The organism is Yoonia sp. I 8.24 (assembly GCF_022096995.1).
GTDB lineage: Bacteria > Pseudomonadota > Alphaproteobacteria > Rhodobacterales > Rhodobacteraceae > Yoonia.
Map to the genome: position 1 here is coordinate 112,591 of NZ_JACXGQ010000004.1, position 57,379 is coordinate 169,969.

Annotated in this window: 54 protein-coding genes, 1 pseudogene and 1 riboswitch (1 of these 56 cut by a window edge); of the genes and pseudogenes, 30 read left to right on the plus strand and 25 right to left on the minus strand. The window is 53.7% G+C overall.

What is annotated here, in order from left to right; translation table 11 throughout:
* Positions 1-48: 48 nt before the first annotated feature.
* From Yoon_RS09125 to Yoon_RS09130, 3 genes are all read right to left on the minus strand, one after another.
* A complete protein-coding gene (locus tag Yoon_RS09125) occupies positions 49-567 on the minus strand; it encodes an acyloxyacyl hydrolase (RefSeq protein WP_238111864.1) in 519 nt (172 codons plus the stop codon).
* Positions 568-1,283: 716 nt separating this feature from the next.
* On the minus strand, positions 1,284-1,547 hold the full coding sequence (locus Yoon_RS18015; RefSeq protein WP_370642151.1) for a WG repeat-containing protein: 264 nt from the start codon (positions 1,545-1,547) through the stop codon (positions 1,284-1,286).
* A 42-nt stretch (positions 1,548-1,589) separates the two neighbouring features.
* Positions 1,590-2,078, minus strand: a complete 489-nt coding sequence (locus tag Yoon_RS09130) for a CARDB domain-containing protein (RefSeq protein ID WP_238111866.1) — start codon at positions 2,076-2,078, stop codon at positions 1,590-1,592.
* A 289-nt stretch (positions 2,079-2,367) separates the two neighbouring features.
* Between Yoon_RS09130 and Yoon_RS09135 the strand changes: the two genes are divergently transcribed.
* The 3 genes and pseudogenes from Yoon_RS09135 to Yoon_RS18020 form a co-directional block, all read left to right on the plus strand.
* On the plus strand, positions 2,368-3,003 hold the full coding sequence (locus Yoon_RS09135) for an outer membrane protein (RefSeq protein WP_238111867.1): 636 nt from the start codon (positions 2,368-2,370) through the stop codon (positions 3,001-3,003).
* Positions 3,004-3,069: 66 nt separating this feature from the next.
* Positions 3,070-3,939 (plus strand): LysR family transcriptional regulator, encoded by an 870-nt coding sequence (locus Yoon_RS09140; RefSeq protein ID WP_238111868.1) that lies wholly within the window; start codon positions 3,070-3,072, stop codon positions 3,937-3,939.
* Between the two features lie 203 nt (positions 3,940-4,142).
* A pseudogene (locus Yoon_RS18020) lies at positions 4,143-4,274 on the plus strand (IS3 family transposase); the annotation flags it as partial.
* A gap of 251 nt (positions 4,275-4,525) precedes the next feature.
* Here the strand turns inward: Yoon_RS18020 and Yoon_RS09150 are convergent.
* Genes Yoon_RS09150 through Yoon_RS09160 form a run of 3 tightly spaced genes read right to left on the minus strand, consistent with a single transcriptional unit; the run spans position 4,526 to position 7,694 of the window.
* Positions 4,526-5,680 (minus strand): Gfo/Idh/MocA family protein, encoded by a 1,155-nt coding sequence (locus Yoon_RS09150; protein ID WP_238111869.1) that lies wholly within the window; start codon positions 5,678-5,680, stop codon positions 4,526-4,528.
* A 14-nt stretch (positions 5,681-5,694) separates the two neighbouring features.
* Positions 5,695-6,582, minus strand: coding sequence for a TIM barrel protein (locus tag Yoon_RS09155; RefSeq protein ID WP_238111870.1), 888 nt, complete (start codon positions 6,580-6,582; stop codon positions 5,695-5,697).
* Between the two features lie 11 nt (positions 6,583-6,593).
* Positions 6,594-7,694: a Gfo/Idh/MocA family protein gene (locus Yoon_RS09160; RefSeq protein WP_238111871.1), complete on the minus strand. Its 1,101-nt coding sequence runs from the start codon at positions 7,692-7,694 to the stop codon at positions 6,594-6,596.
* 120 nt (positions 7,695-7,814) lie between these two features.
* Here Yoon_RS09160 and iolD point away from each other — a divergent pair, with 120 nt between their 5' ends.
* The 10 genes from iolD (at position 7,815) to Yoon_RS09210 (ending at position 18,278) form a co-directional block, all read left to right on the plus strand.
* Positions 7,815-9,677, plus strand: a complete 1,863-nt coding sequence (gene iolD, locus Yoon_RS09165; protein WP_238111872.1) for a 3D-(3,5/4)-trihydroxycyclohexane-1,2-dione acylhydrolase (decyclizing) — start codon at positions 7,815-7,817, stop codon at positions 9,675-9,677.
* Positions 9,678-10,658, plus strand: a complete 981-nt coding sequence (gene iolC, locus Yoon_RS09170) for a 5-dehydro-2-deoxygluconokinase (protein ID WP_238111874.1) — start codon at positions 9,678-9,680, stop codon at positions 10,656-10,658.
* Between the two features lie 12 nt (positions 10,659-10,670).
* Positions 10,671-11,513, plus strand: coding sequence for a 5-deoxy-glucuronate isomerase (locus tag Yoon_RS09175; protein ID WP_238111875.1), 843 nt, complete (start codon positions 10,671-10,673; stop codon positions 11,511-11,513).
* Between the two features lie 65 nt (positions 11,514-11,578).
* Positions 11,579-12,406 carry a class II fructose-bisphosphate aldolase gene (locus Yoon_RS09180; RefSeq protein WP_238111876.1) on the plus strand — a complete coding sequence of 276 codons (828 nt, stop codon included), beginning with the start codon at positions 11,579-11,581 and terminating at the stop codon, positions 12,404-12,406.
* Positions 12,407-12,410: 4 nt separating this feature from the next.
* Positions 12,411-13,403 (plus strand): inositol 2-dehydrogenase, encoded by a 993-nt coding sequence (iolG, locus tag Yoon_RS09185; protein WP_238111877.1) that lies wholly within the window; start codon positions 12,411-12,413, stop codon positions 13,401-13,403.
* Positions 13,404-14,153: 750 nt separating this feature from the next.
* The gene (locus Yoon_RS09190; protein ID WP_238111878.1) at positions 14,154-15,095 is read left to right on the plus strand and encodes a substrate-binding domain-containing protein; all 942 of its coding nucleotides are present in this window, start codon (positions 14,154-14,156) and stop codon (positions 15,093-15,095) included.
* A 92-nt stretch (positions 15,096-15,187) separates the two neighbouring features.
* Positions 15,188-16,261: an ABC transporter permease gene (locus Yoon_RS09195; RefSeq protein ID WP_238111879.1), complete on the plus strand. Its 1,074-nt coding sequence runs from the start codon at positions 15,188-15,190 to the stop codon at positions 16,259-16,261.
* 14 nt (positions 16,262-16,275) lie between these two features.
* Positions 16,276-17,049, plus strand: coding sequence for an ATP-binding cassette domain-containing protein (locus tag Yoon_RS09200; protein WP_113777241.1), 774 nt, complete (start codon positions 16,276-16,278; stop codon positions 17,047-17,049).
* Positions 17,046-17,264 (plus strand): hypothetical protein, encoded by a 219-nt coding sequence (locus tag Yoon_RS09205; RefSeq protein WP_238111880.1) that lies wholly within the window; start codon positions 17,046-17,048, stop codon positions 17,262-17,264. Before Yoon_RS09200 ends, Yoon_RS09205 begins: the two co-directional genes overlap by 4 nt.
* Positions 17,265-17,276: 12 nt before the next feature.
* Positions 17,277-18,278: a LacI family DNA-binding transcriptional regulator gene (locus Yoon_RS09210; protein ID WP_238111881.1), complete on the plus strand. Its 1,002-nt coding sequence runs from the start codon at positions 17,277-17,279 to the stop codon at positions 18,276-18,278.
* A gap of 391 nt (positions 18,279-18,669) precedes the next feature.
* Here Yoon_RS09210 and Yoon_RS18025 read toward each other — a convergent pair whose 3' ends face one another.
* From Yoon_RS18025 to Yoon_RS09230, 5 genes are all read right to left on the minus strand, one after another.
* On the minus strand, positions 18,670-18,792 hold the full coding sequence (locus Yoon_RS18025; protein WP_370642152.1) for a helix-turn-helix transcriptional regulator: 123 nt from the start codon (positions 18,790-18,792) through the stop codon (positions 18,670-18,672).
* Positions 18,789-18,863 carry a helix-turn-helix transcriptional regulator gene (locus Yoon_RS18030; protein ID WP_370642157.1) on the minus strand — a complete coding sequence of 25 codons (75 nt, stop codon included), beginning with the start codon at positions 18,861-18,863 and terminating at the stop codon, positions 18,789-18,791. The genes Yoon_RS18025 and Yoon_RS18030 overlap by 4 nt, the downstream gene beginning before the upstream one ends.
* Positions 18,864-18,944: 81 nt before the next feature.
* Positions 18,945-19,400 carry a hypothetical protein gene (locus tag Yoon_RS09220; RefSeq protein WP_238111882.1) on the minus strand — a complete coding sequence of 152 codons (456 nt, stop codon included), beginning with the start codon at positions 19,398-19,400 and terminating at the stop codon, positions 18,945-18,947.
* Positions 19,393-20,646, minus strand: a complete 1,254-nt coding sequence (locus Yoon_RS09225) for an integrase arm-type DNA-binding domain-containing protein (protein WP_238111884.1) — start codon at positions 20,644-20,646, stop codon at positions 19,393-19,395. Before Yoon_RS09225 ends, Yoon_RS09220 begins: the two co-directional genes overlap by 8 nt.
* Positions 20,647-20,861: 215 nt before the next feature.
* Entirely contained in the window at positions 20,862-21,821 is a 960-nt protein-coding gene (locus Yoon_RS09230) for a GlxA family transcriptional regulator (RefSeq protein WP_238111885.1), read from the minus strand.
* A 73-nt stretch (positions 21,822-21,894) separates the two neighbouring features.
* Between Yoon_RS09230 and Yoon_RS09235 the strand changes: the two genes are divergently transcribed.
* From Yoon_RS09235 to Yoon_RS09255, 5 genes are read left to right on the plus strand one after another with little or no spacing between them, the layout of a single operon-like run.
* A complete protein-coding gene (locus Yoon_RS09235) occupies positions 21,895-22,803 on the plus strand; it encodes a 3-keto-5-aminohexanoate cleavage protein (protein WP_238111886.1) in 909 nt (302 codons plus the stop codon).
* Entirely contained in the window at positions 22,800-24,218 is a 1,419-nt protein-coding gene (locus Yoon_RS09240) for a carnitine 3-dehydrogenase (protein ID WP_238111887.1), read from the plus strand. The genes Yoon_RS09235 and Yoon_RS09240 overlap by 4 nt, the downstream gene beginning before the upstream one ends.
* Positions 24,218-25,378 (plus strand): acyl-CoA dehydrogenase family protein, encoded by a 1,161-nt coding sequence (locus Yoon_RS09245; RefSeq protein ID WP_238111888.1) that lies wholly within the window; start codon positions 24,218-24,220, stop codon positions 25,376-25,378. Before Yoon_RS09240 ends, Yoon_RS09245 begins: the two co-directional genes overlap by 1 nt.
* A 9-nt stretch (positions 25,379-25,387) precedes the next feature.
* Entirely contained in the window at positions 25,388-27,406 is a 2,019-nt protein-coding gene (locus Yoon_RS09250; RefSeq protein WP_238111889.1) for an acetate--CoA ligase family protein, read from the plus strand.
* Positions 27,403-28,185 (plus strand): carnitinyl-CoA dehydratase, encoded by a 783-nt coding sequence (locus tag Yoon_RS09255; protein ID WP_238111890.1) that lies wholly within the window; start codon positions 27,403-27,405, stop codon positions 28,183-28,185. The genes Yoon_RS09250 and Yoon_RS09255 overlap by 4 nt, the downstream gene beginning before the upstream one ends.
* Before the next feature lie 70 nt (positions 28,186-28,255).
* On the opposite strand, the gene Yoon_RS09260 is transcribed toward Yoon_RS09255, so the two are convergent.
* Positions 28,256-29,251 (minus strand): hypothetical protein, encoded by a 996-nt coding sequence (locus Yoon_RS09260; RefSeq protein ID WP_238111891.1) that lies wholly within the window; start codon positions 29,249-29,251, stop codon positions 28,256-28,258.
* Between the two features lie 232 nt (positions 29,252-29,483).
* On the opposite strand from Yoon_RS09260, the gene Yoon_RS09265 reads away from it, so the two are divergent.
* From Yoon_RS09265 to Yoon_RS09275, 3 genes are read left to right on the plus strand one after another with little or no spacing between them, the layout of a single operon-like run.
* Entirely contained in the window at positions 29,484-30,011 is a 528-nt protein-coding gene (locus Yoon_RS09265) for an RNA polymerase sigma factor (protein ID WP_238111892.1), read from the plus strand.
* Complete coding sequence (locus Yoon_RS09270; RefSeq protein ID WP_238111893.1) at positions 30,008-30,574, plus strand: hypothetical protein; 567 nt, start codon at positions 30,008-30,010, stop codon at positions 30,572-30,574. Before Yoon_RS09265 ends, Yoon_RS09270 begins: the two co-directional genes overlap by 4 nt.
* Before the next feature lie 24 nt (positions 30,575-30,598).
* On the plus strand, positions 30,599-31,816 hold the full coding sequence (locus tag Yoon_RS09275) for a S8 family serine peptidase (protein WP_238111894.1): 1,218 nt from the start codon (positions 30,599-30,601) through the stop codon (positions 31,814-31,816).
* A 4-nt stretch (positions 31,817-31,820) separates the two neighbouring features.
* Here the strand turns inward: Yoon_RS09275 and Yoon_RS09280 are convergent, their stop codons facing one another.
* Positions 31,821-32,771, minus strand: coding sequence for a 2-hydroxyacid dehydrogenase (locus Yoon_RS09280; protein ID WP_238111895.1), 951 nt, complete (start codon positions 32,769-32,771; stop codon positions 31,821-31,823).
* Between the two features lie 96 nt (positions 32,772-32,867).
* On the opposite strand from Yoon_RS09280, the gene Yoon_RS09285 reads away from it, so the two are divergent.
* A complete protein-coding gene (locus tag Yoon_RS09285) occupies positions 32,868-33,833 on the plus strand; it encodes an NAD(P)-dependent oxidoreductase (protein ID WP_255698757.1) in 966 nt (321 codons plus the stop codon).
* A gap of 34 nt (positions 33,834-33,867) precedes the next feature.
* Here Yoon_RS09285 and Yoon_RS09290 read toward each other — a convergent pair whose 3' ends face one another.
* The gene (locus Yoon_RS09290; RefSeq protein WP_238111898.1) at positions 33,868-34,605 is read right to left on the minus strand and encodes an SDR family oxidoreductase; all 738 of its coding nucleotides are present in this window, start codon (positions 34,603-34,605) and stop codon (positions 33,868-33,870) included.
* A 119-nt stretch (positions 34,606-34,724) separates the two neighbouring features.
* Positions 34,725-34,809, plus strand: a riboswitch (glycine riboswitch).
* 160 nt (positions 34,810-34,969) lie between these two features.
* On the opposite strand from Yoon_RS09290, the gene gcvT reads away from it, so the two are divergent.
* From gcvT to Yoon_RS09315, 5 genes are all read left to right on the plus strand, one after another.
* Complete coding sequence (gene gcvT, locus Yoon_RS09295; RefSeq protein ID WP_238111899.1) at positions 34,970-36,091, plus strand: glycine cleavage system aminomethyltransferase GcvT; 1,122 nt, start codon at positions 34,970-34,972, stop codon at positions 36,089-36,091.
* Between the two features lie 21 nt (positions 36,092-36,112).
* Positions 36,113-36,472 (plus strand): glycine cleavage system protein GcvH, encoded by a 360-nt coding sequence (gene gcvH / locus Yoon_RS09300; RefSeq protein WP_238111900.1) that lies wholly within the window; start codon positions 36,113-36,115, stop codon positions 36,470-36,472.
* 15 nt (positions 36,473-36,487) lie between these two features.
* Positions 36,488-39,331, plus strand: a complete 2,844-nt coding sequence (gcvP, locus tag Yoon_RS09305) for an aminomethyl-transferring glycine dehydrogenase (RefSeq protein ID WP_238111901.1) — start codon at positions 36,488-36,490, stop codon at positions 39,329-39,331.
* Between the two features lie 362 nt (positions 39,332-39,693).
* Positions 39,694-40,635, plus strand: coding sequence for a hypothetical protein (locus tag Yoon_RS09310; protein ID WP_238111902.1), 942 nt, complete (start codon positions 39,694-39,696; stop codon positions 40,633-40,635).
* A 2-nt stretch (positions 40,636-40,637) separates the two neighbouring features.
* Entirely contained in the window at positions 40,638-41,561 is a 924-nt protein-coding gene (locus tag Yoon_RS09315) for a capsular polysaccharide synthesis protein (RefSeq protein WP_238111903.1), read from the plus strand.
* Positions 41,562-42,515: 954 nt separating this feature from the next.
* Here the strand turns inward: Yoon_RS09315 and Yoon_RS09320 are convergent.
* From Yoon_RS09320 to Yoon_RS09335, 4 genes are read right to left on the minus strand one after another with little or no spacing between them, the layout of a single operon-like run.
* Positions 42,516-43,880 carry an amidase family protein gene (locus Yoon_RS09320; protein WP_238111904.1) on the minus strand — a complete coding sequence of 455 codons (1,365 nt, stop codon included), beginning with the start codon at positions 43,878-43,880 and terminating at the stop codon, positions 42,516-42,518.
* A 24-nt stretch (positions 43,881-43,904) separates the two neighbouring features.
* Complete coding sequence (locus tag Yoon_RS09325; protein ID WP_238111905.1) at positions 43,905-45,167, minus strand: TRAP transporter large permease; 1,263 nt, start codon at positions 45,165-45,167, stop codon at positions 43,905-43,907.
* Entirely contained in the window at positions 45,164-45,634 is a 471-nt protein-coding gene (locus Yoon_RS09330; protein ID WP_238111907.1) for a TRAP transporter small permease, read from the minus strand. The genes Yoon_RS09325 and Yoon_RS09330 overlap by 4 nt, the downstream gene beginning before the upstream one ends.
* A 49-nt stretch (positions 45,635-45,683) precedes the next feature.
* Positions 45,684-46,661: a TRAP transporter substrate-binding protein gene (locus Yoon_RS09335; protein ID WP_238111908.1), complete on the minus strand. Its 978-nt coding sequence runs from the start codon at positions 46,659-46,661 to the stop codon at positions 45,684-45,686.
* Between the two features lie 44 nt (positions 46,662-46,705).
* Between Yoon_RS09335 and Yoon_RS09340 the strand changes: the two genes are divergently transcribed.
* Positions 46,706-47,881: a LysR family transcriptional regulator gene (locus Yoon_RS09340; protein ID WP_238111910.1), complete on the plus strand. Its 1,176-nt coding sequence runs from the start codon at positions 46,706-46,708 to the stop codon at positions 47,879-47,881.
* Positions 47,882-47,883: 2 nt separating this feature from the next.
* Here Yoon_RS09340 and Yoon_RS09345 read toward each other — a convergent pair whose 3' ends face one another.
* The 7 genes from Yoon_RS09345 to Yoon_RS09375 all read right to left on the minus strand — a co-directional run bounded on the left by Yoon_RS09345 (position 47,884) and on the right by Yoon_RS09375 (position 55,936).
* Positions 47,884-48,381, minus strand: a complete 498-nt coding sequence (locus tag Yoon_RS09345) for a RidA family protein (RefSeq protein ID WP_238111912.1) — start codon at positions 48,379-48,381, stop codon at positions 47,884-47,886.
* Positions 48,382-48,628: 247 nt separating this feature from the next.
* The gene (locus Yoon_RS09350) at positions 48,629-48,988 is read right to left on the minus strand and encodes a hypothetical protein (RefSeq protein ID WP_238111914.1); all 360 of its coding nucleotides are present in this window, start codon (positions 48,986-48,988) and stop codon (positions 48,629-48,631) included.
* 91 nt (positions 48,989-49,079) lie between these two features.
* Positions 49,080-50,135 carry a hypothetical protein gene (locus tag Yoon_RS09355; protein ID WP_238111916.1) on the minus strand — a complete coding sequence of 352 codons (1,056 nt, stop codon included), beginning with the start codon at positions 50,133-50,135 and terminating at the stop codon, positions 49,080-49,082.
* 632 nt (positions 50,136-50,767) lie between these two features.
* Positions 50,768-52,108 (minus strand): ferric reductase-like transmembrane domain-containing protein, encoded by a 1,341-nt coding sequence (locus Yoon_RS09360; protein ID WP_238111918.1) that lies wholly within the window; start codon positions 52,106-52,108, stop codon positions 50,768-50,770.
* 328 nt (positions 52,109-52,436) lie between these two features.
* Entirely contained in the window at positions 52,437-53,447 is a 1,011-nt protein-coding gene (locus Yoon_RS09365; protein ID WP_238111919.1) for a hypothetical protein, read from the minus strand.
* A 190-nt stretch (positions 53,448-53,637) separates the two neighbouring features.
* Positions 53,638-54,807 carry a hypothetical protein gene (locus Yoon_RS09370; protein ID WP_238111920.1) on the minus strand — a complete coding sequence of 390 codons (1,170 nt, stop codon included), beginning with the start codon at positions 54,805-54,807 and terminating at the stop codon, positions 53,638-53,640.
* A gap of 40 nt (positions 54,808-54,847) precedes the next feature.
* Entirely contained in the window at positions 54,848-55,936 is a 1,089-nt protein-coding gene (locus Yoon_RS09375; protein WP_238111921.1) for an NAD(P)/FAD-dependent oxidoreductase, read from the minus strand.
* Positions 55,937-56,042: 106 nt separating this feature from the next.
* Between Yoon_RS09375 and Yoon_RS09380 the strand changes: the two genes are divergently transcribed.
* Together Yoon_RS09380 and Yoon_RS09385 are read left to right on the plus strand one after the other, a co-directional pair.
* Positions 56,043-56,405, plus strand: a complete 363-nt coding sequence (locus tag Yoon_RS09380) for a MerR family transcriptional regulator (protein ID WP_238111922.1) — start codon at positions 56,043-56,045, stop codon at positions 56,403-56,405.
* A gap of 67 nt (positions 56,406-56,472) precedes the next feature.
* Positions 56,473-57,379, plus strand: the 5' portion of a protein-coding gene (locus tag Yoon_RS09385) for a DUF1566 domain-containing protein (protein WP_238111923.1). The gene runs 341 nt beyond the window's last position; 907 of the gene's 1,248 nt are visible here — the first part of the coding sequence; its start codon is at positions 56,473-56,475; its stop codon lies off the right edge, out of view.

Here is a 57,379-nt window from a genome sequence, read left to right on the forward strand (position 1 = left end):
TGCCTTTCTTAGGTGTCGCTCTCATCAAGCCACTTTTGAAAGAAGGCTCTATCCCTCCCAGTTGGTCGTCCAACGGATGGCAAGCGTTTCGCGGCTCGAGCTGTCATCGAAAAAATCTGCATTGGACATACTGTCGTAGATGACAGTCAGGTTACTGCCGTTGTCAAACCTATAGCCAATACCAAATGCCGCTCGAAATTGTAGGGGCCCATCAAGATCAGCGCCGTCACCTTGTCTGTAAAAACCAGGCATCAGCGAGGTTTCGACGAACAATGGGGTGTCGTAAACGTATTGGCTGCTCCATTTACCGCCGATCCCGAACCACGCAGCCCCATCGGTTGTGAGCGAAAGACCATAAGTGGGGCGAAAGGGACCGCGTCGACGATGGCTGTCGTAGCCAAGGTAGAACTCATTCGCACTCTGAAATTCATCAGATTGCAGTTGTCCTAACTGATAAAATATTTGTGGTTCTTGCTTTTCGGTATAAAGGCAACCGTTGGGGCAATCATTCAACGTCATATCGGTCAAACTCGTCAGCAGCCAGATCAGACCAAGTGTACCGTCCATGATGTCATCCTATTTTTTGTGGCCCGTTGGAGCCTCCCGAAAGATGTACTAGGGCTAGATAACACTAAGGCGCATATCTGCCTGCAACAGCGCAGCAAAACAAAATGCCTTGAGTAATCTCCCAAAAAAACGGTTTTTGACCTATCAACTTACATCTTGCGTGGCCGCAACATAACGGCAGGGTACAGCGCATCAGAAATCGCCACAATGGGCACTTTTCCTCGTGGTTAATGTATGCGGTGCCCCGAGGCTGACAACGCCTCGGCAGCCGAGGCAGATTGAAATCCACCACACACGATAGCTCCCCATTCACATGCTGCGAGCGGGTCGAGGGTCGGCAATTCTTATCACTGGCACAACACCGGATCAGCCTTATCGGTGTGAACACTAGGCGGTCCGAACGCCATAGACTGGTCCGAGCTTGCTATTTTGCAGTAACCGCCTTTAGCGCGCCGCTACCGCTCAGGCACCACGCAGCATGCGCTACTTTGGGCTATTTGTGGACCTCGGAGGCCTTGCAGCATCTGATCTGTTGGTTCTTCTATCTTGGATGAGGACGGCCCAAAGCGGACATTGCATGCACGCTGCATGCCGCAGCGCAACTCCCCGGCAGCCGACATTACCGAATGAGCGCAGCATTTTGATACGCCCGAGATTCGCTATGCGGGACTTAATTGCTGTCAGTCCCGCATTGGTGGATGGCCGCTTTTATAGGCTCAGTGGTTTTTTGCTAAAATCTCTCCTTTCCGATTGATGCAGCAATACCGATCGTTGCGGTAGTCATCATGGCTGAGTGTAACGCGAGCGAGACCGCACGAGAAGTCAGATGCGCCATAGAATTCACGCGGTATGACAACTGCCCCAGTTTTGTCGATAAATCCGGTTTTGTCATCCTGGAGGATCGTGGTAAGGCCTTCGTAGAAATAACCCATGCGTTTCTCTGGAGGAAATATTCTGGGCTTTCGGTCATCGCCCAACATGTAATCCCCGTAGGCACCCTCCAGTAGTTGGCGGTTTTGAACCTAACCTTCTTTATGAAGGCAATAGCCTGAATCGTGATTGTTTGTTTCAACAAGTTCAGAAACTTCGTCCGTTGAATCGGCGAACAAGTTGAAAACCGTAGGGCTCGCGATGCCAATGCTAGCAGGGATGTCAACGGAACGCAGTGAGCTGGAGCCCGGAGCAACATTCTGAATATCCATTAGAACTGAAATGATTGGTGCGTTGTGAGGCTTGAACCCGATGTGCATTTTAAAGGGCCCAGTATTTGCAAAGCCGTTGTTCACAATACGAAACACGATCTCATCGGATGGTTCGTAATTATTGAAATTGCAATACCCGGTTCCGGGAAGGCCTTCTATCGCACCCTCCGTCTGTGCGGGAATGACTGTCAGGTCAGCTGTTGCGACATCCAATACTATATTGGGTTGCTGTCGTTCTTGTGCATTTAGATTGCCCGCAACAAAAACAGTGCCAAGGGTCATCATCGAAAATAATACGTTCAGTTTCATCGCAGGTCTCCTTTTTAGTGTCTGCGATGATATGTCGTAACGCTGGGCCAAAGGTTCAATTATTTTTTGAGTGTTTGGATTTGCGACCAGCTAATCCTTATTGAAGGCGCTCGAAAAGCTAGTTGGCGCAGTGCTTGATCTCGATCTGTCGTCTTCCGCGCCGTCCCGTATAATTGCATACTGATCATGTATGAATACTTGTTTTTTCCGTATGTGAATGTGCCTAACTAGCTCAGAGTAAGGCTGCCCGATTATTGGGTGGTGCCCACGGAAAAAAAGGAATTTTAATATGCTCAAACGATCAATATTGGCATCTTCACTTTGCATTTGTGCAACATCGTCAATGGCTGGTGGCCTCGCGGATCCAATCATCCCGGCGCCCATTGCACCACCAGTTGCTGCGACCATCCCGCTTGATTGGTACGCAGGTATTCAGCTCGGTGCTGCAACTGGGTCTTTTGATCCTGGCGAGGCGCAAACAGCCTTTCGCGAAACAGATGCGAGTGGCCAGCTTTATGGTGTTCATGCTGGGGTACAACGCAGCTTTGGTGCAATCACCGCCGGGGTCGAAGTAGATTACAACGTCGGAGAGTTCGCAAACGAAGAGATAACCGGCGCAAATACAGCGGACTCTTTCATTGATGAATTAGCTCACCTGAAGTTGCGTGCTGGAACAAAAATTGGTGGTGCCTTTGTTTACGGCACTGGTGGAATCGCCTATGCTTCAGGTCAAATTGAAAACCTCGGCCCGGTTGTTGATGTAAGCGATACAGCCGCGTTTTTCGGTCTTGGTGCCGATATGATGGTCTCTGATAGCATTTCTATTGGTGGCGAAGTTTTGGTCCATGACTTCGAAAATATGGACGAAACTGACGTTGATGTCGCATTTACGACCGCGCAATTACGAATGTCCTACCACTTCTAATAAAATGCACCTTTGCCTCAATGGCAAAGGTGTCATACCCTATGCATAGACAGTTAAGAGTGAGCGATGAACTGGGATGACCTCAAAATCGTGCTTGCGATTGCGCGCAATGGAACACAATCGGCGGCTGCATCTGTACTGACTGTGGATCAATCGACCATCGCGCGTCGTTTAACTGCGATCGAAACAAGTCTCAACGTTGCGCTTTTTGTGCGTTCAAAGTCGGGGTTTATGCCAACCCAAGCCGGTGAACAGGTCATACAACGCGCGGCAGCAGTTGAAACCCATATTCAATGGCTTGAAGATGAGGCGCAATCGGCAGAAAAGGATCTGCACGGTCCTGTAACTATCGTTGGAAATCACTGGACTTTGTCACAAATTATTCGTTCTGGTGTCGTAGATTTACTCTCAAAAAATCAAGGCCTTGAGTTGCGATTTGTCGCAAGCAGCAACCATTGGTCTTTGACGCAAGGCCATCCAGAAATTGCGTTGTGGTTCGAAATCGACCCAAAAGACGGAGAGTTTGCGGCCCCGGTTGGTCAAGTCCCATACGCTACGTATGTCCGCGAAGATCTTAACCCAGATACAGCACAGTGGGTGTCTTTTATGGACCCACGCGCGCAGCGCGCGCCAAACCGTTGGCTTGCAAAGCTGCAATCGCCAAGAGCAGATGTTCGATTGACTGGGAACGACGCAGGCTTGGTTTTGGCTGCGATCCAATCGGGCGTCGGCAAAGGGTTATTGCCTTGCTGCATTGCCGAGCATATGCCCAATCTTAAACGGATTACGTCGACCTTTCCGCCACTTATTCGTTGCTTGCATGTTCATGCAAACACAGGAACCGTTAAGACGCGACGCATCCAACAGGTCATTACAATGTTGCGTGATACAATACCTACTGCATTCGCTGACCCAACATCCAATTTAATAAAATAGCATCGAGGATTTCTCCATTTAACTGGCGCCTCCAAAACTCGTCCAAATTTGTGTAAAGTCCGCCCATACTGACCCGTTACCGCTGCGAGCCCGTGGCCATCTTCCGATTTTAGAGTAATCTCAAATGTGTGTGGAGTACCACACGTCTTGAGAAGGGGGCTGCTGTAGCGCTTGAGGCGCTGCGCGGTGACAAGACGGTGCAGGAGATCGCAGCCAAGCGCCGGGTCGATTGGTTTAACAACCGCCGCCTGCTGGAACCTATCGGGAATATCCCGCCAGCCGAGGCTGAAGCAAACTTCTATGCTGCTCTGGAAAGATCAAACATGGCAGCGTAACTAAGACAAATTAGCCTCCGGCAAACCCGGCGCGGTTCACAATTTTCCGAATGCCAACCTGACATTGGTCTTTTTTTTGCAGCGAACGACTACAAAACCCGCATAGTGAGCGTTATGAGCTGACGCCCGGAATGTTCGTTTTCCTGAGAGGTCGGTTAACCTCTATTTGACCACGCTAACGTCATCAAAGTAGGTAATTTGGAATTGAAAATGAGGTACAGTGGGTTTTGTATCCGCCGCACCTCAATCGTTTAGTGGAACATGGGTGGGCGTGCGTCCAGCCATTGACCGTCTGCTTTGCCGCTTTCCGCTACGGCAGCAACGGCGGCCATTGACCTCAATCCGTCCTCTGCGCGCGGGTAAAGATCAGCGGCCGGGTCCATGGTCCGCCCTTCTTTGCGTGCAGTGATCGCTTCGGCCAGATCTGTGTAGATATTTGCGAATGCGAGCGGCATACCTTCGGCGTGACCAATGGTCACGCGGGTCGTGCGGTCTGCCTCGGGGGATAGGCTTTCTTCACCACGCTCAATAACTTGCAAACGCTGGCCAAGCGGCATGTAAAACAACTGGTTTGGCTGCTCTTGTGACCAACGTAAACCACCTGTTTCACCAAATACTTGGATGCCTAGGCCATGCTGACGCCCGATTGCGATAGAGCTAGTCCAAAGTCGCCCAACAGCGCCCCCGTCCATGCGAAAGTTGACCATCGCATCGTCTTCAAGTGTACGCACAGGGATCGCCGAGACGATATCAGCGCTAATTTTCGTGACCTCTTGCCCCGTGACAAATGACGCCATGTGCATCGCGTGAATACCGCAGTCAGCGAACTGCGCAGACACCCCAGCCTGCGCCGGATCATAGCGCCAGCGCACGCGTGGATTATCGGCATCTGCGGCGTCAGCGTGGTGACCGTGGGCAAACTCTGCATTCACGACACGAACTTTGCCAATGTCACCACGTGCGATCATCGCTTTCATGTGACGGACTAGTGAATAGCCCGAATAGCCATAGTTCACGGCGCAAATTTTGCCGGTCTTTTTGGCAACCTCAACAATGGTTTCACCTTCTTCGACGGTCATTGTCATCGGCTTTTCGCACAGCACGTTGAAACCGCCTTCAAGGAAGGCTTTGGTGATTTCAAAGTGGCTCGCGTTTGGCGTCGCGACTGTGACAAGATCAACGCGGTCTTCACGGGCTTTTTCACCCGCAAGCATGTCTTGCCAACCACCGTAAGCACGATCGCCAAGACCTAGGCGCTGGCCGTAATCGATGCCGTATTCTGGCCGGTGGTCAAGCGCACCTGCGGTGAATTCGAACAAGCCATCAAGGCCAGACCCAAGCCGGTGTGCAGGACCGATTTGACTGCCTTCGCCGCCGCCGATCATGCCCCATTTTAGTTTTGTCATTTCTCAAATCCTTCTTAGAAACCGATGGATTGCAGGTAGGTGCGGTTCAGTTTTGCATCATCGATCGGCGATGTGTCACCTTCGGGATCGCAGTCTTGTTCCACTGTGCACCAACCGTCGAAATCACTGTCGCGTAGGATTTGACGGACAGCCGAGAAATCCACGTCGCCATCGCCCAAGTTGCAAAAAATGCCATCGCCGCAGGCCGTATAAAAATCGGTACGATTGGCAACGACAGAGGCTTTCACTTTGGGATCGATGTCCTTGAAGTGCATATAGCTGATGCGATTAATGTGCTTGCGCATGAACGCGACCGGATCGAAACCCGCATAAGAATGGTGACCTGTGTCAAAACAGATTTTCAGGATGTTTTCGTCGACCTCAGACAGCAAGCGCTCAAGTTCTGGTTCAAAGTCCATGAAGCCAGCAGCATGCGCATGTACGCCAACCGTGAGCCCGTATTCTTGAGCACCCATCTTTGCGACAGTTGCGATGCGGTTACGAAAGGCCGTCCATTCGGCTTTGTCCATCTGCTCTGCTTCATCGACACGACCCGCGGTTGGTGCGCGACGTTCGGAAATGCTGTCGATTAGTACAAGGTGCTGGGCACCGTGCGCCATGAGCGCCTTACAGGTGCGTACGGCAGCGTCCATGACATCGTCCCATGCCTCCGCGTCGTGGAATGGCCGAAAGACGACACCACCGACGAGTTCTTGGTTGAACTCATCGAGTGCTTCACCAAGGATCGTGGGGTCCTCGGGCATAAAGCCCACAGGACCAAGTTCAATCCCTGTGAAACCTGCGGCAGCGTTTTCTTGTAAGACCCTACGCCAAGTGGGGTTGCGTGGGTCATCTGCGAATTCCACTCCCCATGAACACGGAGCGTTGCCAATTTTGATCATGTCGTTTTCCTTTAGTAATCCGCCACGTTAACCCATGCGTTTTTAACGCTGGAATCATGCACGGCGGTGATAATGCGGTTCACCGCGAGGCCTTCTGCGAAAGTTGGCCAAACAGCGCGTTTTTCAGATATCGCGGTCAGAAAATCCTTGGCCTCGATGATGATTTGATCTTGGTAACCTGTGCCATGGCCGGGGCCCTGGCAGAAGGGCAGGTAATCTGGGTGGGCGGGGCCAGTCAGTATTTTGCGAAAGCCGCGTTCGGCTTCCGGACCTTCGGTGGTGTAAAGCCAGATCGCGTTCTGATCTTCTTGGTCAAAACGGATATGACCTTTGGTGCCGTGAATTTCATAGGCGTAGCCCATCTTGCGTCCAACGGCGACACGTGAAAAGAACATATGCCCCTGCGCGCCATTTGCAAAACGGCACATCATTTGTGCCTGATCGTCGTTGGTGACGGGTGCGCCATCACGTGTTTTGTGCACGGTTTCCACCGATGCACACAGGCTATCAATCGGACCCATCAGCGCGTGGGCCGCGTTAATCATATGCGGGGCCAAATCGCCCATTGTGCCGTTGGCTTGCCCTTGGGCGCGCCAGCCGCCGACGTTGGGGTCTGCAAAAAAGTCTTCTGTATTTTCACCACGGAAATAGACGATGTCGCCAATCCTTCCTTCGGCCAACAGCTGACGCGCATATTGGGATGCTGGCGTACGGATGTAATTAAAGCCGACCATATTTGCGAGGCCGGACGCATCTGCGGCGTTATGCATCACAATCGAATCGTCAAGCGATGCACCAAGCGGCTTTTCACACAGTACGTGCTTGCCTTGGGCGAAAGCCGCGAGCGCGATTTCGCGGTGCGTCGATTGAGGTGATGCAATGACAATCGCCTCGACTTTTGGATCATTCACAAGGGTACACCAGTCGTCGGTGCCGCGCGCAAACCCATACATTGCACGGTATTTTTCGGCGGTTTCCGGGGAAGACGCTGCAATCATTTCTAACCTTGGGCGCAGGTCCGTGTCGAATACCGATGCGACCGCGGCAAAAGCAACCGAATGTGCCTTGCCCATATAACCACCGCCAACAATGCCGATGCCGATTTCTGCCATTTGTTTTCCCTCCCCAAAAAACCGATTGCAACCGGTTGCAAAATGGATATAGTCGTTTTGGGCGTTGGGTCAATATGCAATCCGCGCTGACATCAATTTCGTGTTGGGAGAGAGACGCGCATGGGACAAGCCAGTGAAACAATTACGCTGACGGTTGCGCAGGCGGTGATCCGCTACCTTGCGGCGCAATTCATCGAAATTGACGGCGTAAAAACACGTCTATGTGGTGGCGGTTTTGGCATTTTTGGACACGGCAACGTGACCTGCCTCGGCGAGGCGTTGTATGACCACCAAGACGTGCTACCGTTGTATCGTGGCCAGAATGAACAAGGCATGGGGTTTGCTGCGGCGGCCTATGCAAAGGCGCAATTGCGCCAGCGGTTTATGTTTTGCACCGCGTCCGCAGGCCCAGGCACCGCGAATTTGTTGACTGCTGCCGCGCTCGCCCATGCGAACCGATTACCGATGTTGATGCTTTGCGGGGATACGTTCTTGACGCGGCTGCCAGATCCAGTCTTGCAGCAGCTCGAGCATTTTGGAAACCCGACGCTGGGTGTTAATGATGCATTCAAAGCCGTATCGCGGTTCTGGGATCGGATCACGCATCCCGCGCAGATTATGCAATCCTTGCCCGCTGCTTTGGCCACAATGCTGGACCCAGCAGATTGCGGTCCTGCGTTCATCGGCCTGCCACAGGATGTGCAGGGCTGGACCTTTGATTACCCTGTCTCATTCTTCGACGAACATGTGCACCGTATTCGTCGCCAATCACCTGACACAGCCGAAATCGCTGATGCGATTGCCCTTTTGAAAACGGCAAAGCGCCCGATGATTATTGCCGGCGGTGGCGTGCAATATTCCGGCGCCGTGGCTGCGCTCACGGCATTCGCCGAAGCAACAAACATCCCCGTGGTAGAAACGATTGCAGGTCGTGCGAACATGTTGAACACCCATCCGCTGAACATCGGGCCGCTGGGCGTGACGGGGTCAAACTCGGCGAATGCGATTGCTGAGAAGGCGGATGTGATCCTTGCCATCGGTACCCGCTTGCAAGATTTTACGACGGGCTCTTGGACCGCGTTTGCGATGGATGCACGGATCGTCGGTATCAACGTTGGCCGCCACGACGCGGCGAAACATATGTCACTGACGGTTGTGGGTGATGCGAAGCTCGCGCTTACGGCCTTAGTATCCGACTATGTGTGTCCGGTATTGTGGACCCAAGAGGCACAAGCCGAACGTACAAAATGGAATGATTACGTTACCGAGAATACCCGTATTGGCAAAGCTCCAGCATCATATGCGCAGGCTATTGGTGCGGTGAATGACCTGTGCGATCCACGCGACCGTGTGATCGCCGCCGCGGGCGGTTTACCTGCCGAAGTCACCGCCAATTGGAAAACCCTTGATATCGGCACTGTCGATGTTGAATTTGGTTTTTCCTGTATGGGGTATGAAATCGCAGGTGGCTGGGGCGCGCGCATCGCGCAAGCCGAAAAAGAGCCAGACAAGGACACGATCGTCTTTACCGGTGACGGGTCTTACTTGCTGATGAATTCGGACATTTATTCGTCGGTTCTTACGCAAAAGAAAATGATCATCCTTGTGCTTGATAATGGCGGCTTTGCGGTCATTAACAAATTACAAAACAACACCGGCAACGAGAGTTTCAACAATCTGATAGCGGACACACCGACCGCAACGCATCAAGTTGGGGTCGATTTCGAAGCGCATGCGCGCGCGATGGGGGCACTGGCCGAAACAGTTGCATCCCCCGCCGATCTTGCTGATGCATTTGCCCGCGCCAAAGCCGCCGACCAAACCTATGTGATCTGCATGAAGGTCGATGCCTACGAAGGCTGGACCAAAGAAGGTCACACGTGGTGGGAAGTCGGCACGCCGCATGTGACCGACAACTTCAAAGTCGCCGCGGCACATAAGGATGTGGAATCCGCCCGCGTCCGTCAGCGGAAGGGAATTTAGATGAACTTGCTTGACGGTATCCGCACCAACAATTTTGTTATCGTCGGACGCGCTGGCGTAGACTTATTTCCTGACCCACCCGGGACTGCGACCGAGGACGCTGACGTGTTTCATGCCGACCTTGGCGGATCGTCCGCAAACATAGCTGCGGGTATCGTGAAACTGGGTGGAAAGGCTGCTTTGGTCACGCGCGTATCGGATGATAGCGCGGGTCGGTTTTGCGTGAATAAGCTTGCGTATTATGGTGTCGATAGCACCTATGTCACGCCGGTCGGCGGTGAATATCGCAATTCACTCGCTCTTTATGAAAGCCGGATTGAGGGGCACCAATCGGTGATTTACCGCAATGGTGCGGCTGATTTTCAGATGTGTTCAGATGATGTGAGTGCCGTCGACTATAGCAAATTCGGCGCATTGATTACTGCGGGCACCGTCTTTGCCGCTGAACCATCACGAAGTGCCACTTTCGAGGCATTCGCGCTGGCGAAAAAAGCTGGTTTACCAATCATTTTTGATGTCGATTACCGCCCATACTCATGGCCTTCGCCGAAAGTCGCCGAAGAGGTTCTTTCACGTGCGGCAGCCGAATGTGACATGATCGTCGCCAATGATGAAGAGTTCGGATTTATGGCCGGCAGTATCGACAAAGGTCTCGCCAAAGCCAAACAACTTGCAGACACAAACGCGGCGATCGTCGTCTATAAGATGGGCGAAAAAGGGGCCATTACCTTTGCAAATGGGACCGAAACGCGCACGGGTATCTTCCCTGTTGAGGCGTTGAAACCCACAGGTGCGGGTGACAGTTTTATGGCGGGTCTGATGACGGGGCTCGCCGCTGATCTTCCACTGCACGACGCAATTTTGCGCGGTTCTGCCTGTGCGTCGATCACCGTCTCAAAACCCGGTTGCGCGCCTGCGATGCCGACGACTGAAACGCTCACAAAATTTATGGCCGATCATCCCGATCCCACGTCCGTTTAAAGGAAAAATCACATGCACATTCCACCGTTTGACAATCAAAACAAACCCATCGTGGACGTGGATGACCCGACCGTGCCGCTAAATTACTTTAACATCGTCAAGCTAAAAAAGGGCGAAGCATTCGCCTATGAAGTCCCCGGCTACGAGACATGCATCGTTCCGGCGACGGGCACAATTGATGTTGATATCGAAGGTTTCAAGGCGACAAGCCTTGGTCACCGTGTCGAGGATGTATGGGACGGCGAGCCCGAAGGCGTTTACGTGCCCGTCGCCGCCAAGGCAGAAATTGTTTGCGTGTCTGACGACGCAGAAGTGTTCATCTGCGGCGCACGCTACAACAAAGTGCTTGATGCGTTCGACGTCCGTGCGGACGCGTTAGACAAGGTGCAATACGGCTCGGACGACACAAAAACGCACCGTAAGATCAAGCATATCCTCGGCACGAAATACCACGACAAAGTTGGACGTTTACTTGTTTCCGAACTCTTTACCGTCGGCGAAGGTGGTTGGTCCGGTTTTCCATCCCACAAACACGACACGGATCGTTTGCCATTGGAAACCCGCCACGATGAAACCTATAATTTCCGCTTTAAACCGAACTACGGTTCAGGCGTTCAAATGCTCCAGCGCGAAGACGGTAAGGCAGGCGATGCATATCATCTTGTCGATGGCTCTACGATTTGTCTCGACAGCGGCTATCATCCATGCGCGGTTTTGCCCGGCTACCAAATGTACTATTTCACCATCCTTGGTGGGCTTTCCCAACGGAGCCTTGTGCAATATTTTCAGCCGTCGCATGCCGCGCAGCTTGAAACCATCCCCGGTATCAAAGACATGATCGCCAAATTCAAATAGGCGCATCGCTTTCATTCAATTGCGTTCGCCGAGGGACCTTCGGCGCTGATCAGGAATGCTCTCATATGCCTCTCGTGACCCTTGCCGATGTTCTACAACCTGCCTTGAAAAACGGTTATGCTGTGGGGGGGCTTGTCACCCTCGGGTGGGAGGATATGCGCGCCTTCGTCGCGGCTGCTGAGGCTGAAAATTGCCCTGTGATCTTGCAGGCGGGGCCGGGTTGCCGTGACCATACGCCGTTGCCAATCTTGGGCGAAATGTTCAGGCATTTGGCTGAAAACGCATCTGTACCTGTGGTCGCACACCTTGATCATGGCTACACGTTTGACGATTGCCAGCAGGCACTTGACGCGGGTTTTACATCACTGATGTTTGACGGATCACGCAAACCATTGGATGAAAATATCGCCGAAACCAAACGCGTGGCAGACCTTGCGCGCAGCGCCGGGATTTCTTGCGAAGGCGAAATCGGCTTCGTCGGTTACGACAACGGTGAAGCGTCCGCTGGAACTGAACCGGCTGAGGCGGCCCTATTTGCAAAAGAAACCGGCATCGACGCGATGGCGATTTCGGTCGGAAACGTACATCTGCAACAAGACAAACAGGGTGGTCTGGACGAGGCGCGGATCGCGGCGATCCAAGCATTGACCGATGTGCCTTTGGTGATCCACGGCGGATCTGGTGTGCCAGTTGCGCAGCGCCGTTACTTGGCCAAGACCACAAACGTTTGTAAATTTAACATCGGGACCGAACTGCGCATGGCCTTTGGCGATGCGATGCGGTTCGCCATCAATGCTGACCCCTCTCGGTTCGACCGGAATACAATTTTAAAAGAAACACACGACCCTGTCATGGCTGCGGCACAGCGGGTTTTGAAGGCAATAAAAGGCTGATTATATGTTAAATATCGGTATACTTGGCGCAGGCCGCATTGGTCAGGTTCACGGTGCAACGCTGCTTGGCATGACAACCGCGCGTACCTTTGCGGTGTCTGATTTCATCCCAGAAGCGGCGACCGCTTTGGCAAGCAAGCTTGGGGCGCAAGCCATCACCACGGATGAGATCATTGCGTCACCTGACATTGACGCGATCGTCATCGGAACGCCCACCACCACACATTACGACATCATTCATCAGGCCGCGGCCGCTGGCAAAGCCATCTTTTGCGAAAAGCCTGTCGATCTATCCGTTAACCGTATCCGCGAATGTCTGACCGCCGTCGAAAAGGCCGGTGTGCCATTTATGACCGCGTTTAATCGCCGCTTTGACCCTGGGTTTGCGCATCTGCAAAAACAGATCGCGGATCAGGTGATAGGAAACGTCGAAATAGTGACAATTCTTTCGCGTGATCCGTCACCCCCACCCATTGGTTACGTGAAAACCTCTGGCGGGATATTCCGCGACATGATGATCCATGATCTTGATATGGCGCGGTTCTTGCTTGGCGAAGACCCAATTGAGATCAGCGCAGTTGGATCTTGTCTTGTTGATCCTGCGATTGGTGAGGCTGGTGATTTTGATACGGCAGCAGTTACGTTGAAAACGGCGTCCGGCAAAATTTGTCAGATTTCAAATTCACGTCGCGCGACCTATGGATATGATCAACGCGTCGAAGTCCATGGAGCCGGCGGCATGCTGCGCGCCCACAACGTGCCTGAACATAACGTCGAACTGACGACTGCTGGGGGCTTTACCACGGCCCCGACGCAACCTTTCTTCCTTGAGCGCTACGCCGCGGCTTACCGGGCTGAGATGGCGCACTTTGTAGCCTCGATCGCTGACGGCGTCACGATGACCCCAACGGGGCTTGATGGGCTCAAAGCGCAGATTTTGGCGGATGCGGCAGATGCAAGCGCGCGCGATGGTCAGCCACGGGTGCTGAACTACTAGGTGAACGGGTTTCATCCCGGTGCGCTCTGACAAAGCTTCCAACAAAGATGTCGCGAAAAGGAATAGATGCCTTTGCAAGGCAAAACCCGCTCTAGTGAAAGTCAAAATACGCTGCCAGGCGGATCCTTGGCTTTATGGTGTGGGACGCTCACCCATTGCTATGACGAATCGGTTTTACTGCAACCATTTGGAATGTGAGTTCCTTAGCAACTGAGGCTCCGACTTCAATAAAATCAATATACATCGTTTCATCTGGTGGAAAAATGGACCGTGGTGTCAATATCAAATATGGAAAATTCATACCACGTGACGTGACCTTCAGCTGGGTAACTCGATATCACTTGAGAGCCGCTTTTTTTGATAGGTGCTAGATGGCAACGCAAAATGCAACCGGTTGCAAAATTGATTTGCGACATTTAAGGTGAAGTTGGAGTTAGAGGGGAGCAGGCGAATCGATGCCGAGATATGTCACCAAATTGTTGACCGTTCCGACGACGTCAGCACTCCAGAGTTTGAGGTTTAAGGAACAGCAATTGCGTGGACTGCATCACGGTGCGGTTCCTTAAGGGAGAGGGTGTCATGCCTGCTACCGCTCACATGTTTGAAGACCTTGCCGAAAGGTTGGCTTGGTCACTTACTTTCTCTTCGTCCTCCACGTCGCAAGACAAGAGGATGAAGCGGAACCACCGCCTCATTTGAGGTCCCGGTATTGATAGTACGTGCGCCGGGCACGGTCCTTGGGAGGAAATCATGAACAAAATACTATTGGCCGCTGGCCTTGCAACAACCCTGATGGGGTCAACAGCGTCAGCTCAGCAAATCGGTGTATCCGTTGCGCGTTTTGACGACAACGGATTGACTGTGATGCGCAACGGCATGACTGCGCACGAAGAGACACTTGATGGTGTTTCGCTTCAAATCGAAGACGCAACTGATGATGTTGCAAAGCAGCTTGACCAGATCAATAACTTCATTGCGTCCGGCGTCGATGCGATCATCGTGAACGCCGTTGACACAAATGCAACCGAAGCCATGTCCAACGCAGCTGCTGCTGCAGGTGTTCCACTGGTTTACGTGAACCGTCAGCCGGTTAACATGGACACATTGCCCGATGGTCAGGCGTTCGTTGCGTCCAACGAAATCGAATCCGGTACGTTGGCGGCATTCCAAATGTGCCAACAGCTTCGCGCTGAAGGCAAATCTGGTGGTGCAACAGCATATATGCTGATGGGCCAGCTGTCGAACCAAGCTGCCGTTCAGCGCTCAAAAGACTTCCATGATGTCATCGGCATGGACATGTGTAACTTCATCACGCTGATCGACGAGCAGACAGCGAACTGGTCACGTGACGAAGCCAACGATCTGATGACGAACTGGATTTCAAGCGGTGAGCCGTTCGACGCTGTGTTTGGCAACAATGATGAAATGGCGCTTGGTGCTATTCAGGCGATGAAAGCTGCAGGCATTTCCATGGACGACGTTGTTGTTGGTGGTGTTGATGCGACATCAGACGCGTTGCTGTCTATGCAGGCTGGCGAAATGGACGTGACAGTCTTTCAAGACCTTGCAGGTCAGGGTGCTGGGTCCATCGATACGGCGATTGCGCTGATCAATGGCGAAGACGTCGACAGCAAAGTGTTCATCCCATTCAAACTGGTAACACCTGACAACATCGGCGAATTCCTGCAATAAACGCAAGAAACATGCTAAACAAGGTGCGAGGCGGCCAATCTGAGCCGCCCCGCGTTTTCCAAAAAATCCAGTCATTTTAGGAGAGCTGACCAATGTCAGATCAGAGCGACGGCACCGGCGGTCTAACCTTCGATAAATCAAAAAAGAATTGGCCAAATGAGCTGAACGTCTTTGGCGCACTCATCCTGATTATTATCATCTTCGAAGTGCTTGGCGCTATTTACATGCAGCAAAGCCTGCTTTTTGATACGCGTGATCGTTTCGACAGTATCTTTAACGAAGCACGTTTGCGGATCATTATCATTCAAGTCGCCATCATCGGCATCATCGCGATCGGGGTGACGCAGGTAATTATCACCGCCGGTATCGATCTTTCGTCGGGATCGGTTGTGGGTGCAACAGCCATGATCGCGATGAGCTTTGCGCAAGTCGCCGAAGTCAACGGTGGCCCGAACCCCAAAGCGATCTTTGGCGAATGGGCGCTTGATCTGCCAGTCCTTGTGCCCTTGGTTGTCGGGTTAGCTGTTGGTCTGGTGGCCGGTGCCGTTAACGGTATTCTTGTGGCGTTCGCACGCATCCCACCGTTCATTGCGACGCTTGGCATGATGTTATTTGCGCGTGGCGTGGCACAGTGGTGGTCCTTGGGTAACCCGGTATCGTTTCCGACCGAAGGTTATGCGAAAATCGGTGCAGGTATGATGCCTGTGATCATCTTCTTGTCATTGGCGCTGCTTTTTCATCTGATCATGAACTATACAGTTTATGGCAAACACACCTATGCGATTGGGTCAAACGAGGCTGCCGCGCGTATGTCGGGGATCAACGTCCCGCGTCACCTGCTGCTGGTTTATATGATCGCAGGGATGCTTGCCGGGCTCGCTGCGGTGATCTTAACGTCAAAGAACTTGACCGCGCAGTCGGGTATGGGTTTGTCATATGAACTTGAGGCGATTGCGATGGCTGTCATCGGTGGTGTGTCACTTTTTGGTGGGCGCGGATCAATCATCGGCACCGTCATCGGGGCGCTTATCATTGGTGTGATTACATCCGGTTTCACCTTTCTGCGCCTTGGCGCATTCTACCAAGAAATGGTGCTTGGCTGTATCATCGTCGGTGCGGTTGCACTGGATCAATACCAACAAAAACGTGGCGCAGCGCGGGCTTAAGGGAGGGCATAGACATGTCAGATATCATTCTCGAAACCAAAGGCCTTACCAAACATTACGGTGGTGTGCATGCTTTGGAAGACGCCGATTTTCAGCTGAAACGCGGTGAGCATATAGCTATTATGGGCGACAACGGCGCAGGGAAATCGACCTTTGTGCGCCAAATCACTGGTGTGGAGCAGCGAACACGCGGCGACGTAATCTTTGATGGCGTACCCGTCAATTTTGCAGGCCCTCTTGATGCGCGCGAGGCAGGCATTGAAACGGTGTTTCAGACGTTGGCCTTGGCTGATGATTTGAACGTGCCAGACAATCTGTTCCTTGGCCGAGAGAAAACCAAATTCGATTGGCTGGGCCCATTCCGATTGCTCGACTACAAATCGATGCGTGAAGACACGATGGCAGGTCTTGTGAAAACGGGTGTAAAAATCCCGAATATCAAGAACACGATTGCAAACATGTCTGGCGGACAACGCCAATGTGTCGCCATTGCGCGCACCGCAACCTTTGCATCTAAGCTGACGATCATGGACGAGCCGACAGCGGCCCTCGGTGTGCAGGAAACGGCGCAGGTCGAAAACATCGTACGTACGCTCAAAGACCAAGGTGAAAGCCTGATCCTTGTGTCGCATAATATGCGTCAGGTGTTTGATTTGGTTGACCGAATTATCGTGTTCCGCCGTGGACGTATCGTTGCAAACCTTAACGTCGAAGACACGGACGGCAACGATGTGGTATCGTATATTACCGGTGCGAAAACCGGTGCTGAATACGAAGGCGCGGCATGAAACTTCTCGACCTTGAACATCCGTTTTTTACCCCAGTTGGGGTCCGTGTTGCGGTTGTCGCGGTATGCGCCGTTTGGGGCTTGATAGAGCTTGTGAACGGCGCAGTTTTTTGGACGATATTCTTTTTAGGACTTGCTGTGATCTGTGGCTGGCGCTTTGCGACTATTGACTATGTCGCAGTGAATAAGGCACAGAACCATGCGGAGAAGGAATAAGGGGACAAACGCATGGCAGTAACGCTGAAAGACGTGGCCGAATTGGCCGGTGTCTCGCGTTCGGCCGTGTCACGCACCTATACCGAAGGCGCGTCAGTCTCGGCCAAAACACGCAAAAAGGTCCAAGAAGCGGCTGAAACCTTGGGCTATAGCCCCAATGCTTTGGCATCCTCGCTTACGACGGGCAGGACCAAAATGATTGGGCTGGTGTCCAACAACTTTCACAATCCGATTTTTCTAGAGGTGTTTGATCTCTTCACCAAGGGTTTGCAGGGCCGGGGTTTACGGCCTTTGCTCGTGAACCTAACGGATGAGACTGACCCCGAAAAATCCGTGCGTATGTTGCAACAATATTCCGTTGACGGGGTCATCGTGGCGTCATCCACATTACCCGAAAGTTTCGCCGAAGCATTTCGTATCGCAGGGGTTCCCGTTGTCCATTCGTTTGGGCGGCAAGTCGAAAAACCAACAGTCAATGTACTGGGGATCGACAACAAACAAGCGGGCCGGTTGGCCGCAGAAACGCTTATCGCGCGGGGATATACGCGGGTAGGTTTTTTAGGTGGCCCACAGGCCGCGACATCGACCCAAGATCGGATGACCGGCTTTCTTGATACCTTGCAGGTCCATTCAAACGTCGGTGTGACCGCCTCATTTGCAAGCGCGTATTCGTTCGAGGCTGGTCGCGCTGAAATGCTACGCCTAATGGATGCGCCATTGGCCGAGGCGTACTTTTGTGGTGATGATGTCTTGTCGATTGGCGTTTTGTCGGCACTGCAATCGCACGGGCTGTCCGTTCCGGACGACGTGGGCATTATCGGTTTGAATGACATGGAAATGGCCGCTTGGGACAACATCAACCTCACGACGATCCACAACCCAATCGCGGAGATTATCGCCTCCTCAGTGAACCTCGTGGCGGATATGGTGCAAGACAGCGCAATGACACCGCAAGCACGCTTATTCGCGTGTCATGTGGTCGAACGCGGAACGCTACGCGCGCTGAAAAGTTAAAGACTGCCGGGGCTGACTGCCCTGCGCCCCCGAAACTTGCTGCGTTTTGATGAAAGATTTGTTCAATCTTTTTAAGGAGTTGTCTGACGTTAGCAATTGTCAGACATATTTGATGTTTAGGTAACTGATGATTGCGTCGCGCCTACCCTTGCCCATGGAGACCGCTCTCTTGAAAGGCTATCAAAGCCAACTACCGAATAAATGCCGTAAGCGCCGTGCAATCGGCTTGACAAAGTCGCATTGAAAATCGGTGTGATAATGTTCAATGCAGGCCAACGGGATAAAGAATTTAATTGGTTATCTCACGGAGCCATGGAGCGGGTTACGGTAGGGCTCAAGCAATGACATTGCCCTGCGCCCGCGACATGGTAACTAACGTGTCGATGCCACATCAATTGTCCCCTTGTCCAGCAATAGGGCGCGCGGTTTGCCAAGCCCGCACTACGCTCTCTGGCCATGCGACAGCGCGGCGACCGATGCGAACTGGCTTTGGGAATTCCCCTTTGGAAATCATAAGTAAATTGTGGAACGACTGAGGCCCGTCATAGCTTCAACTTTGGGGCGGCGTAGGAAGCGGTCGTGCATGTCTTGGGTTTCCTTAGGCTATTTTGGAACTACCTAAGACGTAACTGAACTCGTTGCGCCAATCGTTTGGGAAATATTTGGTCAAGAAGCCATGATTTTTTCACAAGTTTCCGAATACCAGAAACCGTCAATCCCAAGTTCTTTTCGGCCTCGTGAAATGGACTGTTCGAGAGTTTCGAGTTGTCCTTCGCCAACAGGGAACAGCACCTCGAAATCGGGGAATTCCGACCTCAATCTCCATGCGAGATGGATCAAGTCACGTGTCTTTACAGAACCTTTGCGTAAGGGTTCTTCAATCGCATTTGCGATGTTGTTTGCGAGCCACCAGACTTGAAATGCGCGTCGGCAATCGACATTGCCATACTGATGCTTTTGCGGAGCCCCGCGTTTGGCTGGCTTGTTCCGCTCCATATCTTCGATGAAGCGCACAAGCTCCTTTGTCGCCAGCCCTTTCAGTAAATTGTACTCATTCATTGATATGGTGATCTCGCCAGCTTCATGCCCAAAGGCCGCAAGCTCATGAGCTTTCTTACCCATTTAGATGTACCACAGTGGCGGTTCCGTCTAACGTCAAAAACGCCGCCCATGCGTCCATCATCATGCGTCGCTTTTCAAACAGATCGGACCTAGCATAAGCCGCCTCTGCTTTATCTTTGATAGTGTGGGCCAATGCGGCCTCTGCGACTTCACGGGGGAAGTTGGTTTGTTCTTGCGTCCATGTTCGGAAAGATGTGCGGAACCCATGTACGTCCACGTCGAATCCCAACTCTTTGACTAGCTTAGACATGGTAGCATCACTTAGCGCCTTACCGCGTTTTGTACCCTCAAAGACCAGATCAGTATCGCCTAACGCTTTAGCCTGTTCGAGCAATTTTAGGGCGCGGTCACAAAGGGGAATGCGGTGTTCTTTCTTGGCTTTCATGCGTGTTACGGGAATTACCCACTCTGCGTTGACCAGATCAAATTCGGACCAAACCGCATGGCGCACCTCACCAGATCGGGTCGCTGTCAACACAAGCAACTCAAATGCCAGTTTCGTGGCCATGCCAGCATTTGAGCTTTGAACGGATGAAATGCAGCTTGCGACCTCCTTATATGGCAAGGCCTTGCGCTGGGCTTTGGTGCGATCATGTTTGGGAAGGGCCTGATTTATCGCCTCTGCAGGATTGTCTTGCCGCCAGCCTTGCGCCACGGCCCATTTGAGGACAGTACCAAGGCGCTGTTTGACCCGTCGCGCAGTCTCAGGCTTGGTTGTCCAGATAGGTGTCAGGACGGCCAACACATCGGCAGTAGTAACGTCAGCAACCTTTACCTTACCAATGCGTGGAAAGGCGTATGTTTCAAGCGTACTGACGAACTGCTTGGCGTGTTTTTCGTTTCGCCATGTCGGGCGATGCAATTCGTATACCCGCTGAGCGGCCTCTGCGAATGTCAGAACCGCCTGAGCGTCTTTCTTGGCCTGCATGGGGTCGCCACCGCTACGCGCCAGCTTTCGGTTCTCTAAGGCTGTCTGACGGGCCTCTGCCAATGGGACCAGCGCGGGGTTGCCCAGTCCCAATTCACAACGCTTACCGCGTATTGTGATGCGTTGCACCCACTGCTTCGAGCCGTTCGATAGCACACGCAGGAAAAGACCGTGACCGTCAAAATACTTGCCAGCATCTTTGACAGTTTTGACAAACTGGGCAGTTAACGCCTTTTCCGGTCTGCGTACCGATGCCTCTGCCAATTCATTATCCCCCAATTTATCCCCCAGCGAATGGGGGATTGGGTGGGAACTCATTGGAAATGAGAAAGGCCTTTACCGCCCTTTTTATAACCTTATTGGATTTTCCGGGATAGTACCGGAACACCTATCGGCGGACTTCGTCTCCGCCACTATGCACTTTCATTCATTCCTGTTGAGCATCACTCATCCCCTTACGGGGCTGTTTTGATGATTTATCTGCATTGACTGTTGCTTTTCATTTATCTTCGAATACCGCACCGCATTTCCACCTACCTAATCACTGGCGCTTTTCGTAACGCGGTGGGTGTCATGTCATATTGCTGACGAAAGGCGCGGCTCATGGCGCTGGTGTTTTCATAGCCGCAGCGCGCTGCGATTTCCGTGATCGAAAGCGTCGTGTTTTCAATCAGGCTGCGCACCGCGATAAGCCGCCGATACCGGTACACTTGGCCCGGTGGTGCGCCAAGGTCTGCGATAAACCGCCGGTGTAGCGCTTTGGCTGAACAGCCTAATTGCTGGGCAATGGCCGTGACCGCGAGCGGATCTTCGATGTTTTCGTCCATCAAGACCAAGGCCCGCGCAACCAGTTTTGATTGGACTGGCACGATACCGACCTCCCCAAAGGGTTGGTGCGCCTGATGTAAAAACAAGGCGGCAACATCGAGGCGGATCGCCTCGCCGCATTGCGCCCCGATCAGGTTCAGCACCAAATCAAACGACGCCATGGCGCCGCCGCAGGTAATCCGATCACCATCAATGACAAACCGTTCTTTGCGGGTATCCACCTGCATGAATGCTTCAGTGAAACTGTCAAAAATATCCGCGTGGATAGTCGCGGGCCTTTCGTCAAGCAACCCAGCCGCCGCGAGGAGCCAAGACCCGGTATCCATGCCGACAACGCATTTCGCTTTACCGCACAAAACCCGCAGCCCCGACAATAGTTTGCTCTGGCTCAAGGCCTGATGACCGTAACTCGCAACGACCATCAAATAATCGCAATCCCAATCGGCGCCGGTTGCTGCTTGGGTTTCCACCAACATTTCGCTTGATGACCGCACCAACCCACCGGCCAAAGACAACAGCTGCCATTGGTATAGCTTTTGTCCCGACACCGTGTTTGCGGCGCGAAAGGGCTCTAACGTGTTGGCCAGGCAATGGTTCGAGAACCCATCAAAAAGCAAAACGACAATTTTGGTGGTACCAGATGATCTTTTTGTCCATTTTTGCATAGTCTTGTCTAACACAGCATATCGAAGCATTTCAATCCGTGTAGGATTTTGCGAAATCTCAAAGGAAATCAATATGCCATTGGAAATGACCTCCGACGTTTTTATCACTTGTGCCGTGACTGGATCTGGCAGCAGCCAAGACCGTTCACCCCATGTGCCCCGCAGCCCAGAACAGATCGCAAACTCGGCGATTGCGGCCGCGAAAGCAGGCGCTGCGATTGTGCATTGCCATGTGCGCGATCCCGAAACAGGTGTGCCGTCACGCGATCCTAAGCTATACCGCGAAGTGACTGACCGCATCCGTGACGCTGACGTCGATGTGGTTTTGAACCTGACCGCTGGCATGGGTGGCGATATGGTGTTTGGTCCGCCATCTGCACCGCTGCCGCTGGTGGAAGGCACCGATATGGTCAGCGCCGAAGAGCGCCTTGTGCATATCGAAGAATGCCGCCCCGAAATCTGTACGTTGGATTGCGGCACGATGAACTTTGCTGAAGCAGATTACGTCATGACCAACACGCCCGGCATGCTGACGGCGATGGGCGCACGTATGGAAGAATTGGGCGTAAAGCCCGAGGTCGAAGCCTTTGACACGGGCCACCTTTGGTATGCCAAACAATTGGTCAAAGATGGTGTGTTGTCTTCGCCAGCGCTGGTACAGCTGTGCATGGGTATTCCATGGGGCGCGCCGAACGATCTGAATACCTTTATGGCCATGGTCAACAATGTCCCCGATGATTGGAATTGGTCCGCCTTTTCGATTGGGCGCGATGAGATGGCTTATGTGGCCGCCGCAGTTTTGGCCGGGGGCAATGTGCGTGTCGGTCTCGAAGACAATCTTTGGCTTGCCAAAGGTGAATTGGCCACGAACGAAGCACTGGTCGCACGTGCGGTGACAATTATCGAAGGCATGGGCGCCAAAATAATGGGCCCCGCCGCCGTCCGCGAAAAACTGGGCCTCACAAAGCAGGCAGCACAATGACAAAGATAGCAGCAATCATTGGCGGTGGCGTCATTGGCGGTGGCTGGGCCGCACGGTTCGCTTTGTCTGGCTGGGATGTCACCATTTTTGACCCTGACCCACAAGCCGAACGCAAAATGAACGAAGTACTTGCCAATGCCCGGCGATCATTACCTGCCTTGTCCGAAGTGGCGCTCCCCCTTGAAGGGCAAATAACCTTTGCGCCAACAATCGCTGAAGCCGTCAGCAATGCAGATTGGATTCAAGAAAGCGCACCAGAGCGGCTTGAGATGAAGCATAGCATCTTACACGATATTCAGACGCATTGCCGCGCGGATGCGCTGATCGGGTCGTCGACATCTGGCTTTAAGCCGTCAGAGTTACAACAAGGGGCGCAACGCCCGGCGCAAATTTTCGTCGCACACCCCTTTAACCCGGTGTATCTGTTGCCGCTGATCGAATTGGTCGGCGACGACGCGACAACAACCCGCGCGCATGACATGTTGACCGACATCGGCATGAAGCCGTTGAAGGTGCGCAAAGAAATCGACGCACATATTGCTGATCGTTTCCTAGAGGCCGTCTGGCGCGAAGCACTGTGGCTGATCAAAGACGGCATCGCAACCACTGAAGAAATCGATGACGCGATCCGCTTTGGCTTTGGTCTGCGCTGGGGGCAAATGGGGTTATTTGAAACCTACCGCGTTGCAGGCGGCGAAGCGGGCATGGCCCATTTCATCGTGCAATTTGGTCCTTGCCTGCAATGGCCCTGGACCAAATTGATGGATGTGCCAGAGCTGACGGATGAGTTGGTGACAATGATCGCCGATCAGTCCGATGCGCAATCCGGCGCACATTCCATCCGTGAATTGGAACGTATTCGCGACGACAATCTGGTGTCCATGATGCGGTCTCTTAAGGGGCGCGATTGGGGGGCTGGCGCGTTGCTGAATGAACATGATGCACGGCTCAGCGCCCAAGCCGCACCTGATTTCACCAAGCCAATCATCAGCGTCGCACGCGCGATCCCAATTGATTGGACCGACTACAACGGCCATATGAACGAAAGCCGCTATGGGCAGGTTTGGTCAGACGCCGCCGATGCGTTGATGAATATGATTGGGGCGGATGCTGATTACATCAAATCCGGGCTCAGCTATTTCACGGTCGATACCCACACGAAGTTTCTGGATGAATGTCATGCGGGCGATGCGATCACGGTTGTAACGCATATTCTTGAAGGAACAGGCAAAAAGCTACGCCTGTTCCACGAAATGAAGAACGCAAGCGGCGATGTCGTTGCGACTTGCAATCAATTCTTGCTGCACGTCAGTCTGGAAACCCGGAAATCTTGTGACCCTGCGCCACATGTTGCCGAGAAAATGGCCACAATCATCGCAGCCCAAGCCGCCCTGCCCAAGCCGGAGAACACATAATGCATTTTGGTTTGACCGAAGAACAAGACATGATCGTATCGACGGTACGGTCCTTTGTCGAAAACGAAATCTACCCGCATGAAGCCGAAGTTGAACGGACAGGCGAAGTCCCACATGACGTCGCCGAAGCGATCAAACAAAAAACACTCGATCTTGGGTTCTATGCCTGCAATTTCCCCGAAAGCGTTGGCGGGGCCGGCCTGTCCCACCTTGAATTTGCGCTGGTTGAACGTGAATTAGGCCGTGGGTCGATGGCCTTGAACCATTTCTTTGGGCGTCCACAAAACATCTTGATGGCTTGCGAAGGCGACCAGGTCGAACGTTACCTGACCCCCGCCGTCCGTGGCGAAAAAATGGATGCACTGGCAATGACTGAACCTGACGCGGGATCAGACGTGCGCGGCATGAAGTGTTCCGCCAAACGCGACGGCGGCGATTGGGTTTTGAACGGAACCAAGCACTTCATTTCGGGCGCGGAACACGCCGATTTTGTGATTGTCTTTGTCGCCACCGGCGAAGACGCCACGCCACGCGGCCCCAAAAAACGGATCACAACATTTTTGGTCGATCGGGGCACGCCCGGCTTTACCATCCGCGATGGCTATAAATCGGTGTCGCACCGCGGCTATAAGAACATGATCCTAGAGTTCGACAATTGCCGCCTGCCCGACGCGCAGGTCTTGGGCGAAGTCGACGGCGGTTTCGCAGTGATGAACGAATGGCTTTACGCCACGCGTATCACGGTGGCCACAATGTCCGTGGGCCGGGCACGCCGTTGTTTTGAGATGGCTTTGGACTACGCAGCAGAGCGCAAACAATTCGGCCAACAAATCGGAAAGTTCCAAGGGATCAGCTTCCAAATCGCAGATATGATAACGGAAATTGATGCGGCTGATCACCTAACGATGGCTGCCGCATGGCGCTTGGATCAAGGGCTTCCTGCAAACCGCGAAATCGCGAGCGCGAAGCTCTACGCCTCTGAAATGTTAGCACGGGTCACCGATGCCACCTTGCAGATTTATGGCGGTATGGGGTTGATGGATGACTTCCCGATTGAACGGTTCTGGCGTGATGCGCGGGTTGAACGGATTTGGGACGGCACATCCGAAATTCAACGCCACATCATCAGTCGTGATCTTTTGCGTCCGCTTGGCGCGTAAGGGGCGACCATGACTGATCTTGAACGTCTGTTGCGCCCCAAAACCATTGCCGTCGTCGGCGGTGGGGCATGGTGCGAAGCTGTCATCGCACAAAACCAGAAAATCGGATTTTCCGGCGAGATTTGGCCAGTACACCCGAAAAAAGATACGGTCGCTGGCCTACCCGCCTATCGCAGTTTGACAGATTTGCCAGCTGCACCTGACGCGACCTTTATCGGCGTCAACCGCAATGCCACGATCACATTGGTTGGCGAGTTGAACGAACTGGGTGCTGGTGGCGCAGTTTGCTTTGCCAGCGGGTTTAAAGAAACCGATGACGGACAGGTTTTGAACGACCAACTGCTGGCGGCTGCTGGCGATATGCCTATCCTCGGGCCGAATTGTTACGGAGTTCTTAATGCCGTTGATCAGGTCGCCCTTTGGCCAGATCAACATGGGCTGCGCCCGGTTGAAACAGGCGTCGCGATCCTCACCCAATCGTCAAATATCGCGATCAATTTGACCATGCAGCAACGTGGCCTGCCGATCACCTATGCGATCACTGCAGGCAATCAAGCCCAGCAAGGGCTGGCGCACATCGCCCAGACGGTCATTCGTGACGACCGGGTAACGGCGCTTGGGCTCTATATCGAAAGCTTTGGCGATGTGACTGCCTTTGAAGAACTGGCGCGATTGTCGCAAAAGCTTAACAAGCCCATCGTCGCGCTGAAGGTGGGCCGATCCACGGAATCGCAGATCGCAACTGTTTCGCACACGGCATCGCTCGCAGGTAGTAGCGCCGGGTCTGACGCACTGCTCGCACGGCTTGGGATTGCAAGCGTGACATCCCCGGTGGCACTGCTTGAGACCTTAAAAATCCTGCATTGCCACGGGCCCCTGACTGGCAACCGGATTGCCTCGCTTAGCTGTTCGGGCGGCGAAGCAAGTGTGATGGCAGATACTGCCGCAGATTTTGGGGTGGTCTTCCCCCCATTGCAACCGCATCAAGCCCACGAATTGGATAAGCATCTAAGCGCGCTTGTGCATCTAGCAAACCCATTGGATTATCATACGCAAATCTGGCGCGATAAGGCCGCGATGACGGCCGTTTATGCCGCCATGACGGGCGACGATATCGATTTGACGCTCATCGTGCTTGATTTCCCCCGGCTAGATCTTTGCGACGCCCAAGACTGGATGATCGCAATTGAAGCGGTCGAAGACGCCGCCCAGCAAACAGGTCGTCCGTTTGGGGTGATCGCTTCAATGGCTGAAAACTTGCCGGAATCAATTTCTCAACGGCTGCTTGCCGCTGGGATTGTGCCACTATGTGATTTTGGAACCGCCTGTGCGGCCATCCGTGCAGCTTCACAAGTTGGTACCACGTGCCACCCCCCGGTACTGATGGCACAGGTTTTTGATACGACTGCCACCCAAAGCGAAGGCACCGCGAAACGCGCCCTTGCGGCCTATGGCATGGATATCCCGCAAAGCGCCGCCGGTCTGTCGATCGATAGTTTGGCAACACAGGTCGAAAAAATCGGGTTTCCTGTTGTCCTAAAGGGTGAAGGTGTCGCACATAAAACCGAAGCGGGGGCCGTTGTTCTTGGTATCACAGACACGGATCAGCTTCTTGAGGCCGCGCAAGCGATGCCCACGACCAGCTTTTTAATCGAAGAAATGATCACAGGCACGGTTGCGGAGCTATTGGTTGGTGTTGTTGCTGATCCTGCGCATGGCTTCGTTTTGACCTTGGCGGCGGGGGGGACGCTGACCGAATTGCTTGATGACCGCCAATCGCTCCTGCTGCCGACGACACAAGATGACATCCGCGGCGCATTGGGCAAGTTGAAAATCAACGCACTGCTTACTGGCTTTCGCGGTGTTGCCCCGGCCGATATCGACGCCATCATCGCAACGGTTATGCATCTGCAAACCTATGTTATCGACCACGCTGACCAGATCGCGGAAATTGAGATCAACCCATTGATATGCACAAATGACCGCGCAATCATTGCCGACGCACTTTTGGTGAAAGGAACATCATGACAAGCCCCGTAAAGACCCGCCGCGACGGCGCGATTTTAGAGGTGGTTTTGGATCGCCCCAAAGCCAACGCCATTGATCTGCAAACCAGCCGTATCCTGGGCGAGACATTTGCCCAGTTTCGCGATGATCCTGAACTGCGGGTTGCGATTATCACGGGTGCTGGCGAAAAATTCTTTTGCCCCGGCTGGGATTTGAAAGCCGCCGCTGACGGTGACGAAGTCGATGGCGATTACGGGGTTGGCGGCTTTGGCGGTCTACAAGAATTGCGTGACATGAACAAACCCGTCATCGCCGCCGTGAATGGGATTTGCTGCGGTGGCGGGCTTGAATTGGCCCTGTCCGCAGACATTATATTGGCGGCTGAGCATGCAAGCTTTGCCTTGCCTGAAATCACGTCAGGGACAGTGGCAGACGCGGCTTCCGTGAAACTGCCCAAACGCATCCCCTATCACATCGCGATGGAAATGCTGTTTACGGGCCGGTGGCTAGACGCAGAAGAAGCCCACCGTTGGGGATTTGTGAACCATATCCACCCAGCCGATGATTTGATGGCACAGGCATGGGAGATGGCCCGCACATTGGCATCAGGGCCGCCACTCGTTTATGCGGCGATCAAGGAAATCGTGCGAGATGCGGAAGATAGCAAGTTCCAAGATGCGATGAACCGGATCAGCAAACGTCAGCTAAAAACAGTCGACGTGCTTTATGGGTCCGACGACAACGCCGAAGGCGCGCGCGCATTTGCCGAAAAGCGCGATCCTGTTTGGAAGGGGTGTTAGACCGTCCCGTAACGCGCATGGGACAATCAAGTGAATGGCCCGCATTACGCACATGCGGGCCACAATAAGATCAAGCGCTTGGCGTTTCAGAAACGTCTGATACTGGTTTGCTACGCCCGCCACCGGCCCAGTTGACAGCGCGTTCGCCCAACGTTTTGAATTTCTTGGAGGCGCCATCCAGTTTGGCTTCCCATTCTGGATTCGGCGTTTGGCCATCGGTGACCTTAAAGAATGCCTGCAAAAGACAGGCAATCGCAAAGGGTTCGATCACGGCGACCTTCACAGCCCAAGCAAACAAAAGCGCAAAGACCATGCCGCCCGCCGACCACGCGCCCGGCATCGCGTAAACAATCGCCGCTGCCGGGGCCAGCATCACCAAAAACACAACCAGCGACAGCCCCCATGTGAACAGCGTCAGCCAAGCAGCATTGATCAACATTGGCTTGGCGTTTTGGCCGTAAAGCACCAGCGCCTCTTTGGCCGACGCATAGGGGTTTTCTGCGCGGGTGCGCAACCCATGGGCCAAGATCACCTCGTCCACCAAACCTACGGCGAGTTTCAAATAGGCGCGGACCAAGGCCATCACCTTATCAAGACCAGGAATAGGCACTATTGAAAGCAGGCCTTGAATCAACCCGGTGACGGCCCGCACCACACCTTTGATCAGCTGATCAATGCCAAACAGCACCGAGGCTTCACCAAACCGTTCTGTGATGATTGTTTTTGCGTAGGCGATTTGCCCCTGCCCGTTTGGCAGTTCGCGGCCGTCCAAGGCCTCAACCATCACCGCAATATGACCTGCTTTGACGATATAAAGCAGGTATTCGCGCATCAAATAAAGCACTGTCGCCGTCGCGCCAAATCCGATCGCACCGCCCCACATTGTCGTGCTCGCTTGAAAATCATCGTCACCGAACCCACCAACGCCGTAACCAATCCCTGCACCGGTCCCCGTCGCCAGAATATAGGCAAGTGCGATGCCAAAATAGACAACGATCCGAAACAACAGGAACGGCGCCGTCTTGCGCATCAATCCCAGCGCAGTTCCCATACTAAAATCCCACATGGTATATGTCCTTATTATAAAAATATCTTCAATAGGCTCAATTATACGTGCATTACCTTCAAAGCGGGCAAGTTTTTGACGCGTGCCGCAACATACGCGCAAAATCGCCGCCGAAAGCCATTGGCACAGGATCGCGGACGCGTCTCTCTTGGCAGGGATCATAATTTTGCGTAGTCAAGAGGCAGTCGCGCGCAGCATAACGAGGTATATTTTGGACCAGCAGGCACAGCTCATGCACCGTATTGCGGACGGCGACCGGACAGCATTGGCCGCGCTTTACCGCGCATTAGAAAAACCCGTCTACAGATTTATTCTATCAAAATTGAACGATCCGCACGAGTCATCCGACATACTTCATGACGTGTTTATCGAAGTCTGGCGCTCTGCCAGCCGTTTTGAAGGGAGATCGAAAGTGCAGACGTGGATATTTGGCATTGCTTGCCGCAAGGTGATCGACCGACACCGCAAGGCTGGCCGCACCAGCGTGACCGATACCCCACCCGAAGTCGTTGATGACAGCGATAGTGCGGAAACCTGCATTGTCGCCAGTCAAGACGCGGCCCAAGTCCGGCACTGCATGGATGGCCTGAGCGATGAACATCGCAGCGCCATCGCATTGGCATTTTGGGAAGACATGAGCTACCGCGAAATTGCAAAGGTCTGTGACACCGCCGAAGGTACGATCAAAACGCGGATATTCCACGCGAAAAAGCTGCTGATGCGCTGCCTGTCAGCCTTTGAAACGGGGGCCGCAACATGAGCATGTCATCACAAGACGCCGCGCTATTGCTCCCATTCCTTGCCAACGGAACGTTAGAAGGCGCAGAGCTGGCGCAGGTCCAAGCTGCCGTTGGAAATGATCCAGCCCTTGCCAATGAATTGGCCGCGCTCAAAAACATGCGTGCAACGATGCAAGCCGAGGATACCGGGTTTAGCCCCGGTGAATTGGGGCTTGCGCGACTTATGCGCGACATCGATGCACCTGCGGCACAATCCGCAGCCCCCCGCGCGCGCATCTGGCAGGTCGCTGCTGCGATCCTTCTCGCAGTGGTGGTTGGGCAAACCGCATTGCTCATGCAACCCGGTGATACCGGGTCAGGGTTTGAGCTTGCAGGCGAAACCCCCGCGGCCTTCACGGTTACTGTCGCCCCTGACACGACTGAATCCGCCTTGCGCGCGCTGTTACTTGATGCTGAGGTTGAAATTGTGTCTGGACCCTCCGCGCTTGGGCTTTACCGCTTGGCCTTACTGGAAGGGGCCGACATAAACACGGCCAAAGCACGGCTACAAGCTGCTACAACTATTATTGAGTCGCTCGAATAGGTACTCGAAACCAAGAGGTAAGTGATGCCATCTAAACCGTTTTTTCGTCTGTTACAGATTGTTGCCTTAGTTATTTTTGCGGCACTGCCAAGCCTTGCCGCGGCGCAAATCATTGCCCCCGCACCAGTACCTAACACGAGCGAGCGGGATGATCGGCCGCGCCCGATATGGCCAGAACGTGATGTCGATGTTGCCTATCTATCGCGGGACCGCGCCGAATTTGTTGTGAGCGGTCCGATCAGCACTGCACCCATCGCCATTGCTGCGCTCGAAGATGCGGGTGCAAATCTTATTTCATCGCGCGATCTGGTCCCACTTGATCGACGCATGATGGTGTTTGATATTGGTCGTCAGCTTGACCGTGGGGTCGCGCAGCGCTTGCTAGACCGAACAGCGTCCGGTCATCGGGTCGATTTCAACAACCTATACCATTTCGCGCAGGGGGCACCGCGGCTTTACGCATCAAATCTTATCGGCGATAGCGGCGCGTGTCGCCAGCGCCAAAACCAAAAGATCGGGCTCATCGACGGCCCAGTTGATGTCACACACCCGGCCTTACAGCGAGCCTCCGTTACCACCCAATCCGCGCTATTTGGCGACCAACGCGCCTCTGGGGCGCGGCACGGCACAGCCGTCGCGGCCCTTATTGTCGGTGAAGATCCGAATGACGCCTTGTTAGGCTACGCCCCCGGCGCGCACCTGTTTGCAGTGAACGCATTTGCCCGCGAACATAGCGGTGTGGCTGCAGATGTTGACCGGATCGCAGCTTCGCTCAGCTGGATGCTGTCCAACGATGTGCATCTGATCAACATGTCCTTTGCCGGGCCGCCCAATAAGGTTCTTGAAGATATCCTTACACAGGCCGAACAGGCTGGCGCGATCATGATTGCTGCTGCGGGCAATGGTGGGCGTGACGCTGCCACGCTGCCAGCCGTATCGCCATCTGTGATCGCCGTTACCGCCGTAGATGCGGCGATGCGGCGTTATCGCTCTGCCAATTGGGGCGATCATATCGCATTTGCGGCACCGGGTGTGGACATCTATGTTGCGCGACCTAGTGGCGGTGGTTATGCGACGGGAACATCCTATGCCGCGCCGATCATCACCGCGCTTGCCGCGCGTGTTGGGGGAAACAATGTCGGCGTGGTGCGTGAACGGCTACGCACCCAAGCCGTAGACCTTGGCGATCCCGGGCATGATCCGCAATACGGTTGGGGGCTTGTGCGCGATATCGGCTGCTAGGTGTTCACAAAAGCCCGGCGCTTTCGGGGACGGGTGAAATCAACGGCTGTCCGTTTTTCCACGCAATCAGGTTATCGATCGCCAAATCCCCCATCGCGTGGCGCGTCTCAACCGTCGCGCTGCCAATATGTGGAGTCAAAATCACATTAGGGAGTGCGCGCAAGGCTTCGGGGATATGCGGCTCTGCTGCGAACACATCTAAAGCAGCGCTGCCCAACCGCCCCTCTTGCAAAGCAGAAATAAGCGCGACCTCATCCACAACAGATCCGCGCCCAACGTTGACCAAAACACCTTCCGGGCCCAGCGCATCCATCACAGCACGGTCGATCAAATGATGGGTCGCAGCACCGCCCGGTGCCACACAGATAAGCGCATCACAATCACGCGCCATCGCGACCAAATCATCGTAGTAGGGAAACGGCACGTCTTGCCGTGAGCGCCCATAATAGACAATCGTGGGATCAAACGGCGCAAGCTTCGCAGCAATCGCTTTGCCGATCCGCCCAAGCCCCAAAATCCCGATCTTCCGCTGGTCTGCGGAACGCGCCAAAGGCAGGTTGCCCGACTTTTCCCAATTGCCGCTACGCGCATTGGCCATTTCGGCCTCAAAGTTACGTTGCGCTGCGATGTAAAGCATGAGCGCCGTCGTCGCGACCTCTTGGTTTAGCACATTTGGCGTATGGCAGACTGGCACACCGCGCGCGTTCGCGGCATCTGTGTCGACCCCATCATAGCCCACCCCGTTGCTGCTAATGATCTCTGCGTTGGGCAAACGCGCAAAAATATCTGCGGGCACACCAAGATGGCCACCCGTCAAGATAAACCGAACATCTGCGCCATGCTGTGCAAGCCAGGCATCCTGATCGACATCTGCAAGTACAGTTGCATCAAATGCAGCCTCAATACGGCTGCGCATGTGATCCGTAATTGCGCTTAGGATAAGGAGTTCTGACATCGCGGGATTCCTTCAAAAACGATCCGACTGCATCGCGCAACCAGAGAGTTGTGTCAAATACATAGGTTGAGAGCCGTTTGAGCATCTGCGTCTAAAATGTATACTAGTAACCCTGTTGCTTTACGCGAAGTGAGCCGTTACGCCAATGGCAACGACAAATTGGAGGAAACCATGACACAACCACATATTGGATTTATTGGGCTGGGCTTAATGGGCGGGGCGATGGTGTCGCGACTACAGGATCAAGGCTATGCTGTCACCGTTCTTGGCAACCGTGACCGGACAGAAATTGACAAAGCTATCGCGCGCGGCGCGACCGAGGCGACATCTGCGCGTGACGTGGCAGCAAACTGTGACGTTGTGTTGCTGTGCATGGGCACATCAGAGCACGTCGAAGGCCGGATGCGCGGCGATCATGGCGTTATCGCGGGAATGAAACCCGGTCAGATCGTGATCGATTTTGGCACTTCCCTGCCCGGCTCCACCCGCACTTTGGGCGAAGAAGTCGCCGCTGCAGGCGGCACCTATTTGGACGCTCCCATTGGGCGCACACCCGCCCAAGCATATGACGGCAAACTGAATCTGATGTGTTCAGGCGACAAAGCCGCTTTTGATCAGGTCTTGCCCGTGCTGAATGATTTGGGCGAAAACGTTTTTCACCTTGGACAATTGGGCAACGGCCATGCGATCAAGCTGATCAACAACTTCTTTGGTCAAACGATTGGCGCTGCCTTGGGCGAAGCATTTACCATGGGCGACATCGTCGGTGTTGATCGCCGTCAGCTGTTTGACGTGATCTTTGCAGGTCCGCTCGGATCACCGTTTATGGACCTTTGGTCAGCCTACGCGCTTGATGGCGATCCAAACAAACTGGCGTTCTCAATCCGCAACGCGACCAAAGATGTGGGCTATTACGACCAAATGGCACGCGACGCAGGTGCGCCGTCAATCATGGCTGCAGGGGCGCTAGGGGCCTTGCGCGACGCGGTTGATCAAGGGCGCGGTGACGCAATGGTTCCCGAAATGCTCGACTACTTTGCTGATCGTTTGAAGCCGAGCTAAACAACATCTGCGCCCCCGGCATCGGTGGGCGCAGCTACCCCCGCCCGATAAATGGCATGGTTGACGCCATCACAGTCACGAATTGCACATTTGCTGATAGCGGTAATTTGGCCATATGTACCAACGTATCCCCAACATGCGCGACATCCATCACAGGTTCGGATTTGATCGAAAGATCCGCCTGCGGCACCCCTTTTTCAAATTGCACCGTCATTTCAGAGGCGGCGTTTCCAATATCAATCTGACCGCACACGATGTTATAGGGACGCCCATCCAACGACACCGACCGGGTCATCCCCGTTATCGCATGTTTTGACGCCGTATAGGGGGTTGATCCGGGGCGCGGCACAGCCGCCGAAATAGACCCGTTATTGATGATTCGACCGCCTTGCGGATCTTGCTTGCGCATCAGATTAAAAGCACCGCGCGCAGCAAGAAAAGCACCGTATAGATTCACATTCATCACGGTCAAAAAATCTTCGGGCGGAATATCCCCAATCGGCGCGGCCTTCACATTGTTGCCCGCGTTATTAAACAGCAAATCCAACCGCCCGTAGTCACGTTCAATCTGTGCAAATAGCGCGTCAACAGCATCGGCATCCGTGACATCGCAGACTATCGCTGCACCGCTTTGCATCATCGCTACGGTTTCCTCTAAGGCGGCGATTTTGCGGCCTGTCACCACGACGGTGAACCCGTTTTGCGCGAGCGCCACCGCGCAGGCCCGCCCAATTCCGGACCCGCCGCCCGTTACCAATGCAATTTTTGTCACGCTTATTCTCCCCTATTTTACATAAACATAGCACCAAAATATGCGCATGGGTGCATCTAATTGTAGGACCTACATCAAACATAAGTCTTGATTGGATCGCGCTGACAGGGCATGTAACGGCCACAATATCGGGAGAACCAGTTCACTGGTGCCGAAGGAGCAACCGCCTCGGAAACTCTCAGGCCCACGGACCGATGTTGGCACGAAGACTCTGGAGAGTGGCACATCAACGTGCCCGCCGAAGGGATAGCAATCTCAGGCGCAAGGACAGAGGGGGCATCACACGCAGGGCTTTCGCCTTTGCGTCAAAGTGGTGTCGTTAGATATTTCCATGTCTGATCGGCCGAATGGAAAGAGGCCGTTGATGTCCGAATTACTGCGCACTGCGCTTTATGACTTGCATGTAGAACTAGGGGCCAAAATGGTGCCCTTTGCGGGCTACGCTATGCCCGTGCAATACCCGATGGGCGTGATGCAAGAACACACGCAGACCCGCAGCAAAGCCGGGTTATTTGACGTCAGCCATATGGGCCAAGTGATCGTCAAAGGTGACAATTTTGAAACGGCGGCATTAGCGCTCGAATCCTTAATCCCTGTCAGCATTCTGGGGCTGGAAGTTGATCGCCAGCGCTACGGTTTTTTCACCAATGACGCAGGCGGGATCAAGGATGATCTCATGCTCGCAAACCGTGGCGACCATGTTTTTGTCGTCGTGAACGCCGCCTGCAAGGCTGCGGATATCGCGCATATGCAATCAAACCTGACTGGCGTCACTGTTACCGAAATCACGGACCGTTCGTTGCTGGCACTTCAGGGTCCGGCAGCAGAATCAGTTTTAGCAACGCTTGATCCCAAAGCCGCCGCCATGCGGTTCATGGATGTCGCGACCCTCACGCTTGCGGGCGTGGAGTGTTGGGTATCGCGATCTGGCTACACTGGCGAAGACGGCTATGAAATTTCAGTGCCATCAGCACAGGCCTGTGCGTTGGCCAAGCAGCTTTTATCGCATGATGACGTCGCCCCCATTGGGCTGGGCGCACGCGATAGTTTGCGACTTGAGGCCGGGCTTTGCCTGTATGGTCATGACATAAGCACGGATACCACACCAACAGCGGCCGCATTAAACTGGGCAATCCAAAAGGTGCGCCGCACAGATGGGGACCGCGCAGGCGGATTTCCCGGTGCTGATATTATTCTGCGTGAACTCGCTAATGGTGCTGACGCAAAACGCGTTGGCCTGCGCCCCGAGGGGCGCGCGCCGATGCGCGAAGGTGTCCTGCTTTTTGCGAATGCCGACGATGCGGACCCCATTGGAAAAATCACTTCTGGCGGCTTTGGCCCGACCGTTGGGGGACCTGTCGCGATGGGATATCTCCCCACAACCTTGGCCACAAACGGGACCACCGTTTACGGCGAATTGCGCGGCAAACGCCTGCCGCTGACGGTCACACCGCTGCCGTTTACCCCTGCAAATTTTAAACGCTAACCACCCACCGGAGACATGAACATGAAATATACCGAAGAACACGAATGGCTACGCACCGAGGGCGACGTCGTTGTTGTCGGCATCACAGAACACGCAACCACGCAACTGGGCGATATCGTCTTTGTTGAACTGCCTGAAACGGGCACGACGGTCGAAAAAGACGACGAAGTTGTCGTGATCGAAAGCGTCAAGGCCGCGTCCGACATCATGGCCCCAATCGACGGTGAAATCGTCGCTGTAAACGATGCTTTGGGCGATAATCCCGGTCTCGTGAATGAAGATGCCACGGGCGAAGGCTGGTTTTTTAAAATCAAACCATCCGATCCGTCACAGATGGACAGCTACATGGACGAAGCTGCCTATACTTCCCTGATCTCTTAAAGCGCGGAACCTTTCATGACCTTCACCCCTACCGACTACTTGCCTTATGATTTCGCCAATCGTCGCCACATCGGCCCTTCTCCGGTCGAGATGGATGAGATGCTCGATGTCGTAGGGGCTAACGATCTTGATGCGTTGATCGCGGACACGTTGCCTGCAAAAATTCTGCAAGAAAAGCCGCTTGATTTTGGCAGGCCATTGTCAGAACGCGAATTGCTGCACCACATGAAGATCACGGCGTCAAAGAATAAGGTTCTGACCTCACTGATCGGACAAGGGTACCACGGCACGGTCACACCACCCGCAATCCAACGTAATATCTTAGAAAATCCGGCTTGGTACACGGCCTATACGCCTTACCAGCCAGAGATTTCGCAAGGGCGGCTTGAGGCCTTGTTGAACTTTCAAACGATGGTGTCTGACCTGACAGGGCTTGAAATCGCGAACGCGTCACTGCTCGACGAGGCCACCGCCTGCGCCGAAGCCATGACAATGGCCCAACGCATCGCCAAGACAAAGGTTAAGGGTTTTTTCATCGACGAAAACTGTCATCCGCAAAACATCGCCGTGATGAAGACCCGCGCCGCGCCGCTGGGAATTGCGATCACGGTGGGCCACCCCGATGATCTGGATGCGGACGCCGTTTTTGGTGCGATTTTTCAGTTTCCGGGCACCTATGGCCATCTGCGCGACTTCACAGCTGAGATGGAAAAGCTCCACGCAACCAAGGCGATTGGCGTTATCGCCGCTGACCCGCTGTCGCTAACCCTGCTCAAAGAACCGGGCGCAATGGGCGCTGATATCGCCGTGGGTAGCACGCAACGCTTTGGCGTCCCCGTCGGATACGGCGGCCCGCACGCCGCCTATATGGCGACCAAGAAAAACTACGCGCGTTCCATGCCGGGGCGCATTGTTGGGGTGTCCATCGACAGCCTTGGGAACCGTGCTTACCGCCTGTCGCTGCAAACCCGCGAACAACATATCCGCCGTGAAAAAGCGACCTCAAACGTCTGTACGGCGCAGGCGCTTTTGGCTGTGATGGCCGGGTTCTATGGCGTATTCCACGGGCCCGTTGGACTGCGGGCGATAGCACAACGCATCCATCGCAAAACCGCGCGCTTGGCCGAAGGGCTACGCTATGCAGGATTCGAAATTCACCCGGCGACGTTCTTTGATACGATCACCGTCAACGTCGGCCCGATGCAGGCCGCCGTGATGAAATCTGCCGTCGACGAAGGCATCAACCTACGCAAAGTGGGGACAACGCAGGTGGGTATCACCCTTGATGAGCGCACGCGTTCGCGTACCATCGAGGCCGTCTGGCGCGCCTTTGGGATAGACCGCACCGACAAAGATTACACACCGCATTACCACGTGCCCCAAAAGCTGATCCGCAAGTCAGATTTCATGACCCACCCCGTGTTCCATATGAACCGCTCTGAGACTGAAATGATGCGCTACATGCGCCGCCTTGCAGACAGGGATCTCGCGCTGGACCGCGCGATGATCCCGCTGGGATCTTGCACGATGAAGCTGAATTCAGCCGCAGAAATGATGCCGGTGTCTTGGGACGAATTTTCACTACTGCACCCCTATATCCCGCGCGATCAGGCGGCTGGCTATATGGAGATGATCGACGATCTGTCGACAAAACTGTGCGAGATCACAGGCTATGACGCGATTTCCATGCAGCCCAATTCTGGTGCGCAAGGCGAATATGCGGGGCTGCTGAGCATCGCAGGCTACCACCGCGCAAATGGCCAAGATCACCGCAATATTTGCCTGATCCCGATGTCTGCACATGGCACGAACCCAGCATCTGCGCAAATGGTCGGATGGAAAGTGATCCCGGTGAAATCCGCTGAAAACGGTGATATCGACCTCGAAGATTTCCGCGCAAAGGCGACAGAACACGCGGATAATCTGGCTGCCTGTATGATCACTTATCCGTCAACCCACGGTGTGTTCGAGGAAACGGTGATCGATGTCTGCAGGATCGTGCATGACCACGGGGGGCAGGTTTACATCGACGGCGCTAACATGAACGCAATGGTGGGCCTGTCACGGCCCGGTGATCTGGGAGGCGACGTCAGCCACCTGAACCTGCACAAAACCTTTTGCATTCCGCACGGCGGCGGCGGCCCGGGTATGGGGCCGATTGGCGTCAAAAGCCATCTCATCGCGCATCTGCCCGGCGATCCCACGAGCGGCGAAGGCGCTGTTTCTGCCGCCGCATTCGGGTCGCCATCCTTGCTGCCAATTTCTTGGGCCTATTGTTTGATGATGGGCGGTGACGGGTTAACCCAAGCAACGCGGGTGGCGATCTTGAACGCCAATTACATCGCAAAGCGGCTCGAAGGGGCGTTTGACGTGCTTTACAAAGGTCCATCTGGACGGGTCGCACATGAATGCATCATCGACACGCGGCCCTATGCCGAAAGCGCGGGCGTGACCGTAGACGACATTGCCAAGCGCCTGATCGATTGCGGCTTCCACGCCCCAACCATGAGCTGGCCTGTCGCGGGCACCCTGATGATCGAGCCCACGGAATCCGAAAACAAAGCCGAGCTTGATCGATTCTGCGATGCGATGCTCGCCATTCGGGACGAAATTCGTGAGATCGAAGAGGGTAAGATAGACGCTGATAACAGCCCGCTTAAGCATGCCCCCCACACAATGGAAGACCTCGTGAAGGATTGGGATCGGCCCTATAGCCGTGAAACTGGCTGCTTCCCGCCCGGCGCGTTCCGGGTTGATAAATACTGGCCGCCTGTGAACCGCGTCGATAACGCATGGGGCGACCGCAATTTGACGTGCAGCTGCCCGCCGATGGAAAGTTACGCCAACGCAGACACATAGCATGTACAAGAGAAGCATCAATCGGCACGAGCCGCGCGCGGATAAAACCGCGCGTGCCCTGCCTATCACGATGCGCATATAGTTGTCTTTACATGTTGATTGTCGGGTACGTTTGATGGGAATAGAAACGCACAGAGCTTTGCATAAGGTGTACTCCATTGGGTGTTCAAAAATCCGTCAGGAAACTTATCGTCCACGTTGGCCCACCAAAAACTGGCACCACGGCGCTTCAGCGCACGCTTTATGCCTCGCGGAACGCATTGATAGAAAGCGCGGTTCTATATCCCGAACCTCGCTGTGAGAATGCGTATAATCATGGCGATCTGTGCGCGACGTTTATTCCTTATCACGATGCGCCGCGCATGATGCGGAAGCGAACGGAAGCTGAGTATGCGCAGTTGGGCGAGGATTTCAGCCAGAGCCTCCGGTCTCAGATCGATGAACTGCGGCCAGAGACGATCATTCTTTCATCCGAATGGTTCGCGCGGGCGTACAATGCCCCGGACGCCCAAAAGCTGTTTGAATTCTTGGAAAGCTTGGGCGCCGAGCAGATTGAAATTTTGCTCTATGCGCGTCGCCCGTCGGCGTTCTTTCTTTCGGCGTCGCAGCAACGGCTACGCGCGGCGGCACAATTCGCCCCGATATTTGAATGGAATGTGAACGGGCTGATCAAGGGTTTTGAGGAACGCTGCCCCTCTTACACCGTTACGGCCCGATCCTTTGACCGACAAAACCTCATTGGGGGCAGTATCGTTTCGGATTTCGCTGAGCGCTATATCCCACAGTGCAGAGATACCCTTGAAACACAGAGCACAACGCAAAAGGACAACCATAGCTTTTCGCCAGAGGCCATGGTTGTTTTGCAGGAATACCGGCGCCTCAAACTGCCCGACCAAGAGGATGTATTTACCAAGGGTACGCAGCGCTTGATCGGCAAGCTAGAACAGCTCGACTTTGCGGACAAAAACCCACGGCCAAAATTGAAACCCGGCTGGAAAGACTATTTGGATTACGGCGACGCCCGACCGCTTGAACTCAGGGATCAGCATGGGATCATATTTTCGGATTTCGACTACGCACGTTTAGAAAGAGGCGATTTTGCGCCCCGCCCCGAAAACGACGTTGATGTTGCTGATTATGTCGATGTCGATCACGAACGCCTCACCAAGATAGTCGACAATTTGGCGCACAGATTTTGGTCGCCTTCACGTCGCAATGCCGCGTGGATCCAAAAGCTTGCATCAAAGATAAATAGTCAAGAACCGATGCGTCTGCCATTGTGGCGCAAAGTGAGCGGGTGGTGAAGATGAACCCGGCCCCTCATCATACTTCTGAAACTCAGACGGAAATCCCGCGTATGGTCTGGGTCTTTTGGCTGCAAGGGTTTGACAAGGCTCCGCCTCTTGTCGATCTTTGTGTAAAGTCCTGGCAGCGCCAAAACCCTGGATGGACGGTAAACCTACTGTCAGAGAGCAACATACGCGAGTTTCTTGATCCCGCATTTTGTGATGAACTTTTGGCGACCGATTTACCTTTCAAGAAGAAGGCAAACATCATTCGCCTTGCTTTGGTGGCGCGGCATGGCGGCGTCTGGGTCGACGCGGATTGTATTTGCGTGCGGCCATTGGATGATTGGATTGACGATGCCGCGCGATCGGGTTTCTTCGCATTTAGATTCATCGAGGAGGACCGCTGGTTTTCAGATCAAACCGTACCGTTTTGGCGCCGGATCACAGGCAAAACAAAAGACCGCGTGATGGCAAATTGGTTCCTAGCGGGCACACCAGGAAACCATATTGCGACGACGTTTGTGGACCTCCACTATAAGCTATTGAAAACCGCCTCAGCCAAGCGAAGGAGCGCGACAAAAACGATTGCAAAAGCGATTTTTCGGCGTATGCGGCGCAACGCCTACCTTGGCTCATTGGCGTCCAGTGTGCGTATTATTGGGATACTTGGCGACTATCCATATTTTATTTTCCACTATCATTTTGCAAAGCAACTACGCACCACCCCTGCGTTTCGTGATGCCTGGCAGGCGATACCAATACACGACGCCAGAACGGCGTTACAGTTTAGCCGGTCCCTTGGGTTACCTGTCGATGATCATTTCAAAGCCAGCATGCGCGGGACACAAACGCCCGTCTTTAAACTCCACTCCCGGCATGCCGCCCCCAAACAACAAGGGGCGATTACCCAGTACGACTGGCTAAAAAGCACGTTCGACTGATACATGCGCCCGCGCGCAGTCTGAACCGCTCCTTGTTTACCGGAGGCTCTAACTCATGAGTAGGATGGAGCATAATGAACAAAACAACGAACAAATAATAAAACCAATTTCCCCATTACCGGGGCAAATAAGGGTCGTGGCTGTTTGAACGAGACTTTGTTCGGACTGACCGAGCCTGTCTGACTCAGCGCCTATGGGACCAAATAGGTGGACCAGTCGCGCTTTGGTTCCGCCCCGAGTGCTCGTTTACCAGTCGCACATTTCAAGACTTGAAAGCAGACAGCGCAGGGTTGATGTTATTGAACTACTCGACATTGCGGATGCACTTGACTTCGGCCCACATGCACTCGTTCAATCTATTACCTTAAGTGATGATTAGGGTAAGCAGCACGTAAGTTCCGTTTGGCAAAAAGCTATGGAGCAAGATCGGCCCTCGCCCAAGATGCTGCGGTTGCAGCCCGCATAGCGGACATTGACCGATGCCCAAAGGTCTTCCTTTCAGCAATCGCTCTCGAAGCATCCGTCATATTCTGGTTGTGGGTCCTGCCCCTACCGGAATCGAGCCGGTGTACACGGATTTGCAATCCGCTAGAATTGTTTGTTCTCAAACCGTTTTGTGTGTGGCAGCCACTCGGAACGCAGCGGAAACATTTCAAGAATGTGTGGCAAGCAGAAACCTGATCGATCAAGTGAAAGCGTCTAAAAATTGCGGGCGTTGGCGCTCAATATCCCAGAGGATCATCGATGCAAACGACCTAAAGCGGACTATCAGGACATTAGTATGATGGTGCGGCCGCCTGCCTATATTCCGGATTTTCGTTGGTGTGCAAACTGCGACAGGCGACGGTTCCTGTCGTCACAATCTTGCCATCGACGTTGGGCCCGTGCCTCTCAGAGGTAAGGGTGTTGTTCGGTCCTATGAAGCGTCCATACTATCTTTGGGTCCTATTGAGCCTAAACTAACAGGACTGGCTCTAATGCAGCAATGTAAGTCAACAAGTCCAGATCTTTCGTATTTGCCATCGAAAACAACGCTCCGATTGTCGTGTTGCTAGGAGTCACACCAATCGGCAAGCTCACCCCAGGCATCCCAAGGTAATTTCCCAACATTGTATTGCGCAGCGCCATAAGGTTCGTAGCAACGAATAAATCATTGTCTGCTTCTAGTTTTGCGATTGACGGAGCGGTGATAGAGACCGTGGGAAAAAGCAAAATGTCGTCGCCAAGTTTTTCTACCACAGCGGCCTGCAACCTTGCACGTTCCCATTGTAGCTGAATGTAGTCTTGCGCTGTAAATTGGCTTGCAGAAAGCATACGTTCGCGGACGCGCTGATCCATTTTTGCAGCATCCGCGCTGGCAAGGAGATCTTTGTGCAATGCAGCAGCTTCTGCAACGGTCAACGTCCCATGCTTGGAAAACAGGTCTGTAACTTCTGCAAAAATTGGAAACTCCCGTTCGACGACTGAATACCCCGCCGCAATGAGCTGCTTAACCGCCCCTTCGAATGCGGCGGCAACTTCTGGATTTAACCCTTCCATCACCAGTGTCGTGGGGATAATCAGATTTGGCTTTGCATCAGATAGGATCGCCTGCGGTGCTGGCGTAGGATCGCCGCGCAGGATAGCGTCAAAGGTGATCAGGTCTTCGATGGTGTGTGCGAACGTTCCGACAGAATCCAGACTTTCAGACAGTGGGAAGATGCCCGCCTTGTCATAGTGTTTTTGACTGGATTTGAACCCCACAATTCCACAAAATGCTGCCGGTACACGGACCGAACCGGCGGTGTCCGTTCCAACCGCAAGTGGAACGATTGACGCCGCCACCGCAACGGCCGACCCTGCTGAAGATCCCCCCGGTGCAAGCGGATCATCTTTGGAATTTGGGTTCACGGGTGTTCCAAAATGAGGGTTAAGGCCAAGGCCGGAATAGGCAAATTCAGACAGGTTAGTTTTGCCGATGCAGATCATGCCAGCCTTTGTGCAGTTGTCGAAAATCACGGCAGGCTCGACTGGCGGTGTGGCATTTTCATAGACAGCACTTGCAGCGGTTGTCGCAGTTCCTGGCACGTCGAACAAATCTTTCCACGCGACGGGGATACCGTCGAACACACTTAACAATTTACCTGCTTTACGCCGCGCATCACTCGCACGGGCGGCCTTAAACGCAGCTTCTTTGGTCAGGGAAATGAAGATGCTATCATCGTTGTGGTCCTTGATCCTGGCAAAACAGGACTCAACGAGCGCTTCTGAGGTCAGTTCACCCCGTGCGAGTGATTTTGCCAGAGCTGTCGCACTCATTTGTGGTAGGTCTTTAGTCACGCGAAGCTCCGATTATTTTGGGCGTTAGATAAAAATTGTGATGACTTTTGGGAATAAGATCAGTCCCAAAAGGACGACCAGATATGCGCCGATATAGGGTAGCGCACTTTTAGAGATGTCTTCTATGCGCGATCCCGACAGCCGCGCCGCGATAAACAGGTTGAGACCAACAGGAGGTGTGAAGTTCCCGACCGCAAGCGCGATGACCGTAAAGACGCCAAAATAGATTGGATCAATGCCGACGGCGGCGATCAACGTTCCCAGCGTAGGTACCAGTAAAACCAATGCTGCGACGTTGTCTAAAAAGGTCCCTGCGATTAGCAAAAGCGCAAGTATCATGAACATAATCAGCGTTGGGTTGCTGCTAATTTCGAGGATCGACATCGCGACCGCTTGCGGCAGTTGCTCTGCAGTAATGATATAGGAAAACGCGTTTGCGGTGCCCATCAGATACATCACCACAGCCGAGCTGATCGCCGTGTTCACGAAGATTGGGCCAAGTGATTTGAGCGTAATTGACCGATAGATGAACAGCCCAACTATAAGCCCGTACAAGCAAGCAATCGCAGCAGATTCCGTTGGCGTGAATATCCCACCATAAATCCCACCCAGAATGATCAGGGGCATGATCAAGGCAAGCCCGCTTTCGCTCATAACTTTGCGCGCACCGACAGAGGGCACCCGTGGCTCGCCGGCCAGACCATTCTTTTTGGCCAATAAGTAATTCACGCACCCCAAGGCCAGTGCGATAAAGACGCCCGGCAAGATGCCCGCAATAAACAAATCACCGATCGAAACGTCCGCGATTGTGCCGTAGATGACCATTGTGAGGCTGGGGGGGATAATCAGCCCAAGCGCACCAGACGATGCCACGACTGCGCCTGCAAAAGATGGCGAATAGCCGCGTTCTTTCATCGATGGGATCAAAATGGACCCAATCGCAGAGGTCGTCGCCGGGGCAGATCCCGAAATAGCACCAAAGAACGCAGATGCCCCCGTCGACATCTGCGCCAAACCACCCGGGTAACGCCCTAGTGCCAGTCCGGCGAGCTTGACCAACCGTTCCGAAATTTGTGCGGCTGCCATGATGTTGCCTGCCAACAAAAACAGGGGGATCGCAAGGAAAGGGAAGCTGTTCAAACCGTTAAACAGTTTTTGCGGAATAATCAGCAAAGGGATTGGGCTGGCGAAATGTATCGCCACAACGGATGCAATCCCAAGCGCAAAGGCGACCGGCACGCCCAAAAGCAAAAGACCAAACAGAGCGATAAACAGTATCTCGGTCATGGCTTTTTCCAGTTTAAGAATTTTTGGACTTGTTGTTCACATAAAAAGACCAGCGCAATGACCGACCCAACTGGCATTGCCATGGTGATATAACCAACAGGTATCCGTGCAGCAGGCGAGGTTTGCCGCATCGCCCTAAGCGCCAGATCGTGGCCCTTGACGACAACAAGACACAGGAAGGCGACAAGAAGTAAAAAGATAACAACATCCACAATAGTCTCTGCCCGCTTGGGGAGCCGCGTTTTGATGATGTCCATTGCGATGTGATTGTTGCTGCGAAAGGCAACTGCAGCCCCCAGAAAGACCGACCAAATCATCGCGTAGATCGAGAGTTCACTGGCTGCAGCGAAGGAAAAGTTAAAGAGAAACCGTCCACCGACTTGTGCAGTCACAAGCACAAAAACGGCAAATAAACAAAATCCGGCCAGGTATTTAGTGATTATTTCTAGCCAGTTAAAGAACTTCATACTTTCCCTTTCGGTTGGTCCGCACAGTCTCCAGCGCGGACCATCTCAATCAATCTGCAAGCGTTGCTTGAATTTCTTCGATGATATCGGCGTCCAAGGTTTCTTTGAACATGTCAATCACAGGCGCTGTTGCTTCTTGGAACGGCGTGACATCAACGTCGTTGATTTGATTGCCCAACTCGGCCAGTTCTGCCCATTGCGCATCTTCAAGGTCATTCACCATATTCAAGTGAATGCCCGCCATTTCAGTCGCCGTATCAAGCAAAACTTGACGATGCTCTTCAGAAAGGGATTCGAGCAGCGCTTCGTTCATGATCAGTGGCGACCCGAGGTAGATGTGCGCAGTCCGTGTTGTGTAGGCCTGAACTTCGTAGAACTTTTGTGTCAAAATGTGTGCGGGCGGGTTCTCTTGCGCGTCAGCAGTCCCCAACTGCAAAGCCGAGTACAGCTCGCCAAAGGAAATCACGACTGGGTTGGCACCCATGGCTTTAAACGTTTCAACGAAGACTTCGCCTTCTGGAACGCGAATTTTAACGCCTTCAAGATCAGCAGGTGTGGTGATTGGTTGTTCATTGTTGGTAATGTTGCGCAGACCGCCCATCCACCAGCCGATAACAACAGCTCCCGTGCCATCCATCTTGGCTTCAAGTTGATCGCCAACCGGTCCTTCAAGAACCTCATGAACATCATCCAACGATGAGAACAAGAATGGCAGGTTCAAGATACCCATGTCCGGCACCCAGTTGGACAAAACCGTATCAGAAACGAGAAAGATGTCTTGCGTTCCCAGCATTGTGCCTTCGACGGCTTCTAATTGCTTACCAAGCTGATCGGCAGGGTAAACTTGAATGTCGATTTCGCCGTTTGTCCGCTCCCTGACGGCGTCGGCAAACAACTCAGAAATCGTTTGGTAGTGGTGTGTCGGGGCCCCCGTATGGCCAAGTCGCAATGTGATCGTATCTGCATGTGCAGCACTTACCAGAAGCGACGAAATGGCAATGGCCGAAGCGGCGGAAAATAGTTTCATGTGATGTTCCTCTTGTTGGATAGCGTCTATTCGAAGACCAGTTTGTGGCTCTATTATTTTTCTCGATCGTGACCGCCCCTTCGCTTGCAGAAGGGAAAGTAAACAAAGTGTCTGGCGCTTGTAGAACCATTACCTTGCTTTCAACATCAACTATGGCATTGCATTTTTTGCCGCAGGTAGCATTAACTTGCGAAGTGCGCGTTGCCAAATCGGCAACAGATCATTTCGCAATATGCGCAATTATTGTGCGAAGAAGACCGGGGTATGCAATGAATTTAAACGGGCTGAAATATTTTCTCGAGGTTGCGAAGTGTAAATCAATACGCAGGGCTGCCGAACGACAACATATCGCTGCCTCGGCAATAAGCAGGCAAATATCAGCGCTGGAACACGAACTGGATTGCGTGCTGCTGGATCGTCGTTCTGACGGCGTAACTTTAACCGAAGCAGGCGTGCGTCTTTGGAAACACGGATTAAAGATTGAAGCGCAATTGCGGTTGGTTCAGTCCGATATCGACGATTTAAAAGCACTGCACCGCGGTGCGATCCGCATCACTACCGTCGAAGGTATTACCGAAAATTTCCTGCCCGAGGTTTTGACCGAATTTAATCAACTATATCCTGACGTGATCTTTGAAACCACCGTCGCAAGCAGAGACGAGACCGTCGATGCGCTTGATCGATACGACGCAGATATTGGCTTTGTCTACGACTTTTCAAACCACCATGCGATCGAGACTTTCGCAGATTATCGGCAGGCCCTTATTCCATTTGTACCAACAGATCACGTACTCAGCGATGGCCAGGAAATTGGACTGGCTGAATTGCTAGAGTACGATCATGTTTTGCCCGATGATAGTTTTGGCATTAGTCAATTGATCAAGAGAGTCGCAAAAAAGGAAAAAGCCAAGGTCGCGCCGCGCACTGTTAGCAACAGCCTTCAATTTTTGCGCAGTTACGCAATACGCAACAACGCGGTATTTTTTGTTCCTGTGCAAGCCGTTTATAGCGAAGTCACAGGAAACGCGCTTGCGCCAGTTAATCTGCAATGCCCTGCCTTCGCGCACCGCCGTCTTTCAATTGCGCGTAGGCGACAACGCTCGCTTTCTCCCGCAACGACGCTATTTGCGAAATTTGCGGAAGAACATTTTATGGATTGGGAAGCGCGAGATGCCTCTGCTCTTACCGCTGCACGCCAAAAATGGTGGGCGCCAGCGTAATCCTATTCAGACTTCAGAAGAACAGTCATTTCTGCTTCAATTGGGGCATCCAAACCTAATTCATTTTGGAACAATGCGGCGCGCGCATGTTTGCCACGCTCTTCTCCCAAAAGCGCAACATAAAGATCAGATGCGCCATTTAGAACCAAATGCGCCTCGGTAAACCCTGGTGCAGAATTGACGTAGCCAACCATTTTGACGATGCGTTCAATCCGGTCCAAATCGCCGATGGCTTTTTTCATCAATGCAAGATGGTTTAGTGCCATCAATTTCGCAGATTCATACCCTTGCGCGATGGTCAGCTCACCACCCAATTTGCCCTTGATCGGCATGATATCGTTATCGTTATCATCACGGATCGTTCCCAACGTGCCTGAAACATACAACATATTCCCAACCTGTGAAGCCGGCAGGTAGTTCCCAATCGGGCGCGGTGGTGGTGGCAACTTCAAGCCAAGTTCTTCGAGTTTGCGTTCTAAGACACCAACGGTTTCAGACATGAGTATTCCTTTTTTCAACGATGTTTCATTTGAAACTATGGTGACACTTGAAATACAGGTAGAGCCCATCTGGCAGGGATGCATTGCCAAAACAGCAACATCAAAAAAGAGGTGCGATACCGGAAACGTTGTGAAAAGAGTTGAAACTGAACATCCTCCAGCGAGCGGCCTCTTCTAAGTTCAATTGACACCTGCTTTCGCGACTACAGCGAATGTCTCACTCCTCCCATAAAGCTGAACAGCCCCATCACCCCTCCCCCTCACATTCCCGATCCCAGCTGATGTTTGTCTTAAAATCCCGCCGCAGGTTCCAGGGCGCATTGGCGGCGCGCCAGTTGAGCTCTTCTTGCGTGAAGCGTCGCGGCTCTTCGATGTCGCAGAAGCCTGCCGCACCGTCTGGCACCAGGATCGGTTTAGGGGCGCAGCCAGTGATCAGGGACAGCGATGAGATCAGCATCAGGTATTTGGTCAACGGCATGGTCAGACCCTTTGTCATCCAGGAGTGTTTGTAGCCGCCCGCCACATACGGAAAGCTGGAGGTGCAGATTGTCCAGGGCGCGTTGCAAGGCATCCCGATCGTTGCGCAGAGCGCCTGCATATTCATCATTTCAAAGAAAAAGCCTCTTGTGGCAGTGTTCGTAAACTTGATGTCAATCCGCCTCCTTCCTTGATGAATCTCAGCCTCTTTCAGCGGGCAACTAAGCCTCTTTCAGCGGGCAACTAAGCCCCGGATAGAATAAAAATGAGCAAATTCCCAAAGTCAGATTGTGATATCTAGTCGCTGCCTCATGCCCAAGCGGCATCGCCGTCAAAAGTTCGATCAGCGTTCTTGCAAACACTCGTTCATCAAAGTTGCTTTGAGCGACAACTCTCGCAAAATCTTCATTTGAAAGCGGACCTTCTGCGCCCTTCAAGTTCTTATAAAATTCTAAGACCTCTGGGTGATCAAGAACGAATTGCGCCAGATCATTTTTGATGAAGGGGTGGATGTCCTTCACAGATTCTTTGGTTACATATGTTGTGCCGTCCTTATAGGATTTGACAAGTGCACCGCCTGCTTGATGATACTCGGCTTTCAGGAATTCAAGCATATGGTGGGTGTAGAATTCTTGACTGTTGAGGGCCAAATGGTGCCTCACCGATAGTTTGGGAACCAGCAAAATTGGCGTCCCATCGTATGTGGGTAAGTTCAAGGTTACAGACTGCCAGTCACGCGTTTGCGCGTTCCATATCGGGCCTAGGCTGTTCGTCGGGTGTGTTTCAATTTCATAGAGTTCGCATTGCTGGACAGTATAGTCGGCCAGTTGTTGGCGAAGTACGTTAGTAGTTAGGTCCGAAATCGTATCAGGTCCGATATATTTGATGAAAAGCTCGGCCTCCGCGACATCTGCCAACACGCCTGTTTCGAAGGCACGGCTGTTAACAATCGAGTTTGTGAGGCTTCTAGCTTTCTGTTCTCCAATCGCACGTCCCCGTGGCCTTCCTTGTGATACACCAAATCTAGTCTCATTTGGCTCATGCAAATTGCTGAGTAAATGAGTGGCACGCGCATCATTACCTTCCCGTAGAGCATTGAGAACTTCAGTGAAGAATGATCTGATTTGTCCGATGCAGAGGTCGGACCAGTCATCAGATTTGAGCTGTATGGCATAGGGGTCGAGGTAAAGCGGAACGTCGCGAGTTAACTCTACGTCTACGAAATCTAGTTGCGACTGTGAATTGGCTAACGAATAAACTTGGGAAAAGCGGGGCAAATCAAATCCTTCAGGGGGCAATTTCTAACAACCATAGGTGAAGTGTCCGGTCATATCCAATCTTTCGACGACATTTGCGGAGCCAAGAGTATTTCATCAGCTTACGTAGGGTCGTTTGCGGGAGGGGACGAAATGACACTCCAAGCAACTTGTCAATCTGTCCTAATTGAATCTACTTAGGTTCTTGCCGTCCAAGTCGTTGATTTGTTTGGGCCGGAAACCGCCCCAATCAGACAACTGTTTTATTGGGACAGGACGTGGTGAGCAGACGTTCGTTGCCCGCCATGCGAACTCACAGATCGCGGACTTTCCCGACATTGACGTTTTTGCGTGTTGCTGACGCAGCATTTACCTTCAGATGCGGCGTATTTTGCCGTAAAGAAGCATGTGCGGCCATAGCGGGCATCGAAAGCCAGTCCGATGGCTCGAATTCAATCGGCCCTTTCGCCGAGAGCGGGATCGACAATCAAGGCGCGGGGCTGAGCATTCACTAAGGTCTTCGAGGCAAATATCAGCAAGGATAGCGATCCGAATATCAGCAAGGATAGCGATCCGACATATGCCGCAGGTGGGAAGGCCCGAACGCGCATGAAACGTCCGTTGAAACGCGAGGGGGCCTGTCCCGCCTTTGCTTACCGCATATTGAAAAGCTCCTGATGGTAGCGCCGGGAAGGAAGGCCGTTCTTTGCGAGATCATCGCGCAGGCTTGTTCCGAAAGCCGCAGGGCCGCAGAACCAGACCGAGGCCGTGTTCCAATCCGGCACCATCTCGCGCAGACGGTCGCCGGTCAGCATTCCGTCACGGTCATCGACCATCAGATGCAGCCGGACCCCTGCCGCCTTGGCATCCGCCGTCAGAAGCGCGCGCGCCTCGTCGGAAGTCTTGGGCGTGGAGTGGATCAGGTCGATGGTGCCGGTATTGCCCATAAGAGCAAGCTGCTTCATCCGCGCGATAAACGGGGTGATCCCGATGCCGCCGCCGATCCAGATCTGACGGCTCTCGGTGTCATGGAAGGTGAAGCGGCCATAAGGGCCTTCCACCATCGCCGCACCACCGATGGAGAGCGTGTCGGCCATCAGGTTGGTGTAATCGCCAAGGGCCTTTGTGCTGAAACTGATCTTGCGTGTTTGGGGATCCCAAGCCGAGGCCATCGTAAAGGGGTGTTTGCCTTCACGCTTGTCGAAGGTGACAAAGGCGAACTGACCTGCGTCATGCCCTTTCCAGCCGTCTTCCAAAGTAATGTCGATCTCCGTAACGCGCATGTCGGGGAAGCTGTGGATCCTGTCGATCAGGCCGTGAACCCGTTTCGAGCGACCGATCTGACGGGTGAGTGCCAGAACGGCAGAGATCACGCCGCCCAGCATCAGCGCGCCAGAGATCACGCCCAGCGGCTGTGTCCAACTGTCAAAATTCATTAACACGATGGAATGGCCCACCAGCGCCAGATAGGCGATTGCGATCAGCGTGTGGGTGGAGACAAAGAGCTTATAGGGAAAGCGCTTGATCAGGGCGAGAGCGATCAGCACGACGGTCGCATAAAAAGCCCATTCGCCTACGGCTTCGGCCGTTCCACGCATGCTGTTCAGGAATTCCTGAATGGCGGGCAGCTCGGGCATGCCTGCGGGTGGACCACCACGCTCGGGCCGGTCCATCAGCCCCCATTGCACCGCCCATTTCGGCCCCTTTGCAGCGACCCAGTGCAGGGGTGCAGCGACCAGTGCGAAGATGCCCAGCCATTTGTGCAGGCGGTAAGATTTGTCCAACCCATTAAGCCATGGCTCCAACCACTTGGCGCGCGCCGCGAGGATCATTGCGACGCTCATGGCGCCAATAGCCATAACGCCGGAGTATTGCAGAAAGAGGTTCCGGGCCGATTGAAAACCCGTTATCTCGGGAAAGGGCAGGTTTGCGGCGACCCACAGCGCGGTCAGCACGCCAAGTATGCTCCAAAGAGCGATTCTTATATTTTTCATGGAGCTATTCCTGAAATGGGTTGAATTGAGTTACAGGCTTGCATGTAGAAAACGCGGCCGGTCATAGCTTCTACATGGCAGGAACGAAATTCCGTCGGCTGCCCCTGCTTTTTTTGATTTCGGTGCGCCCGGTCAACGTGACAACACCGACAGCGTTGTCCGCTTCGAATTTGATCCAGATTTGTTTGGACCGGCATTGTCGCAGAAATCGGGGCGTGATCGCACTCCCCCTTCCCCCGGACAGGCTTATCCTACGGGCGCTGTGACAGGTACTGGTCCGAGAGAGAGGCAAGATGCCGGGGCATTGCTCGCCCCGGCGGCGGCTCTTTCAGCCCTCGTACCCATTATACTTGTCATCTTCGCGAATGGTGAAGACGATCTCGTGTAGCGCTTGTGTCTTGAACTCCTGCGTTTCGCCCGCTTTGGTGATCCGAATGGTCTCATTCCCAAGGTACCGGTAGGCAGGTTCCCCGTTGGGGGCGCATTCTTTCAAGGGCCGCTCGACCATAACAAGGTGGTCCTGGTCGATCTGGAACTCGATCTCGAAGTCGCCCTGCGAGGCCTTCATTTTGAGGGTCTTTCCATAAGGCAGTCCCAATTCGCTTTCGCTCGCAGGGACCATGTCTTCGACCGAACCGGTCATCGTCAGACCTTCACGGTTGAAAACCGGATCGATAACAGCGCCATCCTTGGAAAAGACGAGGCAGCTAAACTGTGGCGGGCCGTCGCGCAGGATCATGACCGAGTAATCGACGGAGTACTCAGGTGTGTGCAGCTTGCCCCAATACCAGTTGCGTTTTCCTGCGGACACAGGAACTTCGCCCCAGTTGTGATCGCGGTAACCGCTGCCTTTGACGGGTGTTTCAACGCCATCTTTGGTCAACATCCCTTCGACCCGCCCCTGCGGAACAGCAATGGTCCACCCCATGGCGGCCATCGCCATTTCTTGCGGGTTTTTACCGACCACCCAGGACGGGAAATCCTTGTAAAGTTTCAGGTGGATCCCGTGACCATTGCACAGCGCCTTCATCTCGAAGTGGTCGCCTTGGTCGATGCAAAAATCATCACCCATGTGGACGTCGCATTTGTCGTAGGACAGGCTGACTTGATCCTCGGAATGGCGGACCAGCTCGCTGATTTCACGACCATCAGGCGCAAAGATATTCAGGCGCACGCTCGGCTGGCGCGGCGACAGACGGGTGTCATTGGTGGACCACATCACAACCACATGCTCGCCGCTGTCCAGCTCGGCATCGAAATACCACCATTCGAAATCCGTCTCCCGATTTTTCATTGGGAATGGCAAATGCATCGCGTCGTGTTTCAAAAAGTCAGTCATATCAGTCTCCATATTTTGTGAGCCATTCAAGCGGGCTGGATCAGCCCTATCGGCCCAAAAAGCTTGTTGTATTTAGAAAGGAACAAATCCTCTCCGTCATGTTTGCCTGTCGTGTGGTTTTTACCCAGAGACTGGCTGTTAATGTGCGTCCCGTTTGTAACGATCTTGCGCAAACGGGACAAAGGGTGACCTACAAGAGCCAGTTCGCTTCTGCTTTGGGGATCGCTTCCGAAAAGGACATTTCGTGAATGATGCTGCCGGTCGCGATCTCGACACCGCCCTCGAGCGGCACTGTCATTTTGATGTCGCCGCCAAGACGGATGTAACCCGGCTGAGCAGTTTCATCGGTCGGCTCTTGGTCGGAATTGAGCGCATCACTAAGCAGGTGATTGCCCGAAATCTCGATGCGTATCGTGTCGCCGTTGAAGGGCGTTTCAATCAGGAAGCCATCAGGCCAACCGTTTCCGGATTGCGGCGCGACATGAATTTCACCAACAAAGCTGTCCTCGAACTCACCCGTGCTCAGGAGAATTTTTTCGCCTTTCGCCAGCATGAACTTGCACACGACCTTGTCGCCATAGTCTGCGTTGTGCTGAATATACGAGAAGTTCAGCGTGAATTCCCCACATTCGGCGCGGCCCCAGTGCCAAGCTTTGAGAACGCCCTCGATGCCGGCATTGCCCCAGTTGTGGTCGTGATAGCCCTTGCCGTCTTCGATCGCGATCGTTTCGCCCGCGACTTGAATGGTGCCATTCACAACGGCGCGCGGCGCGGGCACGACATGGGCGTTAAACACCGTCAGAGCCTCATCGAAATACATTGCACCCGATCCTGCACGCCAGGATTCAACGGTCGCAACAAGCTCAAGGTCCACGACCAGATCTTCGTGCTCGGCATGCAGCTGCCAATTCGGGTAGCGGCCTTTGCACCAGTTGTTGCCCAGCTTAACGTCGCAGTGTTCTTTCGACGCAATGAATTCCACACCGGGGAACGGCACCTGAAAATCGCGGTTGGTGCCATCGGGGAGTTCGACGTTGAGCATCATCACCGGCGGCAGATCGGGGTTGTCCAAATTGATCAAGGGGCGGTCCATCAGGATCACCGCGGCTTTGAGGCCCGCATCGGTGAAGAGGTCAAAATACCACCACTCATAGTGGCGCGGATTTCCGTCATTGTGATAGGCGTCATCGCGGTCGGTCACCACCTCTTGCGCCGCCTGATCGTAGAGGCCCGGTGCCTCGTAATTGCCGATCACGAATTTCGGCGTTTGGGCCATGGCCATGGAGCGCAAACCGGGCACGAGCAAGAAACCGGCTCCGAAAGCGGTTGAAGTCAAAAGGGATCTACGTGAGATTTCCATGGTCTTTCCTTTTGGATGTATTGGTTAAGTCGTGCGCTGATCAGCCTTCTGACTGGTTCAGCAGCTTTGCGTATCTTTTGAGGAACAGGTCTTTGCCCTTCATCTTGCTGGTCAGGAAATTTCCAGCGGTGAAGAAGCCAAGAAACGAGTTCCCCAGCTTTGGCCCCAGCGGCACCAGGAAGGGCGCCTTTGGGCCCCATGGGGTGTAAGGCTTTAGGTCTTCGACGTTTTTGCCCTCGACCAACGCCGTCAGCGTCTTGGTGAGCCAAGCCACTTGACGGCCTGCGCCAACGACGGTCATTGCATCGCCCGTCTCGGCGGCGTCGCCTGCGGCTAATACATTGCCAAACTGTGATGGGCGCAGCCATGCGTCCGTCTTCACGCGGTCTGCGCGGCCAACCTCTGCCCCCGGCAAGGATTGCAGCAATGTCGATGTCGCCTTGCTGCCAATGACAGGGAAGACCAAATCGGCCTCGATTTGCGCGCCGTTGGAAAGGGACAGGGTGCCAGCATAGGGTTCTGTAAGGCTCTGCAGGTTTTCCGCGCGCGCGCCAAAATTCAGCGACACGCCTGATGCTTTGAGCTTCGCCGTCAACTTACGGCCCAGCTTGGGCGGGTGATGCGGGAAGAGCGTGGCCTCGCTGGAAATCAGGTGCACAGTTTTGTCAGGGAAAGCGTGGGCGATTTCGCCGGCAAGCTCGGATCCGACAGCGCCAGCACCGACAATGGCAACGGTCTGCGCCGCGACGAGCTGTGCGTGGACCTGCCCATTGGTCGCGCGAAGCGCTTCGATGTCACCGCCGTTTGCCTTGAATGGCACCGCGTTGCTCGATCCGGTTGCCACAACGATGTAGTCGGCGGCAATCGTTTCTCCTGATGCAAGTGCTACCTCGGTGTCAGAGATGGACTGCGCAACGCCCTGCACGACACGGCCGTGCGTCAACACTCCATCATACGGGATTAGCGCACGGTCCAGGATCGCAGGATCAACCACGGCCCGCACCATCGCAGGCGCATGAACAAAGTGGCTGTTTTGCTCGATCAGCGTAACCTCAGCTGTATTGTCCAGAGATTTGGCAAGTTCCGCGCCGACGTAGCCGCCTCCAATGATCGCTATTTTCTGTGACATGAGTTTGCCCCGTTCGCTGTCTGTGGTTGCATTTCGATTCGAAGGCATACATAAGGGTACTCGAAATAAAAAACAATAGACCATGGTCCATGGTTTGGAGGTTATGATGAAAATAGGTGAACTTTCCGAGAGATCCGGCCTGAGCCGCGACACCATTCGGCTTTATGAAAAGAACGGGTTGATCGCGTCTTCCGCCAGCAAAAGCGCAACAAACAACTACCGCGAGTACGGCGAAGATGTTTTGTTGCAGCTGCAATTTGTTGGCAGCGCGCGCGACGTGGGCATATCGATCGCCGATCTGCGCGAACTCATGAAAGCCTTTTTTGACAGTGGCGATCCGTCCGAGGCCGAGAAGGTCATGGTTGCCAAGGTTGCTGAGCTCAAAGTTCGAATTGCGCAGATTGAGAACGTCATCTCGTTTCTGGATGCTGCAATCGGAAAGGTCCGATCTGGCCTGGATGGGCTTTGAACGAAAGGCGGGGTGCACCCGTGTTTCAACCCGTAACAAACTGCCTACAACACGTGAGACAAGCAAGATGATGAAGAAACCACTGAGTGCCAATCGCCGCATGCCATTTCTTTCTGTGCTAGCGGTCCTGATTGGCGCGGCCCCGGTTTTCGCCGAGGCACCATTCCCTGTACCAGACACAATGCAAACCACCTGCTTTGACGCCGCTCACGAGATGGCCTGTCCGAGTGCCAGGTCTGCCTTTTCCGGTCAGGATGCTCAATTTACCTCCAACCCGGTCAGCTATACCGATAACGGCGACGGCACGGTGACCGACAATGTGACCGGTTTGATGTGGCAGCAAAGCGTCGACCTGAATGGCGACGGTGTGATCAACGCGGCCGACAAGCTGACCTATGAAGAGGCCGCAGCGGGGGCCGCTTCGTTCAATCTTGGCGGATACACCGACTGGCGGCTTCCGACGATCAAGGAGGCCTATTCGCTAATCCTGTTCAGTGGTCAGGACAGCACCGGCTATAACGGCACCACCAGCGATGGGATCGAACCGTTTATTGACGACGACATCTTTCACTACGGGTATGGCGACGTCGATGCGGGCGAGCGTTTGCTCGAAGCACAGATGGCCACGTCAACCCTATACGGGACAACCACGCGGGGCGAGCAGACCATGTTCGGCGTCAACTTTGTTGACGGGCGTATCAAAGGATATGGGCTGGAGACCTCGTTCTCGGGCGGCCCGAAAGTGTTCTACGTCATGTATGTGCGCGGAGATACCGGCTATGGCGTGAATGATTTTACAGATAACCAGGACGGGACAATCACGGATCAGGCTTCTGGCCTGATATGGGCCCAGCAGGACAGCGGACAGGGCATGTCATGGGAAGATGCGCTGAGCTATGCGCGAGATGCCGAAATTGCCGGATACACCGATTGGCGCATGCCAAATGCCAAGGAATTGCAGAACCTGCTGGATT

Bases quoted from the DNA above. Each gene is read 5' to 3' on its own strand.
- Yoon_RS09125 (WP_238111864.1), bottom strand. From the start codon at position 567: ATGGACGGTACACTTGGTCTGATCTGGCTGCTGACGAGTTTGACCGAT.
- Yoon_RS18015 (WP_370642151.1), bottom strand. From the start codon at position 1,547: ATGTTGGGCGATGACCGAAAGCCCAGAATATTTCCTCCAGAGAAACGC.
- Yoon_RS09130 (WP_238111866.1), bottom strand. From the start codon at position 2,078: ATGAAACTGAACGTATTATTTTCGATGATGACCCTTGGCACTGTTTTT.
- Yoon_RS09135 (WP_238111867.1), top strand. From the start codon at position 2,368: ATGCTCAAACGATCAATATTGGCATCTTCACTTTGCATTTGTGCAACA.
- Yoon_RS09140 (WP_238111868.1), top strand. From the start codon at position 3,070: ATGAACTGGGATGACCTCAAAATCGTGCTTGCGATTGCGCGCAATGGA.
- Yoon_RS09150 (WP_238111869.1), bottom strand. From the start codon at position 5,680: ATGACAAAACTAAAATGGGGCATGATCGGCGGCGGCGAAGGCAGTCAA.
- Yoon_RS09155 (WP_238111870.1), bottom strand. From the start codon at position 6,582: ATGATCAAAATTGGCAACGCTCCGTGTTCATGGGGAGTGGAATTCGCA.
- Yoon_RS09160 (WP_238111871.1), bottom strand. From the start codon at position 7,694: ATGGCAGAAATCGGCATCGGCATTGTTGGCGGTGGTTATATGGGCAAG.
- iolD (WP_238111872.1), top strand. From the start codon at position 7,815: ATGGGACAAGCCAGTGAAACAATTACGCTGACGGTTGCGCAGGCGGTG.
- iolC (WP_238111874.1), top strand. From the start codon at position 9,678: ATGAACTTGCTTGACGGTATCCGCACCAACAATTTTGTTATCGTCGGA.
- Yoon_RS09175 (WP_238111875.1), top strand. From the start codon at position 10,671: ATGCACATTCCACCGTTTGACAATCAAAACAAACCCATCGTGGACGTG.
- Yoon_RS09180 (WP_238111876.1), top strand. From the start codon at position 11,579: ATGCCTCTCGTGACCCTTGCCGATGTTCTACAACCTGCCTTGAAAAAC.
- iolG (WP_238111877.1), top strand. From the start codon at position 12,411: ATGTTAAATATCGGTATACTTGGCGCAGGCCGCATTGGTCAGGTTCAC.
- Yoon_RS09190 (WP_238111878.1), top strand. From the start codon at position 14,154: ATGAACAAAATACTATTGGCCGCTGGCCTTGCAACAACCCTGATGGGG.
- Yoon_RS09195 (WP_238111879.1), top strand. From the start codon at position 15,188: ATGTCAGATCAGAGCGACGGCACCGGCGGTCTAACCTTCGATAAATCA.
- Yoon_RS09200 (WP_113777241.1), top strand. From the start codon at position 16,276: ATGTCAGATATCATTCTCGAAACCAAAGGCCTTACCAAACATTACGGT.
- Yoon_RS09205 (WP_238111880.1), top strand. From the start codon at position 17,046: ATGAAACTTCTCGACCTTGAACATCCGTTTTTTACCCCAGTTGGGGTC.
- Yoon_RS09210 (WP_238111881.1), top strand. From the start codon at position 17,277: ATGGCAGTAACGCTGAAAGACGTGGCCGAATTGGCCGGTGTCTCGCGT.
- Yoon_RS18025 (WP_370642152.1), bottom strand. From the start codon at position 18,792: ATGATTTCCAAAGGGGAATTCCCAAAGCCAGTTCGCATCGGTCGCCGC.
- Yoon_RS09220 (WP_238111882.1), bottom strand. From the start codon at position 19,400: ATGGGTAAGAAAGCTCATGAGCTTGCGGCCTTTGGGCATGAAGCTGGC.
- Yoon_RS09225 (WP_238111884.1), bottom strand. From the start codon at position 20,646: ATGAGTTCCCACCCAATCCCCCATTCGCTGGGGGATAAATTGGGGGAT.
- Yoon_RS09230 (WP_238111885.1), bottom strand. From the start codon at position 21,821: ATGCAAAAATGGACAAAAAGATCATCTGGTACCACCAAAATTGTCGTT.
- Yoon_RS09235 (WP_238111886.1), top strand. From the start codon at position 21,895: ATGCCATTGGAAATGACCTCCGACGTTTTTATCACTTGTGCCGTGACT.
- Yoon_RS09240 (WP_238111887.1), top strand. From the start codon at position 22,800: ATGACAAAGATAGCAGCAATCATTGGCGGTGGCGTCATTGGCGGTGGC.
- Yoon_RS09245 (WP_238111888.1), top strand. From the start codon at position 24,218: ATGCATTTTGGTTTGACCGAAGAACAAGACATGATCGTATCGACGGTA.
- Yoon_RS09250 (WP_238111889.1), top strand. From the start codon at position 25,388: ATGACTGATCTTGAACGTCTGTTGCGCCCCAAAACCATTGCCGTCGTC.
- Yoon_RS09255 (WP_238111890.1), top strand. From the start codon at position 27,403: ATGACAAGCCCCGTAAAGACCCGCCGCGACGGCGCGATTTTAGAGGTG.
- Yoon_RS09260 (WP_238111891.1), bottom strand. From the start codon at position 29,251: ATGTGGGATTTTAGTATGGGAACTGCGCTGGGATTGATGCGCAAGACG.
- Yoon_RS09265 (WP_238111892.1), top strand. From the start codon at position 29,484: ATGCACCGTATTGCGGACGGCGACCGGACAGCATTGGCCGCGCTTTAC.
- Yoon_RS09270 (WP_238111893.1), top strand. From the start codon at position 30,008: ATGAGCATGTCATCACAAGACGCCGCGCTATTGCTCCCATTCCTTGCC.
- Yoon_RS09275 (WP_238111894.1), top strand. From the start codon at position 30,599: ATGCCATCTAAACCGTTTTTTCGTCTGTTACAGATTGTTGCCTTAGTT.
- Yoon_RS09280 (WP_238111895.1), bottom strand. From the start codon at position 32,771: ATGTCAGAACTCCTTATCCTAAGCGCAATTACGGATCACATGCGCAGC.
- Yoon_RS09285 (WP_255698757.1), top strand. From the start codon at position 32,868: ATGTATACTAGTAACCCTGTTGCTTTACGCGAAGTGAGCCGTTACGCC.
- gcvT (WP_238111899.1), top strand. From the start codon at position 34,970: ATGTCCGAATTACTGCGCACTGCGCTTTATGACTTGCATGTAGAACTA.
- gcvH (WP_238111900.1), top strand. From the start codon at position 36,113: ATGAAATATACCGAAGAACACGAATGGCTACGCACCGAGGGCGACGTC.
- gcvP (WP_238111901.1), top strand. From the start codon at position 36,488: ATGACCTTCACCCCTACCGACTACTTGCCTTATGATTTCGCCAATCGT.
- Yoon_RS09310 (WP_238111902.1), top strand. From the start codon at position 39,694: ATGATGCGGAAGCGAACGGAAGCTGAGTATGCGCAGTTGGGCGAGGAT.
- Yoon_RS09315 (WP_238111903.1), top strand. From the start codon at position 40,638: ATGAACCCGGCCCCTCATCATACTTCTGAAACTCAGACGGAAATCCCG.
- Yoon_RS09325 (WP_238111905.1), bottom strand. From the start codon at position 45,167: ATGACCGAGATACTGTTTATCGCTCTGTTTGGTCTTTTGCTTTTGGGC.
- Yoon_RS09330 (WP_238111907.1), bottom strand. From the start codon at position 45,634: ATGAAGTTCTTTAACTGGCTAGAAATAATCACTAAATACCTGGCCGGA.
- Yoon_RS09335 (WP_238111908.1), bottom strand. From the start codon at position 46,661: ATGAAACTATTTTCCGCCGCTTCGGCCATTGCCATTTCGTCGCTTCTG.
- Yoon_RS09345 (WP_238111912.1), bottom strand. From the start codon at position 48,381: ATGTCTGAAACCGTTGGTGTCTTAGAACGCAAACTCGAAGAACTTGGC.
- Yoon_RS09350 (WP_238111914.1), bottom strand. From the start codon at position 48,988: ATGATGAATATGCAGGCGCTCTGCGCAACGATCGGGATGCCTTGCAAC.
- Yoon_RS09360 (WP_238111918.1), bottom strand. From the start codon at position 52,108: ATGAAAAATATAAGAATCGCTCTTTGGAGCATACTTGGCGTGCTGACC.
- Yoon_RS09365 (WP_238111919.1), bottom strand. From the start codon at position 53,447: ATGACTGACTTTTTGAAACACGACGCGATGCATTTGCCATTCCCAATG.
- Yoon_RS09370 (WP_238111920.1), bottom strand. From the start codon at position 54,807: ATGGAAATCTCACGTAGATCCCTTTTGACTTCAACCGCTTTCGGAGCC.
- Yoon_RS09375 (WP_238111921.1), bottom strand. From the start codon at position 55,936: ATGTCACAGAAAATAGCGATCATTGGAGGCGGCTACGTCGGCGCGGAA.
- Yoon_RS09380 (WP_238111922.1), top strand. From the start codon at position 56,043: ATGAAAATAGGTGAACTTTCCGAGAGATCCGGCCTGAGCCGCGACACC.